This window comes from Gammaproteobacteria bacterium, assembly GCA_029882975.1.
Classification (GTDB): Bacteria; Pseudomonadota; Gammaproteobacteria; order SZUA-152; family SZUA-152; genus JAJDNG01.
The window spans coordinates 1-51,485 of record JAOUJW010000039.1 but is presented as its reverse complement, the minus strand read 5'-3'; the positions used below and the strand labels follow the sequence as shown (position 1 = coordinate 51,485).

Here is a 51,485-nt window from a genome sequence, read left to right as displayed (position 1 = left end):
TTCCCCTTCGCTGTCGTACCAGTGTTCCAGGATTTTGCCGCTGCTGTAGGTGCGGCGGGTGTAGTATTGTTTTTTGGTTTTGTCGTAGTCGTATATATAGTTGATGCCGCTGGCGTCGGCGCGTTTGACCGAGGCGGCGCGTTTGGCGACGTCGTAGCCGATGGTGGTGATACGCCCATCGGGGTCGGTTTTAGTGCTCAGTAATGTAGTGCGGCTGACGTTGGGGGTGTAGCCGTAGGTAGCGGCCGGGACGGTGGGATCGGCGTGGGTGATGGTTTTTTGCTGGGAGGCGATGGTGTCGGTGTAGCTGTAGAGCCAGGCATTGCCCAGTACGTCGATGACCTGGGTGAGGTAGTCGCCGGTGTAGTTATAGGTGACCTGTCGGGACTGGACCGGGTCCAGGTGATCGCGGGCGCTGATGAGTTGATTGTCTGTGTTGTATTCGATCCACAGGACTTGGGCGCTGTTGTGGTCGGATACGCCGATGAGACGGTTGGTGATGACCGGGTCGTAGATAAAGTGTACATAAAGGTTGCGCCGGTCACCGTAACGGGTGGGCTTGCCGGTGTTGTCGTATTCCACCCAGTTGGCGTCGCGGTCCTGGTAACGGTAGCCGCCGGCGGTGACGCTGATGGTGTGGCGTTCGTCAAAAATGTAGGTGTTGCCGTCGGCGCTGCGGGTGTAGACATCGTCATTGAGAGTAATGCTTTTGACGCTGGCATCCAGGGTGCTGATTTCAAAGACCAGCGGATTCCAGGGGCGGCTGAAGTGCCAGCGACCACCGTACCAGGTGCGTTGCAGTTTGATGGCCCCGCCCAGGACTTTCACTTGCAGGTCGGTGGTGGTTTCGTGGTATTCGCCCCGGGGCAGTTCCACGTCCGCCACGGCCGGTTGGCAGAGCAGCCCCAGTAGCAGCAAGGCCTGGAAATTTAGAGTGATTGTTTTTATCAAATGTCGCATTGCGATGTCCTGGTTTTGGTCTAATCGTTATTTGCGTACTTGCGAAATAATGTTGTTGCGTACGCCGTCCCATTCTTCATAGACGAGGAATGCTTCGCCTTTTGCGTTCACGGCAATATCGGGGTTGCTGTTGGAGTTGCCGTTGCTATTGAGTGTTTGCATGGCACCCCACCCGCTTGCAGGGGTGAAGGTGTTGGCGCGAACGTAGGTCTTCCCGGATTTACTGGCGATATAACTTAACCAAGCATCTCCACTTGGTGACACGCCTAAAGTGGGGCTGTTGGGTGCGCTGGTGCCGCCTGCCAGTGGTATGGTGCCGGATGCAGCCCAGCCACCGGTAGCGCTAAAGCGGTTGGTGCCAATGGCGTTGACCGGTGCGCCCTGCTCCCAAACAACAACGGCGTCGCCGTTCAAATCGATACCTAATTTGGGATTTTGACTTTCCTCTGCTGAGGACTCCACTAATTGCGCGGTACCCCAACCGGAACCGTTGACGTAGCGGTTTGACCATAGGCTGTTTACGCTGCCATCGGATTGTTGCCAAATGGCGATGGCGTTACCGTTAGCATCCATCTTAATGGAGGGATTGGTGGCATCACCCAGGTCGGTGGTTTCTATCAGGACCGGTGTATCCCAAGCGTATTTCAAGTTGGAATAACGGCTGGCCCAGACGTTGGTTCGTAGTCCGTCGGATTGGGTCCAGATGACGATGGAATTGCCATTATTATCTATTGTGACGGATTGAGACACAGGTGGGGCAGCTGTTGCTACGGTAGCAGTATCAAGATATCCGGTTATGGGGCTTACCATCCAGGCGCTGTTAACAAACCGGAACGAAACCAGTACGTTGTCCGTTGTTATTGCCGCAAGAATAGCCTCGCCTTGGTTATTCATATCCAGGCTGATATCTCTAAAAAAGTTATGCCCTGCCACAGGATTGTATATTTGCTTTGGCGTCCATGCAGTTCCATTAAAATTCCAAGAATAGATGTACCCCGCTAGCATATTTATCGCCACCAATGTGTTACCCCATGGATCCATTTGCATCTGTCTTGGCCCTACTGCGCTGGTTAATGTACTGGCACCATTCCAGCCTATAGTCTTGTCATATGGGTTGGCCCAAAAATAGTCTGAACCGCCGTTGAGTTGCTGCCAAACCGTCATAGCACTGCCGTTGTCACTGACAGCGACCCGGGGTTCCGTTGCGGTATCTACATTTAGCTCTAAAGTGGATGTGGCCCACGCTTTGGTACCCGTGGTTGCGCTGGACTCTACGGAATCCGACGATTCTCCATACCCATTAACCGCAGTTACAACATAATAATATGTACTGCCACCAGTTAGACCTGTATGGTTAAAAGTGCTGCTAACACCTGTAATCTTGTTACCTGTGGCTTTGGTCACTCCTGGAGTGGTTGCCCAATACAGATTATAACTGCTTGCACCTCCGGAACCCGACCAGGCAACTTTAACGGCGGTGTCTGCCCCTGCGGTATGAACAACAGCTGGAGCAGTTGGCGCGTTGGGCGTATTGGGATCAGTACCACTACTATATTCATCATAGTTACTCACTCCGTCCAAATCCGGGTCCATTGCAGCTTCATACCCCAAGTTGCCAAAATTGTTAAGTTCCCATTGATCGTGTAGCCCGTCATTGTCGCTATCCGATTCCAAAACAGTCACTTTTGTAACATCAGTTGCCAACGCGCCTTGGACACTGGTTGTTATCAAAGCAAAAAGAAACTCCGTCCCCGCGGTTATCTGCGGTACGGTAAAATTGCCGGTAATTTGATCTGCGCTGGACAGACCGGCATCATCTACCAAGCTATAATAGTGACGCCAATGATAAGCGGATATAGGTCCGCTGGATAAAGACCCGTTTAAACTAAGCGTATCGTTTGCATAAGCCTGCTGATCTGTTCCTGCATCAGCCGTTGACGGTGCGTCAAACAAGTCGCTATTACTGACTTGGGGTGAGCCCCATTTATCCAAATACATTGCGACAGCTTTACCATTGGGCTGCAAAACCAAATCGTGAGGTCGCGGGCTGTTGTACGCCTTGGTGGGGTTTTTATTCAATAGAGTTTTCTGATTCCAGCCTTTACCCGCCACATAATGTAACCCCCATAGATTGCGTAACGCCTCTTGCCATGTAAGTGTGATGTTTCCAAAGGAATCCAACACAATATTTCTGGCCCATCCATAAATGGGTAAATAGTTGTTGCCGATGGTTGACACACTTCCCCACCCTGTTGCAGTTTCATAGATTGCAACTTTTATATCCTCGGCGGATTCAACGATAGAACCGGAACTGTCAACGTCTGCTTGCAACCAGGTAGCCGCCACTGTACCGTTGTTATTTATAGCCACCATCGGTCTGAACGCTGCTGTTCCCGTCGCGTTGTTGTCCAAGAGTTGCTCTGCATTCCATCCCGTACCAGGGCTATAGTGACTTGACCAGACTCGATAAGTGTGCTGCGTTGGAATAGTAATGTCCACCTCATTCCAAACAGCAACCGCAACACCGTTATTATCCATAGCTACGTTCGGCCACGTATAAACTGTAGTTGCATTTCCCGTAACTAATGCTTGTGACACACTCCACCCGCTTCCTTCTTGATAACGCTTGTTCCACACGCTATACAGGCCCGATTGCACATTACGCCAGACCAAAACCGCATCGCCATTATTACCAACTGCCAACGAAGCAAAATAACTGTTACCGATACCATCGTCCACGCTCTGTACTGCACCCCATCCGGATACGCTGTCGTATCGCCGTGCCCATTGACTTTGGTTTCCGCTATTGCTCACATTCCAAGTTACAAAAGCTGACCCGTTTGCAACCATTTCTAGTTCAATGTGTTGAACATAGTCCCCGGCGACTTCATTGTTTAACTCTTCGGCAACCCCCCATTGCGTTGCCGATGTATAGCGTTTGCTATAAATATTGACCATTCCGCTCCCAATTTGGGTCCACACTACAATCGCGTTGTTTTGATTATCAATACCAACATCTACATACCCTGAAGCGGTGTCGACAGGGGTTAGATCCAGCGCGGTACCCCATCCACTGCCTGGCGTATATTGACTAACATATACTGTGGGAGATCCACTGGTATCGTCTTGTACCCAAGCAGCAATACCGAACCCATTATCATTAAAATCCAGTCTTGCGTTGAAACTGGAATTTAAGTCATTTCCTGAATTAAGTGTTGTGGGTTGTTTCCACGCCAACCAGCTTGGCGTTGAACTCACTTCACTGGAGACGACCGACTCGTCGCTGCCTGCTGCCGTGATCCGGTAGTAATACGTGGCTCCGTTTATCAATCCTGTTTGCACATGGGGACTACTCACATTGCTAACTTTTGTGGCATTCGTTTTATTAACATCTGGCGACGTACTCCAATACAAGTTATATGAAGTCGCCCCGGCAACCGGACTCCATTGCAACCCGACCTGGTTTTCATTAGGCGTGCTTTGTAGATCCGTTGGCGCATTTGGAGTGGCCAATGTGGGATTGGTTTGTTGTTGGTATTCCTGCAAATCGGTGAAGCCGTCCAAATCACCATCGGCGGAGCCGTTTTGATTCAGGTTACCGAAATATTGCATTTCCCAAGCATCGTCTATACCGTCGCCGTCGTCGTCCGGGTTGGTGTTGAGCAGGGTGACGTTCATTGTGGCTGTGGATATTGCCGCGTCATCGTCGGTGATGCTTATTTGGAACGTCAGCACAGTGTCCTGGTACACGGCAACCGGTGCAAAGCTTGCGGTGGCAGTCGCGGCACCCGTCAGCGTGACGGCAGGGCCTGCCGTTTGGGTCCAGCTATAGGCGGTGATGGAGCCGTCCTGATCCATTGAGGTGGTAGCGTCAAGGCTGACACTGAGGTCGGTTTCGCTGACGCTTTGGTCGGTTCCTGCATGGGCTACCGGTGCGATGTTGGGTATACCGGCGTTGCCAATCTTGTAGTGGTTACCCCAGACATTGGACACGGTACCGTTGTACTGGTGCCAGGACAGGACGGCGTCGCCGTTGCTGTTCATGGCCAGTTGCGCGCCCAGAGCGTCGCCGGTGTTTTCCGTGTCGATGATTTCTACGGCGTTCCAACTGCCACCGCTCAGGCGAGCCGACCAGAGGTTTTCACCGGCAACATCCGTTTGTTGCCATACGGCCAGTGCACCGCCATTGTTGTCCAAGGCTACTTGCGGTTGAGATGACGTGGTGCTGCCGCTGTCCACTTGTTGCGCTGTGCCCCAAACACCGGTTTGATATTGGTTGGACCAAAGCGTGTTGGTACCGTTGACGTGTTGCCATACAGCGATGGCGTCGCCATTGGCGTTCATGCTGATATGCGGTGCGTAGGCCGGGCCGGTGTCATTGGTTTCGATTAGTGCTGCCGTTCCCCAGGTACCGTTGTAATGGCGGGCCCAGATGTTGGTTCGCAGGGTGTCGTTTTCAAACCACACAACCGTGGCGTTGCCGTTGCCGTCCGTGGCCACTCGGGCTTGTACGATGGGCTGAGTGGCGTCACCGGTGACGGAAGCGCGGATTTGTTGCGCAGTGCTCCATCCGGCGATTGGATCAAATTGATTGACCCAGATTTCATAGTTGCTGGCGTCGTTGCTTTGCACCCACACAGCGGTGGCGCTGCCGTCGGTGTTGGCGGCTATGCCGGTACTTAGTGCGTACATGGTGGCGTTGTTTTCCACTTTGACCGCAGTGGACCACAGGCCGGTGCTGCTGTCAAAACGGCTGGACCAGACTTCGTTGGGGTCTGTGCTCGTCGCATCGCTGTGGCTCCACAGGGCGATAAAGTTACCGTTGGTATCACTGACGATATGAGGCTCGAAGGCGTCGTAGTCGTTGATTTCCAGTGGGGTGACTGCTTGCCAGATACCGGACAGGTATCGGGCTGCCACCAGGTTGTAGCGAAGACCGTCGTGGTGTCGCCACACGGCCATGGCGTTGCCGTTGGCGTCCATGGCCACTTTGGGGTTGACCGCGTCGCCGCTGTTGTCTGTTTCAATCAAGGCCGCGGCAGCAGACCAGCCACCGGATGTGCTGTAGTGTCGTGCGGAGATGTTGTAAAGCGCTCCGTCCCAGTGTTGCCATACGACCACACCACTGCCTTGGGCGTTGAAGGCGGTATGATTGTTTAGGGCGTCGTTACTGTTGTCGGATTCCAGCAGTGCGGGACCGTCCCATTTGCGCAGGCCGGTGGTAACGCTGAGCTCCACCGATAGGGCGGATTCCCCACCCGCTCCTACTGCACTGATGGCGTAGTAGTAAGTTTGATCGTTGAGTAGAGCGGTGTGCACATAAGGGCTGGCAACACCTGCTATGAGATTGCTGTTTTTAGTCACCCCAGGAGTGTTGGACCAATATAAGTTGTAACTCGCGGTCGGGTCGGTGAACCAGCTTAACGTGATTTCTGCATTGCCAGGAGCACCGGAAAATCCGGAAGGCGAAGTGGGCGGTATCAGGGTTGGGTTGAATCCGGACAGGTATTCTTCCAGGTCGGAAATGCCGTCGCCGTCGAAATCACCCGTACCGTCGCGGCTTAAATCACCGAAGTGCTCCCGCTCCCAATCGTCATCCATACCGTCGCCGTCCGTGTCCCAGGCCGGGTTTACGGTAATGGCAACCGCTGTTCGTGTGTTACGCAGGCCATCGGATGCAACAAACATCACATTGTATATACCCGCTTGCCCTACTGCCGGTGTCCAGTTGAGATCCCCCGTACCATTGGCATGATCGGTAAAACTGGCGCCACCGGGTAATGACTCAACACTGAGTGCCGGTGTGGTGCCATCGGGGTCGGTAGCACTGGCGGGAATGGTGGTGGGATTGGTTTCAAAGGTCACCACATTGGTAGCCACTGTCAGCACCGGCGGTTGCGGCAGTGCCGCAAAAGCAATGGAATAGGTGTTGGACGAACTGGTGGCGTCAAATAAGTTTATAAAATAACTCCAGGTCAGCGTACCGGAATCAAAGGTCTTGGAAAGCCACACATTGTCCTTAGGGATGTTTTTACCGTCATTGCGTAATGCAAAGGCAATGGGTCTTGTGCCGCCATACGGATCCACCAACTGCACGTACATGAAACCGCTGGTTAAGGGCGTGGACAGGGTTTGGTAGTCGTAAGTGCCGTCTGTGCCGTTGGGAGTCAGAGTGACGGACGCGGACTGGTTTACTACCGCCGTGTCCAATCCTGTGGATTCGTACACGGTCAATACCGGCACATCGCTTACGGCCGGATTGAATATGTCCAAAGCCAGGTAATCCCGCACTAAATCTCTGCCCGGCAAATCTACCAAAACATCGCGCACCAATTGCCGGGTATGTATCGCGGATTCGGGTATGAGCGACGTGAGTGCTCCACCCAGCTCGTCCGCATGGGCTATGTTCGCGGTAAAATCCGTAAACTTGCCTGACAATGTTGTGATCATATTCCACCGCCCGTTGGATGCGCGGTTGGATTCTATACTGCCGAAATCCAATAATAGTGAGTTGGCAACTGCTCGTTCGTCCACTTGGCTGTTGAGAATCTGAAACTTGATAGCCAGGCCTAGATCGTTATCAACAATGGCAGGTTGTGCCGAATCGATTTTTACATTGTTGGCCGCCGCTGCACCGGTATTCTTAACACGTACACCCAGACTGAAAGGCTCGGACGCTTCCACCTCTGTGGTAAACGGATCATCCGCATAAACATCCCTGGGGAGAAAATAATCCAAGGCCAATACGGGTAAAGGTTTGACGTAAATGGAGTCGGGGGTTACGTTGGTCACTTTGGTTTCACCCGCAAGATCATAACTTAACGTAGCACCTACAAAGTACAGTACTCCGCTGGGTAAGGTACCACCCGCGTCCACGGTGGGTATGATGGTCCAGCGAATTTCCGCCGTACTTGCCGGTGCTACCCACCCTGTGCCGTCTATGGCATCAATATTTAGGAAATCCGGCGCAGCCAGGAAAAATTTCACATCGGCTCCGGGCGCATCCACTGCGTTGGGATCACTGGAAGCCAGTACTGCCTGTCCGGTTTCGTCGGTGAAAAGCACATCGATATTTACATTTGTCAGTGATGCGTTTTCCAAGCCGTTGTTGATACGCATGACCGCTTCAAAAGCCTGGCGCTCCAGAGTTAATTCCTGTTTGATTTCTATTTTCACCACCGCACATACGGCTTCGGCCATGGCTTGTGCCGGTAGCACCAACAAACCCAACAGTGCCAAAACGACGGGCAGGTGGGATGATCGCTTCGATTGATTGCATCGGATGAACATTATTCACCACCTCCCGTTAAACCTTTAAGAACTTTCTTAGCCTCGCACAGTGGGCAGAATTTAGAGCGCGGCGCACATTGGGCACCGGATATGGTATCGGCGCTCGAAGTATACGTGCCCACCGTACCGCCGCTGGGCCCGGAGAAGTTAAGGCCGCCCGTGCCACCACTGGTCGTTCCGCCCGATGTGCCGCTGCTAACCGTACATTCTCCGTAACTGTGAATGGCGCAATAATTTGAGCTTCCATCAGTCACCGTGCCGTTGGCACATTCGTAGTTATAGTTTGAGGTGATACAGGCGTTATAGACAGCGCACCCTCCTCCCGATGCGGTGGCATCATAAGCCGGGTCTAAAGCTTTAAGCGAGGTAACCCTATAGGCCACGGTAATAGACGACTTGGCCTCCAAGCTATCGGGAAGCCCTTGCATGAGTTCAAAGCGGAAATAGTCATCACTTGGCGGCAAATTAATCTGAAGATTGTTTGCTCTAATTGAACCGTAGTTACTTAAGGTGAATTCTCCGTTAAACACGTCTCCGGTGGGCATTTCCGGTAGGGAAATACTGCTGGGTTCGGCAACCACCACCGCAGCGGGCACGTCAGTTTGATAGGTGGCGTTCAGCGTAATCTCGTAGCTGTCCTGCAAGGTGATTTCCGTCACGGACCATTCCACTGTCACCAGGTTATAATCCAAAAATACAGCCTGGCTGGCAGTTACTCCCGCCTTGATAGAAAGTCGACCTATCACTTCCTGATGATTTGCGGCAGTTACTCTGAATTTGTACTTACCGGCAACTACGTTCAACAAGTCCAATTCACCCAGAGTGTTGGTATAACCATCGTAGGTTTGGGCACTCACCAACTCATTTTGCATAAAGATACGGGCTGCGTTGACGCCATTGGAATTATCAGCGTTGGTAAAAATATCCGTCACTTTAAACAGCACACCACCTTCACCTGCTTGGGTAACATGAAATACCACCGGCACATCCTGGGAAGGATAGTTACTGGCGCTGATGCGCAGTTTGAATGAGTAGGTTCCTTCTGCGGTGCCGTTGGTTTGTGCCGATAGACCCACAGCCAGGCTCGCACCGACAGCCAGTGAACCGGGTTGCGCTGAAGTGTTGATGCTTACCCAATTGGGCGCGGGGCTACCATTGTCATTGAGCAATACTAAATTAATGTTTTCAAGAGCCGCCAAACCCTGGTTTCTCAAGGTAATGGTTTCGTTCACTATCGCGGTTTGTGCCAAACCGGACTCAAGCAGGCTGGGCTCTATAAATAGTGCCGGACTGGCTTCTGAAAAGTTGTAATTAACGGAGATGTTCTGCATCAACTCCGTGCCGGTTTCCACACCCAGGCCGTCACGTAGAACGCGGACCACTTTCATCGCCAGGCTACCACCTCCGATTGCAGACCCTCTAAGGGTGAAATTCAGGTTTGCGGCTTGGTTGGCACTGACTTGAATCTCGGCACCCGGCGTCACTGTTACCCCGGTAGGGAACACACCACCGGTTTGATCCGCCGCTTCGTAAACCAAGCGTAACTCCTGCACAGTGCTGTCGCCGGGACCGGCCTTGGCTCGTACGGCCAATGCCTGATCGTAGTTAATGGGGAGATTCACATTAAAGTTGATGGGTGAGAAACCGACACGATTAATCACAAACTGTCCTTGTTCCGGTCGGTCCACCACATCAGGATGAATTACGGACACTTTATAAATCCCGGATTCACCGGCCAGTGGTTTGAAGGTATAGCTGAAGCTTCCTGTACCGTTGGTTACCAGATCGTAGGCTCTTTCGAAACCACCGTTGGCGATAACCAGTTTCATCGGTACGGCATTAACAGCCAAAGTGCTGATTCTATCTATGGCCTGACCGGTAATTACCACGTCCTGATCGCCGTAGGAGTTTTCCGGGGTAACAGCATCGACCGTTCCGTAGTAATCGGTATTGACAATCGGGGTGCTGCGTTGGCGTTGAGTACCGTTGATACTGATTTGATCGGTCTTGCCTAAGTGGTAGTGATACTTGTCTATTTCCAGTTGTACTGTTGCGTTGTCGGGGGCATTGGCGGGCACCGGTAAATCAAACCAGTCGGACGTAAATGTGGCGGTCGGACCGATACGCGCCACCACCTTTCCGCTGGCCAGTTGTACAATGCTGCTGCCCAGGTTTTGTAATGCCGCAGCGCTGGAGAGCACGTTGCCATCCCCATCCAGCAGTTTGAAACGAACCTCGTTGGAGGGGTTGCTGCCCAGTGCCATGAGGATTTCGGTCTCCACTTCACTGCTATTCTCCAGGGTGAATCGAACTTTACCGTTGCCGCCGCGCAGCATATCCTGCGTGGCCAGGCTGACCACCAGTGCATTGTCCCCCACCAAAATCTGTTCGTTACGTTGAATGGTGACGGATTCACCGTTGGCGGATGTAATTTCCACGCTGCTACTCAAATCGCTGATGTCCGGTAGATCGCTGTGGCCGCCCACAGTGACTACCACATTGCTAGTGGCACTGGCAGCCAGTGAGAACGTGGGTGAGCTATGGCTGTAGCTGACTGATTTATCCGGACTGGATACTGTTACGGTGACACGTACATTATCCAGGTTGTAGGTGGACAAATTACTGACCTGATACGTCAGCAGGTTGTGAACACCGCGCAACACCTGCCTATTGGTATCGCGTTGCAAATCCAGTTTGGGCAGAACCACGGTGCGTCCCACACTTTGAGCGCTGGTGTTGTCCACGGCAACCACGGTGTAGACACGTGTATCGTTAACATAGCCCGTGTCTTCATAAGACGTTGCTGTCAGCAACGCACCGTTAATTGGCGTGCCGCTTGCGCCTATATAAAAGTTGTAGCCGGAGATGGTGGCGCTGTTGTGACTCCAACTAATCTGCGGTAGTTGGGTATCGGTTTGTACCACTTGCAATGTGGCAACGGGTAACAGTTCGACATTTTGATACAGGACCGCAGATGGAACGGATTCATTACCGGCACTGTCGACGGCTGTCACGGCGTAGTAGCGTTCATTGGTATTGGGAGCGGTGTCCACCACGCTTAATTCTGTAATACCGGTGAGGAGCGGCACCGCCGGTAGCGTTGTTGTGCTACTGCGATAGACGTTGTAGATCAGACCGGTTTCACCCACGGGAGCCGTCCAACTAATACTCACCCCGGAACCCACCAGGCTCAGGGGTTGCAGCACCGGCGCACCCGGCACCACCGAATCGGTGCTTACCATTACTGAGGCACTTTGCGCGCTGATCCCTTCCTCGCCATTGGCAGCGCGAACACTGGCTACCGTATAGATGTACTGCCCATCCAACAAAGTATTATCCGTATAAGCCAGTGTGGTGCTGCGTTGGTAAGCAAATAGTCCGGTGTCCCCCGGTGCCTGACGATAGATTTGATACTCGGATGCTCCTTCGACCGCATTCCAACTCAAACTCACCTGGCCACCGGGTTGTGCCGTAGCGCTCAAGCCCGCGGGAATATCCAGTGGCGGTAGCGTTCCTTGGTACACTTGGAATGCGTTAGCACCCAGTATGGTCGACCCCGTATTGGTCAGGTCATCCGTGCCGGAGTAAACGAAACTCAGGCTTTCCGGGTCCACCTGACCGGCATCAAACGGTAGCGTAAAACTGCCCCACCAACTCAGCGGGCCGGTTTGAGTCATGGATGTGGTGATATCGGTAGCGACTCGACCGGCTCCGGACAACAAGTAAGACACCTGTATTGCGCCTGCATTCGCCACGGGCTCATCCAGAGTCATGGTGAAGTTAATCACGCTCGGCGTGGCCGATTCGGTCTTGATGGGCTCAGCCGGAGAGACTTCCAATACCGTCACCACGGGCCCGTCTGTATCAATTTTCAGATTAGCCCCCGCATCCACTTGCGTACCGCGGTTGCCAATGCTGTCCCTCGCGGAGAACAAGGCAAAAGCATCGCCGCTGATGGTGGCGTCGGTGATGGTAAAGCTGCCTGCGTATTGGGTATCGGTCACCCGCGTCAGGTTGACGGTGAGTGGCGCGCCACCGGTAGCGATACTGAGGAACGGCGTGGTTAATAGTGGCTCGGAAACCGTCAGGTTCACCAGTACTTCACCCGGCGCCATGCGGTTATTAACTGCATCGTAATTGCCCTGCGGATTGTATTCGATGTTCACAGCCCGCGGTGGCGTACTGTCGGAAGCCGCATTCAGTTGCGTGGACAGGCTGCTGTTGGTGCCCAGCGCATTCACGGCCACCACACTGTAGTAATAAACCCCATCGACAGGCGGCAGATCGGTATAGCTTGTTGCCGTAATCTGCACATTGTTGGCTTTGGTTGCCTGTACCGGATCAGTGAATGGCACGGTAGCGCGATAAACATTATATCCTGCCACTTTATTATCCAGTGACTGATTCCAGCTCAGCTTGATTTCGCCACCTTCACGGGATGCCACTTGGAATCCGCCGGGTGCGTCCGGAATGCTGGCGTCCACGGTGACCAACACTGCCGTACTGGCGCTGCTGTTACCTCCGCGTCCGTCCAGGTAGCTGGACGTGGCTGTGATACTGTTGCTGCCTTCACTCAAGTCCACCGATGCATTGAAACGACCCAAGGCATCAACAGTCACCGGTGTGCCGAAAGCGATGCTGTTGTTGTACAGTTGCACTTGAGTCGACTTGGGCGCATCGCCTTCTACATTTATTTGCAGATTGTTGATGGTGGTGCTACTAAGCGGCGCACTAATGACAGGCGCTGCGGGTGCGGCCAGTGCGACATTCAGCGACAAAGGTGCGGCTAGCTGGCTGCTATTGTTTGAAGTATCCACTGCGATCACATCCAAAGTGTGTACACCGTCAGCAATGCCTATTAAGTCCATAGCGGCGCTGTAACCGTCACTTCCATCAACATCGGTATGGATAACAGCGCCGTCCCAGACAAAATCCACTTTACTGATACCGCTGGCGTCGCTGACACTGGCACTGATCGTACCAGACACGGCCAGTGTTGCGTTATTCACTAATGCGCTACCGTTGTATTGTACTGCGGCTATGTCGGGGCCCACGCTATCGGCAGTAGGCGTGGCGCTCACGGTGGTCACTGATTTTTGTTCCCCGCCGGATAGATTAATGGCAGTTACGGCGAAATAGTAATTACTGCCATTGCTCAAACCGGCAACCGTTGCTGAAGTTTCCGTAGCAGCCACTGTTACCGCCGGTTGTCCTGTTACTGTTGTAAAATCCGAATTGGACACGTACACAGCATATTCCTTCACCAAATTGGTGGGCGCACTTTGGGTCCAACTCAATCCGATACGATTGTTTTGAGCATCCGTCGCACCTAATACCGGATTATCCAACAAGGTGACTCCCGTCATGGTGACTCCGGGGCTTTCATTGTTATTGGTATCCAGTGCAGTTACTCGAATGGTATATGCCGTGGCTGACGTTAATGCGGACTTGGTATAGCTGTTTTGAGCTGCGGCAATGTTTATGGCGGGATCGGCATTAATGTAAAGCTTATAGCCATTAAGATCCCCAGCGGTATTGACTGAATGATTCCAACTGATAGTCAAACTGTCCGTTGTTGAAGCGGTTGCCAGGTTCGTGACATCTTCAGGTGGTACAATGTCTTCGGCAATGGCCATCACTGCGTTGACCGTGGCAATCCGGTTGCTGACGTTGTCCACCGGGACCACCGCGAAGTAATAGGTAGACCCTTTGGTTAAACCGGCGACATCGTAAGTTTTTACTCCGGCTCCATTGCTGGCGACCGGTGTAAGCAAGCTCACATCGCTGAATGCCGCGCTTTCGCGGTAGATGGCATATTCCTGAATGTCTCCTCCGTTAACTATTTCGTTATACGCACTCCAATCCAGATGCGCTACGGTGCCGTTTTGAGTGGAACTCACTTGCAGTTCGGTGGCCAGGAGTGCCGAGGGAGCAACATTGTCAAATCGAACCGATGCCAATTTCTGCGCACTGGTATTGGCGGCTTGATCCTTCGCTGTAAAGATCAGATTGTTATCTCCGCTATTGAGTGTATAGTCAATGGACCATGTTGTTACTGCGGTATGCCCCACGACTTCAACACCGTTCAACCACAAAGCTGCATTTGCCTCTTTTGCACCACTAATAGTGAGTGGGTTTTGATTCGTCGCGGACGGATAAGTGTCTATGCTCGGTGCTGGTGGAGATGTTTTGTCGTAGACAAACCCAATAGTGATTGGAGTGGACGATAATCCTGAGCGGTCTTTCAACTGCCCATTAACTTGGTACGCCCCTTCGGCAAGGGTAACGCCCGGAACAAATGTCACTTTACCGTTGACATCATCCCAGAGCCAGGCCCCGTTCACGGTAATGCCGTCTTTGGTGACAGATATGTTGGATGTATTCAAATCAATTCCGCTGCCGGTTTCGGTAACGTTCACCTCAATGGATCCAACCGTTGACGCATAATCACCATCCGCCGGTACGGAAGATAGGATCACCGGAGCTGCCGTATCCAGTACCACAACGATACTAACGGTACTTATATCCACGCTTTCATTGTTTTTCGCAGTAACTGCAAATGATTGCTCCCCCTCCACAAGATCAATGGGAACACTCCAGTCATTGGTACCCAGCGATACTTTTTCCACACCGTTCACCCAAACAGAAGTATTTTGGGGTCTTGTACCTTGCAAGGTTATCGGGCTGCTAGAGACATAATTGATTTCCGGGGCATATAGTACATTGGTGAGTCTGAATAGATCGTTAGATTCGAGATAAATGAAATTGCTGACTGCATTTCCAGCCGCATCAACCAAAGCCGCACTTGGCATTACTTTTTCCGATCCGCTAATTGTAAAGCCGTCTGAGAGGGTGACCGTTAAAGTAGTGCTATCGATGTTCCAACTGGCAGCACTTGAATATCCGTATATCTTCCCGTCCGGAGACAAATCGGAATTCGGATTTATTGCGACGGCCGAATTCATGGATTCACTAAAAGTAAAGGTATAGGAATCCCCTATGCTAACCGTGCTGCTGCTGTCTGTGTCCGTGAAACTTAAAGCAACTATCTGAGGCTCTACCGTGTCTGTGGTGCTCAAGCTATGGTCTCCGGTTGCTGCGTTCCCCATTCTGTCCGTTATGTTCGATAGCGTCACTGCTTCTGTCCCGGACACGCTAAATCCGGAAACCAGCGTTACAATGGCTTTTGTCTCATCCGGGCTCCAACGTATGCTGTTTGGCGAACCATAACTTGCGCCGCTTGGCGACAAACTGAAATCTGCATCAGCACCCCCATCCGGCAATTGAGTTTTATCCATCACCTTGGAGAATTGAAAATGGTATTCGTCGCCTATTGTTAAGGTACCGCTACCATCCACGTCATTAAAACCTATTGACTGAAGTGTGGGCGGAGCGAAATCCGTAATATGCTCCAAAATCATGACTTGTGAGACTACCGCTCTAGGTTGGGTCCCGGGGTTATCATTTACAAAACGAAGTTGCATACCGCCGCTTTGATACAGATCCGGCGCAGGTAAAAACTGATATTGCGTTGGCGTAATAGGCAGGCGCATGCTGTTGTGTAAAGTGTTTCCGGAACCGTCCGTAAGACTTTGGTAGTAGTCCTGTGCGTCACCATTAAAATAGGACACTCTTATGGCGTATCTTTTTGCCGGGTTTAGTCCGGATATATCCATTACTACTGCGTTGGTATGCCACGCCATTGTACGGTTCGGTGAAAGATTTAGGCTGTCCCATTCATTGGAAACAGTTCCCTGTACAAGCACCGCTACCGGCAATGTACCAGCGCTTGTGCTTTCCGGCGCTTGCAGATTGGTATAAAGGTATTCCGCAGCCGCAATGGGACGATATGGGGAAAACACCACATTATCGCTGACTTCATTACCTGTACCCGATATGTTATTGGTTACATGGTAAGGACCAGTACCATCAGTATCACCCCACCAGTGCTCCGTAGCATCTATGGTATTTATCCCACTATTATTAATCCCGAATCCGGTATTGGCCAGTAACTGATTTTTATACAGCTGAGGAACTGCATCGTATGAAATATTAATACCATCCACAATATTTTCAGTTATCTGATTTGACTCAATATAGGGAGCGACACCGGTATTGAGTACTTTAATACCGACGCTTTCATTACCCCATATCTTGTTTTCCCGAATTACCGGTGTACCGCTACTAACCGTTATTCCAGCACCCCTGCTGTTGGAAACTTCGGATTGCTCCAACGTAATATTGGACAGAATGGTTATGGCTTGAGAACCAGTTCCTCCCGCATAATTTATGTTGACATTAGTTAGTTTGGTTAAAAAATCTATAGTTGAAGCGGAAAAAGTCAGTCCTGCCCAATACCCACTAAACGGTGCGGTTGCATTGCTATCACCATTGGTATCCCCTCCGATACTGTCGTCTCTGTCCGAGGTGAAAACTATTTTTTCTTCACTCTTACCAACCGCATCCAAAGCACCATCAACCCTAAGATTTACACCTTGTGCAAACTTCAAAATCACCCCGGATTCCACAGATAGGGTACTTAACGCAGGAACCATAACATTACCGGATATTAAGTATGTTCCTATCGCATCGTTCGTACCTCTCCCCCAAACGGGCCAATGTTGATTTTTAGAATAGCCATAAGTCAGTTCAATAAATTTTTTGGTGTTTGGCGTTAAGGTATTGGTTTCGTCCGGAAAGTCATCAACTGGCACCCTAAGAGCCACATCATTATTGGTAATAGTATTATTCTTTGGTGAATAGGGTGACGTACCACTGACTCGATTTATTCCATATCCACCATTACTTTGAATAGTATTTCCATTGATTCCTAACGAACTCTGTAACTGCTCGATACCATTACCTTGATTGTCCGTCACCGCGCTTCTTGTTAAGTTCAAATAATTGATACTTCCCAAAAAACATAAACCCCAATCCCAATCTTCAAACGCATAAGCCGACGAATATATTCCATTTTTTGAGTTATTGATAATTGACGCTCTATCTATGCTAGTTTCTCCAGAATGTAGAAACAGACCATGTGAACCACTATATTCGATTTTACCGCCATCTATAACGAGATTTGATAAATCAGCGATAACATTGGCTGAATATGTTTCACTATTGCATAACCACTCGTCTTTCATTACCATTCGGCTCGTATCTACGCCACCTCCAAAACGTACGATTGTATGTCTCAAAAGATGATTACCCGAACCTAACTTTAAGTAACCCCAATCACCAGGGCTGGCTACACTTCCAGTCCCGTCACCGTTGGTGTCTCCTCCATAAGAGTCATCTGCATATGCGGTTAATACCACTGGATTACTTTGCTCACCCATGGACTGAAGGTTTCCAAGCACATTCAGGGTGGCTCCTGCCGCAAACTTTATAATCGTACCGGCTTCCAGGGTCAACGTAGCACCGGTGTTTACTGTCGTTGGCAAGGCAATGTAATACACACCCGAATGCCAAGTCGTATTTTCGCTAATCGTGGTAGGTACCGCGATGGAAGCTGTTTCGCTTGGTATAACTGCACCGCTGGAAACACCTGCGCTTACGTTTGCCGGTGAAGCGGAATCCTTGACACGGACTCGAAATGTATAGTTTTGCCCATTTGTTAAATTTTGTACCAGTTGGTTCGTGCTGATTTTATTTAGCGGAATCGAACCCCCGTCGTTGTAATCAGGTTGATTTTGACCCCAGGTAACTCCCCCATCAATGGAGACATCTAAAAGTTGTTGAACTAAATCCAAGGAAGAATCCACACTTGCTGTCCAACTGAGGTAGGCCGATTGATTCCCGGCCTCTGCTGTCAATGCCGTAACGTCCTCTGGCGGTACGGTATCGCTGATAGTGTTATCTAAGGCGACTACCGGGCCATAGGCTACAGAATCCGCTGACCGGTTACCCGCCTGGTCCAAAACGATAATCTTGTAATAATAAGATTCGCTGTTGATCGTTGTCGTGTCTGAATAGCTACTTATTCCATTTGCGACAGTACCTACAACCCCAAAAGAACCAGTTTCGGTACGCCGTTGCACTTCATAAGAGACCACGTCGTTTGAACCTTCCCCGTCATCAGGAGACAAAGTCCAGAACAGTTCTATAACACCACCCGAATCCTGCGGTTTGTCGTATGCGTACAATGCGGTAGCTTGACTTGGAAGCATCGTATCAATGGAAACATTAATTCCGCTCGATGAATTTTCTCGATTCCCCTCATTATCAATCGCGCTGGCATACAAAGTGTAGTCACCATCGCTTGTAACAGTCCAGTCAAATGTCCACGTACCGTCACTCTGCAAGGCTGCTTTGTACCACTGCGTTGATATACCATCATTGATTCCTAGTTGTACACCGACAATCCCACTACCACCCAGATCATCGGTCGAATTTCCGCTGATTGTGACGACGCTACCCCCGGGATTTAAGGATGTTCCATTCGTCGGAATGGCAATTGTACTGACGGGCGCAACAGTATCGCCCGCAGATAAAGATTCTATCAGCCACACCTGCGACACAGCAGCGCTTTTGTCCGCATCCGAATTTATCGTAAGGCCCATGGTCCCGGAGGCGTATGCTTGAACCACAAGGGGAAAACGGTGTACTTGTGGATTGGTATTGTCAACGTATACGCTGTCATGAATCAGCACTCCAGATCCGCTTGTAGAGTATTGATAGGTCGGCTCTGCGGGATTCAAGTAAGTAAGAAATATGTCGTAGCGTTTATTAACATCCAAAGACGGATAGCTTAATTGCACCGATTCAAGATCCAACAAACCGCTGGTTGCAGGACTTGCACCCGAAAACGGGCTTCCCCGAACCACTACTGGCGCGGCAATCCCTAAAGAAGCATTTTCGCCGGCATTAAAGTAACTAATGGATGAACCCGTACCCAATGGCGCTCCGGCATCAACATTGTTACTTACCTTGTCACCCTGGCCCGATAAAGCACCTCCCGCCCCACTAACATCTCCCCACCAATTTGCGGTAGCAACGGTTCCCACGACGGGGCTGGTTGTATTAATAACGCCATACAAGGAATTTCCAAGAATCTCAGAATTGCTGATACTAAAGCTTGCGACGCCACTTACACTGATACCGTTCTGGAGATTGGCATAGATTCTTCCCCCAGTTACACTAGAGGTACCGGAGTCTTCAAAATGCAATCCATCCCAAGCATTCGCGAACACTTCATTGTTTTGCAATGTAACGTTGGCACCGAAACTGTTTAGACCATGCCCGCTGGAAAAAGACACCGCACTATTCCGCAAAATCAAAGGGCCGTAATAGGAATACAGGTTGCTTTCGTTTAGCCCCCCACCGTATCTAATAATTGCATTTTCGATGACATTAGCGGTTGAAGTATCACTGAAAGATAATGAACCCCAATCTCCGGAATTCGGTATACTTGAATTCCCATCGTTATTAAAATCTCCCCCGTAACGATCATCTTTTACGGATGTAAAGACCACCGGCTCACTCGCTGTTCCTAAAGCGCTTAACGTACCGTCTATGTTCAGCCCGGAATTGGGATCGAATTTCATGATCACGCCATTACCAATAGACAAAGTGCTACCACTGGCCATGGTTAATTCACCTTTCACGTGATAGGTGTTTAGTGTCGCATCCACCGATGAAATTACATCCAGGTTTAGATTTGTGGCTCGGTCATTCCCTCGAATCCACAAGCCGTTATTCGTATTCGGTATGAGTGTGTTTCCATCCACAGCGTTGGGAACTGCACTTGCAGGCAGGTAGGTAGGATAAAGATTACCCGTTATTATGTTATTCTTGATAACCGGAGCCGCATACCAACTATCATAGAACAAACCCCAGGCAGTATTGTCCGAAATTGTATTGTTTTCGATGAGAGCTGTTGACCCCCACAGTACGATGCCGTACTCGTTTCTTAGGACCGAGTTACCACTAAGGGTTATATTTTGTACGCCCAGGCTATCGTCTATAACCAATGCATCCCTGTTATCCGCCAATGTATTATTATTCACTACCGGGGATGCATCAAGAATGTATAAAGCGTATCCGTTATAATTGAAAATGTTATTAACAATTGAACTGTCGGACTTGTTTACATACAAACCTTCGCCACTATATTGGAAAATATTATTTTCAAACCGAGATAGGGTAGACCCGGCTAAGTGCAAATTGATACCACTCCAATCACCTAATTGACCTACACTAGAGCCATCGGCATTGGTATCTCCTCCTACCGAATCATCGCGATATGATGTAAACACAATCGGATCGGTATCCGCGATACCGACCGCATTCAGAACACCATATACATCTAATCTAGCACTAACACTAAATTTGACAACCGCTCCGGCTTCTATGGTTAATGTCACTCCCGCAGGCACGGTCACTGTGCTCGTAACCCAGTGCGCTTCCACACCGGTTTTTGACCAAGTCGTATCGATACTGATTTCCCCAGAGTGCGTTTCTACCACGGCGTAGGCGAGTGATGACCAGGTCAGGCTGAGCATTAAGGAAACTACACTTAACTTAACTACAGTGCACATCAATAGCAAAGAGTACTTTATTGTGTCGAATATGTGTTTTATTTTCACATGGACCACCAATTCCTAAGATATTTTTTCATTTGAATTCGTTTCTTCCGATTCGTATCCCGATTGAGGAACCACTATTTTTCCTCGAAATGGTATTGACCTTAAGCCTGCCAATTCGTACAACCCAAATTCTTCGCTTATTAAACTTAAGTGTTTTCGAGGATCCAATATCCGAAGTGCGAAATAGTTCGATGGCTCCGAGATAGGCTCATAGGTTTCCTCGTCCAATACATGCCATCGTTCCTCATCGAAGTATTCCACCCAAACATTGATTTTTGTAATATTCTCATTCCTGCCTTTCAAAACCGTACCCAAAACCGTTCTCGCTGGTATTTTTGCGGCACTCAACAGCGCTGAAAGTGCTAGATTTCTTTTTATTAAGTCGTGATCTATATCAGGTTTATTGCCTATTTTTCTACGTATAGGCGCTTTTGGAATTTTATTGCCGGACTCGTCGTTCAATCTACCCATGATATCCTGCAAGTTTTCCTTGTCTATATTTTTGAACCAAGACAATAACCGATGAAAGTTTTGAGCTTTCCCAGGCATTACTTCCCCGTGGGGCTTACTGGATTTCTGCGTAGATAAAACGCTCTCTACTTGAGGACCAAGAATCATTTCGTATCTTTTGAGAGACTGATAGTCTGGGGGGTCATAGTTAGGTGTGTTTGAAAATGAGACTTCAGCCCTAACATGCACTTTCAGCGATTCATCGTTTTGAAAATTCTTTAGTTTAAGAAAAAGCGTTCGGTTTCCGTAGCCATCGAATAAAATACGCTTTTCCACTATAGCAGGATGCTTAACATCCACACGAAGATCTTCAACTTTTTGGAAAGCACTCCTACCTACCAGCAAATGCAATCTAGCCTCTCCATTTTTCAACACTCTGGAAGTTTGGTTTGTTACCCCCAGAGAATACTCAATAGTTTTACTAATAGGATAGTGACCTTGTTCTCCCTTGTACTTCCGAGCATCGAAATGAGTGACTAATTCTTTTTCTACTATCGAAAACACTGCAATGAGACTAAATATTGCAAGCAAAACAATAAATATGATTTTTCGACTTATCTGCTTTGGAAGTTGCGAATTGGTTGCTGACAACACTTTCCTTATCCCCTATACACCTATATCATTATTTTGGCACAGCAAAACCTATAAACAGCGCTCGGCGTTTATTCAATACGAACAATGGGACTAACTGGGAATTGCTACGTGATCAATAGACTGGACATGCAATGGTTCCTCCCCAACCAATAACTACGCTATTATTTGTTTTTACATTTTCTTGTTGCGAATTAAGTCTACGAGGAGAGCAAGTACGGATTTCCGACTCATAGTGATGCACTTAATTTTAGAGAATATAGCAGATAATCCAAATGTGTCTACATTGTTAAATAAATTTATTTTAGAAAGATTGCAACTCGATTAAAACTTGCGTGGGGTTTATTCAAAAAGGTTAAAGTTTAAACTCAGACAAACGCTTCAATTCATTCTCACCGATAAGCCTTCACCTACGAACGCAAAGCGTTGCGAATTACTCAACGGCGATGAACGGTTTTTAGTGCTGGTATGGCCGACTATTCGCATCGCGATATAGTGAGATTGGTTAGTCATGTATTTTTTATTTTGCGGATCTATGATGCGCCAGGCGTTTTCAAGATAGGCTTCCGACCAATTGTGATAGTCCGTGGGCTTGAGGATTCGGTCTTCGCTATAAACGTATCCGCCGATGCCTCGCGATGGGATTTGGTTGGCTCGAAGCAACGCCGTGTTTAAATACATGTATTCGGTACAATCGCCCTGGCGCGACTTCATTGCGTATAAGGCCCCTCTTTCGTCTTTGATGTAGCCCGCGTACTTGATGTTGTTAGCCACCCAATTGAAGGTTTTTTCCGCTGTGTGCTGTTGCTTTGCTTGTTTTATTTGTAGCGCCAATTGCTTTATGTTGGGCGAACTAATTTCCATGAAGGATTCTTCTGCCAAGAATCGTTCTAAATGGTTTTCATCTGTCTTGTTTGCTTGAGTCGAAAATAACACATCCGCTTTTATGTTGATGATTTCAGTGGCAAACGGGGGTAATTTATCAAAGGAAAAATGCAATATCTGGTTTCCCAATTCGTCTTGTTGTAGTTCATAAGGGTGTGATGCTTCTATCACTCCGCTTTTTTGCCATGAGGTTTGCTTCACCGGTGCGTACGCCCAGAATTCAGCATTTTGGATGATTTGAGTGCTGGTATTTTGCAAGGTAAAACTATAGCGAATGTTTCTCTTTATAGTGTATGGGTTTTTTTCCGTATGCTTGTTGTACAAAAAACTTGCGGACACAGCTAGCAAAGCCACGATAGCTATTGACACGGTGATTGTTTTGTTACCCAACATACTTAATCCCTGCTATTGGCATTGAGAGCGTTTATTACTGACCAGTTTTCGTTCGCCAGCATATCGACCCAAATAGCGAACATAATTGCTCATGCTGTTTTGCATGTAGAAAATATTGTATTTTTTCATTAACGGTAGTGAAGCTGCTTTTTCGAATTCGTGCTTGTTGGTGAACACCAGGTTGTTGACTTGCGATCCTTTTCCAAGTGCCTGTTGTATGTTTTTAACGAAAGATTTTTGCTTTTGCTCACGTTTAACAAACAACGCGTTTTTCAAAAGCTTACCACCCTGTGCCGCTGTCACGGACGCGAAAGCACCGGCTTGTTTTTGTGTAGACACCAGTTTCCAATTAGGGTCGTTCCGTATAGCGTATAACTCTTTTTCGCTAACAGTATTTAACTCTAATTGCGCCACTCTATCGCCTTCCATGTCACCAAAGGATTTGCGCCAGGCCGGGAGTCCCCCTTTTAGCACATGGATATCGTTAAATTGAAGTTTGCGCAAAGACTGACAGAGATTGACCAATGACTCTTCATTTTTTCCATCGTTAACCAATACCAATTTCTTGTCGCGTAAATAATTTTTCGTCTTGATGGTATAGCTTGAGAAATTCACTGAACCCGAGATCCAATATTTTTTGTAATCCAATTTTGATCTGGTATCAATGATTAGATATGCACTTTTCTTTGATTGAGCCCTGTAAGAGTCCACAGACATCAAACAATCATCCGCCGCTTGGACCAGTGGTACACATTCGATTAATAGCAAAATGGCCAATATTCTAGTCATTCGCGCTTCCTGTTTTATCCATTACACCTGATCATAACCTGATCGTCCGTTACTACCAGGTTATGAGTATATATAAAGAATCAACAATTGCCACAGGTTATTTTTAAACAGACTATTCTTATTTTTTGTAATAATTATTAGTCACCATTGAACCACTCCCGTTACCACCCAAATTATGAGCAGCATAAATGGTTCAACTGGTTGGAAAGAAGGGCAAAGCTACCGCGGATTTGATTTTAATTTTTCGAATGGATTTATGCTGCCGACACCACAGTACCCACTTCGAGGTTTTCAAACCAATCGAGAAACCGTTTTACGTCGTCGCCTTTAAATATTCGCCCGTGCTGTGGCGCCATGTATTCTATGTCCAATTGACGAACTCGTTTTATCCAGTCGTTTTTAGCTCTGTTTGAGGGCATCCATCGCTGATGAAACAATTTCATTTTGTTTACGTGTTCGTCAAAATCCTCAACAAATACCGGGGCACCCGTCGGCTCCAGTGCTGCGCCTACGTCGCCACTCATTAGTATTTTTGCGACGGAGTCATAAACATGAAAGTTACCGGAGGCATGAAGATAATGTGCAGGTATAAATTCGAGAGTGAGCGAGCCCAGCTGCAGAGAACCGCCTTCATCAGGAATCGCTCGGTAGTTGATATTGTTCATACCGAAATGTGTTAGAAACCCCTGCCATAACCAGGGAGCGTGTAACACTGCGTGTGGTAATGCCTGATCCCACAACCCCAATGAAGATATAATATCCGGGTCTTGATGAGATGCAAACAAATCGGTGATTTTCTCTACATCCACATGATGTAGAATGGCACCCAGCATGGGAGCAAATACTTCTATACCACCGGGGTCCATAAGCAAGGCACGTTCACCCGCTATCACCATATATTGGTTGGTATCTATTATAGCTTCCGGTTTCGACGGATCTCGCCCGAACATGATCCATTGATGTCCTTGGTCGTATAATTTTGTGGATAGCATCCCTATTCCCTTTTGTGTTGGCCTAACGGTTACTCACCATACTTAAGCACTGATAACTGTGTAGAACTTTTTCCTTTATGTACACGGAAGCGGTTTCCAAATTATTGGCCACGACCTCCAGTTTGGAACGGTATTCACCGGAATCGGCAGTGACAATGCGCGAAACCGATGCGATCGCTCGCGCTGCCAGCATGTTTTCGTCCATGGCTTCCAGCCGGAACACCAAATCTCTCATGGCCTTTTTATACTCCGCCATAGAACGTAACATATTATTTTCCACGCGCTTCATTGCCGCATCCAAGGTAGCTATGTATCTGGCATCCTGACTTTGGCTTTTTACCGTTAAAAAACGTTGGTAGGCATCATATTGACGTTGATTTTCAACAGCGATTCTCGACAACATTAAGGCTGCGTCACTGATCTCATTGACCCCTTCCATAGCTATTTGAGAAATTTCATCGATAAACGTGGTGATGGGTTGAAATCCTCGCCCCTTGTCCCCTGCCTGAGCAGATATCACCATGGCGTTTTTTGCCGCAAGAGATACACCCCATGCCACTTGTTTTACGCTATGCAATACGGCAGCGATACTGGCTAGCGCAACCAGATCATTGTCAAATTTGTCGGAGTTTGTATTCATATACTGTGTGCTTTTTAACGGCAAAGGACGGGAAATATTGATACGCTACGGGATATGATAGTTGGAGAGCAATTTACGAAGGGCCACAAACTCAATAAATAGAAAGGCTTATACAGGAGTGACAGGTAACATAAGCGGCTGCGCAATTGTAAAAATTGTTGTTACGATTAAATCCGGTAGAAATACAAAAGTGCCACCCCCCCGGTTTCCGTTAAAACTCCCACTTACATGGACAACTGCTCTATTCGATTTGCTACTACGTATTTTTACTAGGAATGGTACCCATTGAACCGGCAACGCTTAAGTTCAACTACGGAGTCTTTCAAAGAACTCAAACTCGCACCGTTCTGGGGCACAATTTCGGTTTTTCCCCAATCGCAACTCATAATCACGACAGGACACGTAGACACTCAGAAATATTACGTAAGAGATTGATTAAAAGCACTATTTTAAGTAGTGAATTTCACAACATTGTGACAAAAAACCTACCGAGGCTTCTATATTTTGTGCAATTGCTGTCGTAAAGTACAGGTATGATCAGTCTTAAATCAACTCATCCACTTCAGGATAAAATTGTTGTTGCCACTGCTGTTAGCGGAATTGTTATCACTTTACTGTTTTGCTGGGGCTTATATTTGTCCAATCGTGATTTGGCAACGGGCGAATTTAACTGGGAGGCTTCCCGGTTACTGGTACTCTTATCAAACAACATAAACAAAAGCATTAATTCCTTACACTATCTGTCCACTTTTTATGACAGTAGTGAAGAAGTCACATATGAGGAGTTTCAAGAGTACACCAAAAGCTTTTCAACTTTGCACCCGGAAGTAAAAGCATGGGAATGGGTACCATTGGTACGGGGAGCCACCCGTGACAAGCACGAACAAAAAATTTCCAAAAATATTATTGGCTACAAAATTACCGAAATGGACTCTAACCGAAACCTGATTTTGGCAAATAAGCGACCCTTTTATTATCCTGTGACCTTTATACATCCTCAGGCAGGAAATACGAATGCCATGGGATTCGACCTGAATTCAAGTGATTCCCGAAGACAATTTATAGAAAAGACGATTGCCAGAAACGCTCTTACTATTTCCACTCGAGTCCGTTTAGTCCAGGAAGACAGTGAATCCTATTCGGTACTGGCAGCTATACCGGTTTTAAAAAGGAACACGTATTCGCCTTTGTTGAAAATAGATAGCCCGCAAATACTTGGGTTGGTTGTGTGCGTGATACGAATAGACGATATCATCGACAAAACCTTTTTAGGAAATTTTGCACGAGGTGTGTCGCTATCGGTGTCTCAAAAACACGATAGAGTCACTATGTACAAAAAAGGTGAAGCAAATAATTTTAACCAGCACTCTTTTAATGAGGACATTCGAGTCGCCAATCAGATATGGAACGTTACCATTTCCAGCGACTTGAGTCGTTACGGAGCAAGAAATTTCTATGAATTGACCGTACCGTTCATTTTTGGCATTTTCCTGTCGATTTGCTTATCAGGCTATCTATTTATGTTACGTTCCAGCAGGAAGCGTATCCTGAGCATAAATACGCGTCTCAGCCAGGAGATAAAAAAACGAAATCAATACGAACAAGAACTGATTAAAACCAATTTGCAATTGAAAAAACTGTCAAAATACGACCCGGTAATGAAAATTGCGAACCGCCATGCTTTTAACGATTATCTTCGTTCGGAATTGAAACGCGCAAAAAGAACCGGATTTCCCCTGTCTTTACTCATTGCTGATATAGATAATTTTAAAGCATACAACGATACGTATGGCCATGTTATAGGTGATCATTGTCTGGCCTTAGTCGCAGGAGTATTTAAGGAAAATGCCAATCGACCTGCCGATCTGCCGGCGCGATACGGAGGCGAGGAAATTGCCGTTATTTTACCGGAAACCTTCGAGGAAGGGGCAAAAATGGTGGCCGAAAACATTCGCAATGCGGTATCCACGTTATCCATTCCTCATGAAAAATCCGATGTTGCCACTGTAGTCACAATCAGCATAGGAGTTATCACGGTTACCAAAGTAGAAAGCTATATGTCAGATGAGTGGATAATACAATCAGCAGACAAAGCACTCTATGAAGCCAAACACAGCGGTAAAAACAAGGTGAGTGTAGCCACGCTTGACGATAATCCTGACGGTTTAACGCACAACAACGTTACTGCTATTGGATTTCAATCCAAGTAAGACATCGGCCAATCGGAACAATCCTGTATTTATCTATATTTAACAACGAGTTGTGATGTTTTTTATTCCTAAACCACACCAGCGGTTGTGCTATTTAGAATAGTTTGTCAAATATCATTGTTATTGACTTTGTTTTCCACCAACCCTTTTATTTACTTGAAAACTATACGTAAACTGCAAGAATTATAATATGACCGTGGATTAAACTTGCGAGAAACACAGGCAAATACAACAAACAAAAAAGTACATCAGCAATTTGACTTGGTCTAATTGCGGCCATGCATTACTTGATTTCCAAGCTTTGTTGCAGGGAGAAACGAGTTGTACATTGCCAGGCCAATTATAGCGTCCCCCCAAGTGCGTCTTGTCGTACTTGCATCCATTTCTCTTGCTCTTGGACTCGTCGTTTACCTGGTGGCCCGTGAGGCCGGTTCCACCCGATTCCTGCCAACGGCACTGCATATCGGCTTGACCGACATTACTCCCGTACAAGGGTTCTTCGGTAATCTGCCCAGTTTTTTCCACGTGTATGCGTTTATTTTGTACTCCGCTGCAGTGGTGGAGCCAAATCGTAAAAACATACTTCTTATTTGCATCACGTGGTTATGTATTGAAACTATTTTAGAAATACTCCAAAGCCCATCTGTACTCAGAAACGGAATGATGCGAGATGTCTTAGGGACCGGTTATTACGACCCTTTGGACATCTTGTCTCTCACGCTGGGAACCATAGCTGCTTATATCTCCGTTCAGCTAATAACAAAGAGAAGCCAGTCAACATATAAGTAAGTAGTTAAACTAAAACTGACCTCGAATATTTCCTGGATTTTACTCTCCCTGATCGTTTACCATCACGTTACACTGTAATACAGAACCTAAGGAAATAGAACCTAAGGTGATTATTTTCCCGGTACTATATATTTAAGGAAAGTTGTGATGCTGAGCAGGTATTTTTATACATTATTATTTATTCCTATATTTTTATTATCGGCTTGCGGTGGCGATGAGAGCAGCGAGCCCGGCAAACAGTTTTCGGTATCGACTCAAGCCTTGGTTTTTGATGCTGCCACCCCCGCCGTTAGCGTTAGCAGCCAAGCATCAAACGGCAACCTTGTGGAAACTCCTATCGACGCCAACCGCTGATGGGAAGATTACCCATTACGTCCACAGCGGTCGCCTTTAGCCTGGATGGCAACAGCCTTTATGCACTGGACAGCAGTACCTTGAGAAAATACGATCTGAGCAATCCGGATATTAACAGCGTCCTCCCTGAAATTGGAACGGGTGTGGCTATTTCCACTCCCGGCAGTTATCCAAAGATGCTATTGAGCGCAGATGGTGGCACTGTTTTTCTGGCAGGTACCAGTCGAGTGGTCATACAACCGGCATTTTGATAATGCCGGCAATTCCGCTGAAACCGCATATCACCTTTTTGCTTTTGGTGCTAGGAGCCATTGGCTTGTCTCAAGTACCGGTGCTTCACTGGCCCTTTTCCTGGTTGGAAACCTATTTCCATGAAATCTCACATGGGATTGCGGCTATACTCAGTGGCGGCAGCATTCGTAATATCGAGTTGAATTTCGACGGCAGTGGAGTCTGTTATACAATTGGCGGTCGCGGCGCACTGATTGCTTTTTCCGGTTACCTGGGAGCGGCTTTATGGGGGGCTTTAATATATCTGGGTGCACGTATGACAGGTGCAGTCAGCCATTGGATGGCTTTACTCATGGCAGTGCTCATCGGAATCAGCGGTTTACTGTGGGCCCGCGATGCGACCAGCTGGATTATTTTGATTGTTATTTGCTCAATCTTGTCTGTCGCCTTCTATTTCACCCTGGGTCGTATCTTTCCTGTGTTGATTGAATTTTCCGGTATCTATGTCATGGTCAGTGCCATTAGAGCACCCACATTTTTATTGGGAAGTACGACAAAAAACGATGCCGCTCAATTGGCACAGCTCACACATGTACCCACCATCGTTTGGATTAGCGCTTGGTGTGTTATATCCCTTGCTGTGTTGTTTTTGGTTTGGAGAAACCAAGCCCGGCTTAGGTGACAATGGGCCAAAAATAGCCAATAATGTAACACCGAGACAACATTTCGCCCTGTAAGTTCAAGTTCTTAGCGTGTGAATGTTAACAATTGAATTATTTTTGACCACCCCCACTTATGGTTTAATGTGTCTGTATTTACAGACGGTGCTTTGCACAGCTTAAACCATTAACAGACCAATAAAGGTAACAAGAACATGAAAGAAAATATGGAGCTGCTGCGGGAAAAATCCCAAAAACTGGAGTCCTTACGCAAACAGCGTCAAAGTCTCACCAATGATCTTTACCAGGGTTTGGAACAGTCTGAGAAACTTTACCAGGGCATGAACGTGGAAGGCCTCAAAACGGCTGATAGCACCTTGTCCAAACTGGATCAAGGCTTGGAGCAATACGGCAGCTTTAATGGCACCATTGCCGATTTGTCCACTGGGCTTACGGACAGTTTGGGTGCATACGTTCAATTCGCCGCGGAGAGCAAGAACTACCGAGGCTGGGAAAAACTGGTGCGCTTGTTCTCTACCGATAGCGCCAACCGAATGCGCGTAACCCGTTTAAAGGAGCAAGGTCCGCGGGAAAACCTGAAAATGATTCTTGACTACGGTGAGCAACTGTATGATGAAATCATCAATGTGCGCGAAGATGCTTTGAGCAGTTACGCCCGCTTGCAAACCAATGTAGACATTATTGTTACGAAAATTTCCGAGTACGAACCACAGGAAGCGGCCTTAAAGGAAAAACTGGATGCCTTGACCGAAGCCTATGCGGAAATGGAAAACAAGTACAACCAAGCTGAGGCTTCCGAACAAGCCAAACTGGTGGAGGAAAAGGAAAACCTGTACAAACAATTAACCAATGTGCGTAACGAGCATGACCAAGTGCTGACCATTTACAATCAGGCGCAACAGGCTTACCAAGGCAATATTCAGTCTCGCGATGCCTTCGAAAAAATGGTACGTGATCTGGGTATTCAAGCCACTATGATCAAGGAAAAGATCGATAACGTAACCGATATCTACATGGCCGCACCGGAGGCGGTGAAAATCATGATGACCACCAAGGGGATGGAATCTCTGGATAAAGCCGTCAATGTGGCTACGGATCAGTCCATTGACATCATTACGCAATCGGCTCAGTCCGTCAGTGATGCCACCATGGCCCGAGCGGAAATTCAGCTGATTGATGAGCAAGTTATGCGTGGCTATATGAATCGTATGGAAGATACCATGAAAACTTTCAACGAACGCTACGACAAAGTAAGACAGCAGGCCAAAATGTCTCAGCAGGAACGCTATGGAGACAGCGAGTGAGCTTAGCCCCCTTGTGGTTTTGCACCGACAGGAATCGTCCGGCACTATGAAACGTATTCACGACAGTGACCAAATTTCAGTGGCCGGACGCTCCACCATGTCCAGTATTAAGGGGAAAAACTTTAAAACCCTTGAGATGGATGATGGTTTGTTGCACTTAAATGAATTGAAATCCATGTTGGCGCATATGTGGATGCTGTTTCAACAAGACGTGATTCAGTCCTTTAACAATCGTGCGCAGCTGCAGGATTTTTTGAAAATTCTGTTGGACGTCACCGACATTCTGCGCACTCGTATGCAACGCGACAAATTTCTTGATCGGGAAAGTATCGATCTGTCCATAGACCCAACGGAATCGGGCTTCCCCCTTTTCGTTCGTGATTTGCACTTCCTGAACAAGGAACGTAAATCCGCCTTAAGCAATGGTAACGAAAACGTCAGCAATAAACGTCTGGTGGACGATGCCCTGTTCAGTATTTTTCGCGGTGTTTTCCCTGCAGATATTGTCGAAGCGAAAATGACCAAGAATATTGTCACGGGACTGCGTAATATTCCGGAATTAAGCAGCATTCGCTTTGGAGAGCCGGTACAATTGGGCCACGAAGAGGACAACCACTTTGTCGTCTGCGTACAAAGACTGGAAGAAAACTTTAATACCCCGCGTTTTTACGCAGTGCATTTTAAGTTTCCTTCTGCCTCACCCGACGGCTCAACCTTGTTCTCGGAGTTACGAGAAGCCTTTTTAAAATGCACTAACCTCTCCATTGACAGAGAGCTGGATTATATGGCGGAAACCATAGAGGACATTCTTGGAATTCAAGTGCATTTAATTCAACGTATTGACGTGGGACCGTTTTACAACCGCTTTACGGAAAACCCGGACGCCGTACAGGAATTGCTCTCCAAAGGAGCGGATACCGACTCCATAATGACATTTAAAATGTATTCCGTTCATCGCATTGGTGAATCCAGCAATAAGAAGAACTGGATCAAAGCCTGGTTATCCGGCGACAGACATTTAGGACATTTTTCCAAAACACTGGTTACCCCAACGTTCATGATATTGCCGCACCGTTTGATTCAAAAAGCGCACTATCACAATATTAAAATAGACAGGCATGTAAAAATGTTTGGTCTCAGCGATCGTGGAGGCTTGTTTGAAAGCACAGAATAACCCCATCGACATCGGCCCGGATGAAATCGCTGTCCATAAGGACAGTGTTGAAAGCCTTTTTGTGGATTATTTTTATCAAAACCAATCCCATGCGCTACCCGAGCTGATCACCGGTTTGGATCCGGAAGAAAAATACATCATGAATGACACAGAACGCGGCACTTATATTACGCTGCGCGAAAGTTTTCAGGTTTTCAAAAGCGTCTACAAATTGCTGGCGGATAAAACCGACCTGAAACAAAAAATTATTGCCTCACCCGACGCCACTAAAGACCCGGCTATTGATTTGTTGCGGGGATTTTGCGGCAACTATGCAACTTTTTCGGCATCTGTTTATGCGCACAAAAAACTGGATGAACTGTTAAGCCAATCCGGTATTGATGATGAATTCGAAAAATTGGATTTATGTCAGATAAAACTGCAAACCCAGATTCAGGAAGAAGTGCTGATCAAGCGTCTTTTGGCCCCCATTGTGGTTAATTTGATCAAGCATCAAAAAGAATATGGTGTATTTAAAAACCGCAATGAGTTTCCGGCCTATTGCCGGGATATATTCGCGCACTACGTCGGTCTTGCAAAACAGCAATCTGCTACTTATCGGGGTTTTCTCCAACATTTATCGGGCTATCGATTTCGCATCATGGACAGCTATGTTGCGCTTGAGAGTTACGAAGATGTCAGCCTGCCCAGTGCAGCCGTGGCTCAGGTTAGTACTGCCTCGTTTCAGCCCATTCAGGCTCAAGATATTGTAGGCAACCGCTTGGCAAAAACCAAGATTCTGCGCTACATAGACCGACTGGCGTTATATGACCCGGAACAGGAACACAACCCCATTCTCGAACTTGGCGGTTTATCCTGGACCAACTTGTTTGATGGCCCACCCGGTACGGGCAAATCCTCCCTGTTTCGCCTGGCCATGACTTGCCTGGTCCAACGCTGTGAACAAGTGGGTCGACAACATCAGATTATTACCGTGGATCAATCCATCAAAGACGAGTTTTATGGAAAAACCGGAAAGATATTGCTGGAGAAACTAAACCAGACTCACAATACACAAAGTTTGTCCTTAGTGATTTTCGACGACATCGATCTACTCACTTCCACCCGTAGCGACGCACAAGGGGCAGACAACGATATTAACAATATCATAATGCAGTACCTTGACGGTGTATTTACGGTGCGGCGCGGTAACGTCATCAACTTCGCGGCATCGAACAAACCCACCGGGCTGGATTCAGCTATGCGTAACCGCTTTAGCGATCGCCTTCTCGTTGACGGTCCGGTGACCGCAGAGGACTTCGCCGATATGTTACATATCGTCGGCAAGAAAATGCTAAAGCAGAAATTGATTACTATGGATAATGCCTACGAACCCTTTGCGACCCAAAATGCAACTCAAAGCAATAACACTGGTGACGATGTTGCAGGTTATATGGCGGAACAGCTCAGACGATACAAAAAAGCCAGTATTCACGATTTTGGAAAATTCATGTTTGAATTAAAACAACAGAATGAACTCATTACCGGCCGCTCCACCAAAGCTATCATGGATGCTATTCTGGAACGCAGCGCCCGTTTCGATATACCGGAAGACTGGTTCACCGACAAAAACGTATATTTCAACAAGTCCTACGATCATAAAGTCGCTATGTTGCGGGATTTGTACCAACCCATCACGCCGGACGTACTGTTTCAAGAGGCGCAGCGATATTTTGACTCCGAACAGCGCTATGCTCAAACCGAAGCGGTTGAAGAAATTGTACGGCGCAAAAATTCGCTGAAATGGGATACCCAGGCACAGCTGGAATATTACAGATCGGAAACCGAACAATTGGGTGCGCCGCCACAGCGGAGCGCCGTCTCTGAGCTGCACAAAGTAAAAACCGAACTGAGCCGGTATTTATCCGACAAGTAGCCTGGATACTCAATGTTTATTACACATCACTTTGAAGATATTGTTCCTTATAAACTCATTCAAGTAGACGGGGAACTGGTAGACTCTTATAACCATGCCCTGAAGAAACTCATTGGCAAAGAAACCGCTTTAAAACAGTTCTGCATTGACAAGCGGGGGTTTTCCCCGGAAATTAACGCGGAACTGGGACCAAACTATTTGCAAAACAGTGCCGCCCACCGCTACATCATTGTTGTCACCCCTAACCAGGCTAAAGCAGACTTGCTCTATGATGAATTCTCTTTTGACAACGCCGTTATTGATTTTGTATATAAAAACTATTTGTCTGTGATTTCCACGGTAACCAGGATCGACTGCCTTTACGGCGAGCTCAACGATGGCGTACCCCATTTTCAGGGTGTGGAAGACTGCGCACTCATTAGCCGGGTAACCGTAGAATTGGATACCCCTACCCCCTTTTTTGAGCAAGCCAAACAGTTGCAAAACATGGTCAGTGAACTGCATTCGGATCCGGAATTATTAATAGAGAATCAAGCCGAACACTTGATGAATATGCTGACACTGGTGGAGCAAGTTGGAGATATCCGCAGCTTTAATTTTTCTGATATCGATGTGACAGTCAACATCGAGTGTTTCCACACACAATTTTTCGGTGGCACATATTTGTTCCGGTCATTACCGGATGCGTCGTTTTACCCGGTACGTAACCCTTATGCAGTCAACAAATTCAATCGTGGCGAAGCACGCCGCCGCTCCACCCATGAAAATGATAGAAACCGCCCCAAATCGGTTATTATATTTAATAATGACAACACTCCCCGCCCCTTAAAGAACGTGGAATATATCCACATCGACGATACCAGTACGGCCCTCTTATTTTTATTGCACAACTCACTGGCGACGATTAACTACAATCTCATACCGCAGAGAATCCGTCAATTGGAAGACTACTTACTTTTAAGCAAGGGGCACAATGTTTCCAATCTGTCCGAACCGGAACGACACCGTCTGATCAGTCAGCATCAAACGGATATGCCACCCATATACGAGTTGTTAATTTACGCCAACAGGGAATATCAGACCGACAATCTAATCAATATTCCCGCTGAGGTACAAGCGCGCATATTGTCGCCGATGGAGCTGCCAACGGCATCGTTCCATGCCTTGGAAAAATTATTATGCCATTGGTGGCCGTACGATATCGCAGCCGGATTAAGATTTAACAAACAAGCGTTGGGCGAACAGTTTTCAGAATTGGATCAACTCAGCAAAGAAATCATCAAACAATACTGTGTTAACTTGCTGGAGCAAACCTCGTGAGCGGTATTACGTTGCGTTTGTTACTAGGCGTTGTGCTGAGTTTGGCCGATTACACCTTTGCCGTGAGAAAACGTCGACAGCGGCAGGGGGACTACAACCGAGAAGTCTTGTTGGCCATCGAGCGTATTTTGGATCATCAATCGGGGAAAACGACAATTTCAGAATTCGGTGACTCCCAAACCACGGATTCCAAAACCGCGGATTCCAAAACCACGGACGCCAAAACCATTGATTCCAAAACAATGACTGACTCCATCACGTTAGTACGCGAACATCTCATTAACAAAAAGATTATCCGTGCCGACGTGAATCCTTTCAAACGCTTGTCTATGGCTTTGAGGAATATTTCCGGCGTCGAGATCATTAACAATCTATCACTACCGCTGCTTTTCGTTTTGTGTGTTGTATTGGAACTGGCTTACGATTTTTTAATTGGTATACATATCGCTTCTCCGGAGGAATCCGGTCTGCTAAGCCTATTGATTGCAGATTTTTACCAGATTCCCTTGCTCTTTTTCGGCTTTATACTGGGGCGTTGGATAAGGGATCTTTGGATGTTCGCTGAGAATACCGGAGAAACACAAAAAATTGAAGAAACCATCTCCCTGTGTGTTCACAATACGGCTTTGTTACAAACGCTTCTGAATGCGGATGCAGACAACAGCGATGATCTATGGGATTACCAAATTAAGTTGTCTCGAAACGGAGCCAAAATTCTGCGACAGATCAATGCAGTCGCCAAGCAAATGAGCGATGCCGCCATTGAAACTGCAGAAGAATTGGCAAGCTACCAAAAAAACAGGTCAGAACAACAAGCCCAGGAACAAGAACAACGCAGTCAACGCTTCGACGATTTAACCAAAGGTCGGTAGAATGTCAGAATCTATTATTGCTATAGTCAATCGAATTCACGACAAATACCTCCATGACATTCCCTCAAAGGACGCTACTCGAGGTGATCGTTTTAAAGCGTCCATGCGAAAACTGCTACAGTTTCTGCTCATGCGTAAAAAACTGGTACTGCTGGCATTGCTGCTACTCACCATCTGTTTTTTTGTTTTGCTGTTCCTGATGGAGGATTATCTCACAAAACGTCAGGCTTATCCTATACGACACGTTTTATTTCAATGCAACGAGACCGTGCAGTTTTCACGTGGGAAAATCGGCAGACAAGATCGGTTTTGGGATAGAGACGCCCGCACCATTATTCAAAAAGGTAACAGTGACGGCACCAAACTGGGTGATATTTTGGGTATTCAAAAACTGGAAACCACCGATGAAGGCGGTCAGTACCAACTGGAAGATAAAGACAAAACCCGAATCGCCTATGCCGTTACCAAACTGGAGCCGGTACAAGCCGCATTAGTTTTACCGGCACCCTGGATTTTCGTGAGACCTATGCTGAAATTTTAGGTGAGAACGATCGTTTCATCAATTATCGTATTATCCCGGAGCGCGGCGCCCACAACCTTGAGGTAAACGTGATCGCCGATGCCGAAGGTAATAAGAAACTGGTGAATAAACTTATCACGTATCGATCCAAACCCTTGGGTGTGTTATGGGGCACCCGGTTTCGTTCTGCGACATCGCTGGATGAATTTTTAGACACTCCGAAAAACCAAAGCAAGGAACGGCATTTTTTTGAATTAGTGGACCAATACCACGGCCAGGCTAAACTCAGTGGTGAGCAACGCCTCAAACTGGTACAAGAATTGGCGCAAACCATAAACTCTATGGAAACCCAAAGTATTTACATCAGTCATGAAGACGGTATTGTGGATTATGTGGCGCAAGAGTCTTCAACTTTTTTATTTAATCGCCCGAGTGTTGTTCAGCAATTCACAACACCTTTATATAGCGACGATGGCACTAAACCCAGCCCCGGTAACAGCGGTAAACAAGGTGATTTCGCCATCAACAATACGAATCAGGAACTGGTTCACATTCGTGTCGAACGACTAATTGACCTGTTTCCGGGAAACTATTTTCTGCTTAATAATCTCATAATCGGCGATGCTCCCAATATTGTTCGTCCTTTCTCACACACCAACAACGGCGGCTATGAAATCGTAGATGGCCAAGGCGTTGTGGCTAAAATAGAAATTGAAGACTTTTTTCTGCACTATGGTGATGACTTGCTATACAAATACTATTTAGATAAAGATGGCAACGGCATCATCGACAGTGACAAGGAACTCATTGGCCAGGTTTTGTACCGCATACATAATGATGACCGTGTCAGCAAACCGGAAGAAAATGCCGATGGAAAAAGCGAAGCCATCACGCAACGATATAGCTACTCTTTTATGGCGGGTAACAATTGGGACAATCGCCAAGAAGACTTTTATCTTTGCAATACCATCGAGTCCTTTATCGTCAATGAGATCAACCGTGGTTTTGGTACCTTTTCTGATCTGGGATGGATCAACAGTCAGCGCTCCAATATACGCCTGTTGGAAAACCGAGACATCAGCAATCTGGCACGTGCTATGTCTGCTGAAAGTGCTCTAGTGGCTAAATACGATATTGTGGCACTATTGAAAGCCGCGAAACGGACCTACATTGAAAAATTCGTTCAAACTCCAAAACAGCCGGCCCCACCAAGTTCCGCCAAACCCTAAGTCCCTTTTGGTTTAACACGTTTCGGATGCATTCATCACCATTTCTGTAAAGGGGGTGTAAATTGCGTTGTGCTACCTTGACTCTGGCAATAAGGATATTGCTTCAATAACTAATTAAACTTAGGTAACCATTCGCAAGGAGGATGAATGATGTCTATCAATCAACGTTTTACTAATTTTCTTCCGAAAATTAGAGCTCTCAGCGTCGCCTGTGTCGTTACACTGTTGGCTATTACGTCTCAATCGGCTTTTTCCGCAGCCAGGCAAGGTCCGTCCGGGGGTACGGGTGGATCTACTTTCTCTGATCTGGCCGGAGCCAACGAAGTCCTTGAGCTGATTCAAGTACGTCACGGAACGGCAATTGATGCTGTGCGATTGTGTTTCAGAAACACCTCGACCGGTGCCTTTAGATTCGCCCCTCACAGAGGAGGTTCAGGGGGAACATTATATAATATTTCTCTCGCACCGGGTGAAAAAATCAATTACATTTCCGGATACTACGGTGACTGGGGAAGTATTCAGGTAGTGAGAAAACTGTACGTTGTCACCACTAGTCGTGTCCTTTCCTTTGGTAGTACACCGGCCGGCAGTCGCTACTTCCGTTATTCCAATCCCAATCTTGCCTCTATGAACCTAGACGGACTAACCGGTGCGTCCGGAGCCTTAGTTGATGCTTTAGGCGTATATTGGGAATAAACCCATCTTTTAACGCCAGGGCTGATACTTTGTATCAGCCCTTCTTTACTCTCTATTTTGAGAACCTTTAGTTGATACCAAGGAGAGGTGTCATGAATAAATTTGTCTCTATTGTCTCAGGAATATCCGTGGTTGCACTTGCTGTTGCCGTGTCGTTAACGGACAAACCGACGCGACCGGTCAGTGCAAGCGCAATACAAACCGATTCGGTCACATATAAACCAATACATGATGCGGGTATTACAAATTCAGCACAAACCGTACTACCCGAATCCGAATCTTTAACCTTACCCCTTAGCGGCTTTGAACGGGAAATTCAACATCGTAATTCTCTTCAAAGCAATCAAAAGCAAAGCGTGAGCAAACCCGATCAACAGGTAGAACCAACAAACCGTATGGAGGAACAATCAAACGATAATGCATCAGCCATAGTCAACAACACGATCGGACCAAGTGTGTTTAAAAACCCGGAACAAGATGCACTTCCTGCCGATATTCAGGCCTTTCTTGACCAGGAAGCGCAACAACAAGAATACAACCCGGATGCTTATCCCCTGGAATTTGCGGATTCTCAACAAACGCTAGCCGTTGATCCTGTAAAGCAGGCGCAATTACAGGAAAAACGACAAAAGATCTATCAGGAGTTCAAAGAAGAAGTCAAATACTATGATTTCAATGAGCGGTTTAATTTGTCCAGGTTTATGGAAGACGAAAGGCTGTATCAATTGGATGCACAACAGGGAAACGAGTTAATAGAGTATGTGTTTAAAAACTTGCAAGGTATTGCCTTACTCGAAAACCAACCGGCAGCCTCTGAATGACTCACTGACGTGGTGTGCTGGTATCCCCCTCACCTTCCACAAGTGTTGAACTTTAAACCCCGGGCTGAATCGGCTATACCAGCCCGGGTCAGTGATTACCGGTTTCACTTTTATTTTGTTTTCCCGGCTTAAGCGCTATAATGGCTCGAAGTTAGTTTACCGGTAAACATTATGGCCAACCGAGCCTATTTATATAGCAACTCTCAAAACTGCCCGCCGGACAACGCAGATTCCGAGCAACTACTGGGCTCCAATTATTTTATTCCGGCACTGTGGCTGGCTTGCATGCAGCCGGGAGACCTCAAGCACAGGCAGGCGTCACAAGATGAAGAAGAAATGTATTATTTTTCACTTGCTGCTGCCTCAGCCCTTTCACGTTGCCGAGACCGACTCAGCTCTCTGGAAATGTTTGTTGACAATATCGACGAGTACTTTCTGCCTTGGGAAGCTTTTTTGGAAGAATTGGCAGACAAATATATCCAAATCGATGTCAGTGAAATTATCTGGCAAGACGAGGAAGCGCTCACACAATTGCAGTCTTCCCTTGGTTTTCTCGATGAACCCAATGAACAGTCGGCTGAAGATTTTATGTGTATCACTTGTTTGAATGATGTTTATAGCGAGGAGAATAACAGCGTTATAGCCACCCCCGGCCCTACTGTGGAGGAATTAACCGGCGAAGCCGACAAGCGTCGCCTTCCTGACCGTGATGTCAATACATATATGTTGGGATACCCCATTGCTGATTGGGTTTCCTGGTCCTCTGATACACACAAAACTCAAAACGCCAACGACACCGTACCGTTAACCACGATGCAAAGATTCAGCTGGCATCCCTTAGTCCCCTTTATTTGTTTTACATTTGTTCTGAGCGAAGTGCTTGCGGAGGCCTCCGGTTTCAGCGTCACCGCTCTGGTGTTGACCGGTGTCTGGTTGGCTCTGGCTATCTATAATTTAGCCACCGGCGGCAAATTTACCGCTTGGCTGTATCACCATTCCAATTTTTAAACTGTTCCTCCGAATCTATTACGTTGCTCTGAGTAACACTTTGTTTCATAATTTTATAATCCCCTTGGAGAAATTGAATTAGAAATAGTATTTCTGTATCGACATAGCGTCGCCACTATATAACACATTACCGTTTCCAGGAGTATTTTATGGGTATTAACCATAGACGTGGAGTTTTGGTCTTACTTTCTCTGGTTGCAACTTTCGTTATTATGAGAATATTCTTGCATAATTTCCCCGGCACAAACCTGGACATTGGCCAATACAATATTCATCATTTATTTACCGGCCTGTTATTGCTTACCGTTAGCGGTTTACCTTTGATTGTGATTCAGGGAAACCACAGAATCCTGGATTTGGCCGCTCTTGTTTTCGGTGCCGGTCTTAGTATGGCACTGGACGAATGGGTTTATCTGATTGCCACCGATGGCAGCGACAGTGCTTACCTGCTGCCCGTGTCTATAATAGGTGCCACCATCGTCATTTTAGCAACCTTAGTGTATGGATTACTTATTTTGGTACTGGGCAAAAAACTGGTGCGTGGCAGTAACCCGCCTGAGGTATAAATCCACTATAGTTGCAGCAACCAGGAAAGTCAGGGATTACTGATAGAGGCGGATCCCTATACGAAACGCATAACGCTTTTCATTATAATACAACAAAGATTCTCCATAGCCGCCGAATAGCTGTGCATAATAGTGCAACGTCGCGGTTTTTCCGGATTTCTTAGCCCAATCCAGCAAAACATTACCCCTGGGTCCCACGTTAGCCATTGCGCTAATAATATGGTCGCCTCGGTAATCGTATTGGAGCTGACTGTAGCCCAGATAGTCTTCGATATCCTCATTGTTTTTTCCGTGTTGACCAACGTACCAAAGCTTTGCACTATAAGCATGCCTTCCCTGCCAGGTGAGCCAGCGGAAATAGCCTCGATTCCAACTGCGCGAATCGGTTCCGTCCCTGCCGTTAGATTCGTGCTCCAATCCAACATAGTAGCGGTGTTGAAAACCGGCGAGCTGTTGATTCAGGCTATCGCAATTGGCGTCATCACTACAGTAGAACAATTCCAAGTCGAAGTTATGATCTTCAAAAGGAGAAGATGGCTCCCAAACCCGCCACACTGTTTTAAAACTGTACCCCATGTAAAATTTTTCTTTAAACAGCTTTTTAGCTTGTCCATCGTCATATAAAGTGTGTTTCATACTGACCTGGATTTTGCCGTCACGATCTATAGTGCTGTTATCGTTTCTCGCTCCGAGAGCAATATAATTTTGCTTATAGGGTACGAAATAATCCACCTTTGAACCCGGCAGTAAAACAACAGTTTGTTTTTCCGAGTTGAGCCTGGTTTCAAGTTCATCGCCGCGATAGACACTCAATTCGCAACGACTCAGCTCGACACCGCAGACATTCCTAATGTGCTCCAATGAAGTCGCTGAGTCCGTCGACTCAGAGTAATGATTACCGCTTGCGGCTACTGTGGAACCGAACAGTAGAATCAGAATAAGAATTGTTCTAATCATTCATATACACCACAGCGTTCACAGTTCTGCAATTCCCAGTATTTATCGTAAACAACGATTTAATTGTCACCGTTCCTTAATACTCCTTTACTCAATATGTTAGGCGCACTTTTGGAGAAATTATATACTACCAAGGTACTAACCCTACCAGCCGTGGTACACGTTATGGTTTTGTCACCGAACTACTGTGGTGCGTTTTGAAAGAATAATCGATATTTTACATTTTTATAACATTTTGCCGGAAATTGTTCCCCGTATGTAATCTGTCTGTATCCATGGTTAAGCTATACTCATGTCCGATAGTATGTATTTACCCTTCAGTTCGGACTTGACGCCAAAGGCATACGAATGGATGAGGTAGTAAAGAATCGACTCCTTGAAAAATCGGGTGATAATCTACCCGGTGACGCCATTGACTCCAAATTCCATTCCTATAGTCTTTATCCTGAATTTCATCAAGAAGGATTGATCTTTTTACAAAGGGGTACCATCCAGGGAATCGACCCGACCGTTACCCAAATTCTAGGCCACACGCCCGAATCCATTACTAATCAACCCATCGCTGAATTAGTAAGACCCGCCGAACGGAAGCATCTCGAACAAGCTCTGATAGATGGCGCGGAACTCCAATTGGAAATGCGCCACAAGAACAATCGTTACCTACCCTTAAGAATTTCCGTTAAACCGGTAAGTGATGCCGCGTACTCCTTTGATTGCGTTATTCGATGTTCTCCACCAACAACCCCGTATAAAGTCCCCCAGACCGCAGTGGATTACGCGGCAAACCCAAGCACAACTTGGAACGACTATTTTCAACTATCGAACAGTTTGTGTTTTACAATTAATCATTCCGGTTTTTTTACGGAACTGAACCCGGCCTGGCAAAGCATTTTTGGTTTCGATGCTGATGAACTCACTTCAAAACCATTGCTGGATTTTATCCACCCGGAAGACAAAGAAAACTTCCAAAGTGAAATAGATTACCTTTTACATCACAACCTTACCACAACTCCGATTTTCACTCGTTTTCTTACCCGTTCGGGCTCCTACCGCTGGTTACAATGGAACATTACAGGGTTTCCCCAATCGAAGCTTTTGTGCGGCGTTGCCAACGACATTACCGTTGTAAAACAAACTGAGCTCTCGCTACAGCATAATCGTTTACAACTGGAACAACGCTTGGACCAACACCTCAAAGAACTTTCCGTGATGACTCAACGCTACAACATACTCAGTGAAAACGTTGCGGATTCCATTTTTATTCACGATGATACGGGTCACATTATAGATTGTAACCAACACACACTGAGCAGTCTGGGTTACAGCCACGAGGAATTGAGGAATCTCACCATCTTTGATATTGATCCGGATATTGAACGGGACAACGTCGTCTCCCATCTTTTCTCCAATGCATCGAATAGCGAAACACTGTTTGCAGCGAGGCATCAACGCAAAGACGGCTCCTTTGCCGAGGTGGAAATCAAGCGCAACGCCTATATACAGGAAGGAAAGAAATATTTTGTGGTGGTATGTCGCGATATCTCTGATCGTAAACAAAATGAACTGGCGCTAAGAGAAAGTGAAGCCCGATTTCGGCTCTTAGCAGACCAGGCACCCGCCATGATTTGGATGACAGACCGAAAATTCAACGCAATTTGGTTTAATAAACGTTGGCTGGAATACACCGGCCGTGGGCTGGAAAAACTAGCCGGCGGCGGTTGGCTGGAGAGCATACATTTAGAAGACAAGGACAGCGCCGAGCGGTATTTTAACTGGGCTTATGAGCACCAACAACGATTTGACCGGGAAGTTCGCCTGCTCAATGCCGATGGTAACTATGGCTGGATAGCGGTGACCGGCATTCCCCGCTGCGATGAAAGCGGCCGTTTTCTTGGGTATATTGTTTACAACTGGGATATCAGTGATAGAAAACGCGCTCAACGCGCTTTGATGGAAAGCGAGAATCGATTTAGAACCCTGTCTACCCATGCGCCCGTGGGAATTTTCCAAACCGACACCACCGGTGCCTGTACATTTGTTAATGAAAAATGGGAACAATTAACCGGCCTGCATCGGCAGGATGCACTGGGACTTGGCTGGACTAAGGCATTGCACCCCAATGACCGGGAGCGAGTCTTTGCCAAATGGGAACGGTTTCTCGAGCTTGGCGGTGAGTTTTCTCTGGAATATCGCTTTCTCCACAAAAATGACCATGTGGTCTGGGTACACGGTCGAGCCATCCCCATTATTGACAATACTAAAAATATGGTTGGAATCTTAGGGACCATTTCCGACATAACAGAATCGCAAACGGCACAAGCACAGATTCTGGCTGCCAAGGAAGAAGCGGAATTTGCCAATCATGCCAAATCCCATTTTCTTGCGCGAATGAGCCACGAGCTTCGCACACCATTAAATGCCATTCTCGGTTTTGGTCAGTTGTTGCAAATCAATACCGACAACTTTACAGAGGATCAAAAAGAAGGCGTTCAACACATTATGGAAGGTGGCCAACACTTGTTACATCTGATCAATGATGTACTGGACATTACCACGGTCGATGCAGGTGAAATGAAACTCGCCATTAAGCCCGTCAACATCAGAAACACGCTGGACAGCTGTTTGTTGATCTTGAAACCTTTAGCGGAAAAACACCGTGTTACCTTAGCGCCCCTGGGTTCAGACTGTGACTGTCATGTATACGCCGATCAACAGCGCTTGAAACAAGTATTTATCAATCTCATTTCCAATGCCATTAAATACAACCGCGAAGGCGGTACGGTATCCATCCAGTGCTTGGCATCACCTATGTCTTCCACAACGACATCCACAACGACTCCATCCCAGATTACCCCGCCGCCCGCTATTCGAATCTCGGTACAGGATACCGGCATTGGTATAAAAATGGCTGATCAAGAAAAAATATTTGAACCGTTCCAACGCATTACCCTGTCCGTAGAACATATCGACGGAACCGGGATCGGGTTGAACATCACAAAAAAAATGGTGGAACTCATGCAAGGCTCCATCGGCTGTGACAGCGAATATCAAAAGGGCAGCACATTCTGGTGCGAACTGCCTGCCGCCTCGATCGGTGCCAAGGCAACTTTTTCAGAAAACGAGTTGGCGCTGAATATATTATGTATTGAAGACAACCCTGCCAATAGCCGTCTGATGCAGGAAATCTTTGCCCAGACCACCGCCTGTCATTTGGTCTGCGCAGAGACCGCAGAAAAAGGCATCGAAATTGCCCAATTGCAGCAGCCCGATATCATATTAATGGATATCGATCTACCGGGTATGGCAGGAGTAGAGGCCGCAGAAATTCTGCGTAACTTTTCCAATACCAAACATATACCCATCGTCGGCGTAAGTGGTTTTCTGGAGCAATGCCTGGAAGAACAGCAATTGACGCGGTTTGACGCCTATTTAACCAAGCCTATCAATGTGGATGAATTGCTGCAAACTATTAAAAGTTTGGTTCGTTGAAATCCCCATAAATTCTACCTGCACCAAAGTGGTCATTTATTGATCATTTTTTACTGCCCGTCCAAGAAAATTTCACACGCAGTTAATTGACCGTTGCCGAAACTCAGTGCTATATTGCTTGCACATGTTTCAGGTGACCCAAAAGTGTTATTCACTCAGGGTTGAAACGGAAAGTCGGTAAGTTTGTATCCATCGTTCCATAACGTTTATTGTTTATGCCTGCCCCAGCGTAGGTTTTTGATGGATGAGACTACTTACGTAATTAATACGTAAGCTTTCGCAAACGCAAGCCGACGCTGCCCCCGCAACGGTAGGCGAGTTAAGATCTGCATTGGGCCACTGTGAAATTTTCATGGGAAGGCGCAGATTTGGTACACGGTATTTTGTACCACTCGTGAGCCCGGAGACCGACCTGAAATGTTTATGGCACTGCGGAGGGCGGACTGCCAGGACGGCACAGATTACACCTGCCATCTCCCCCGACCCGCAACGCAATAACTTTATGATAATTATTATTCTCTGGGAGGAGATCAGTACATGAATGTTTCCGACATTGCTATTTCAACAAAACCCTTGTCACCCCGATACGTATCTAGCGCCATCGCTCTGGTTTTGGGGTTGACGATATTGTTTGGTGTCGGATTCGCCCAAGGTAATAATGACTCCATTCATAACGCCGCCCATGACACCCGCCATACTATGGCGTTTCCGTGCCACTAAAGTTATCGATTAGGAACTGACATTAAAAAAGCCACCAACATGATACGATCCATCCTAATTGCTGCCTTGATGGCGGGCACGGTCGCCGGTATTTTGTTTACCGGAATCCAACGCATTCAAGTGACACCTTTAATAGCGGAGGCTGAGCTGCTGGAAAATCGCAGTGAAACCACGCATATGGAAGAAACCCCGATACTGGACAGTATTCCACATCGCCATTCACACATTCATGTACACGAAGACGAACAACCACCGTATTTGCGTCTACTGTTGACGTTAATCGCGAATATACTCGCGGGAATTGGATTTGCACTGGTGGTGGTCAGTGGTATCGCCCTGACCGGACACAAAGGATGGCATATAGGGCTATTGTGGGGTTTAGCCGGCTTTTTTGTGTTCTTCGTGGCACCTTCGTTAGGTTTAAAACCCAAAGTCCCCGGCACGGCTGCTGCCGATCTGTACATGCAACAAATATGGTGGATCAGTACTGTTGTCTCTTCTGCACTCGGCTTGTCGTTACTGGTTTTCACTCGCAAGACTCTGTTTAAAGGCATTGGCCTGCTATTACTGATTTGCCCTCATGTCGTTGGCGCCCCGACCCCCGAACACGTTACACCCAATGCCGTAGAACAACTCAGTGAGCACTTTATTGTGGCCGCAGCCATTGCCAACGGCCTTTTCTGGTTAATCCTTGGAAGCCTTAGCGGTCTTTTCATCGCCAAATATTCTTCGGATTCATGACTTCCAACACATGACTTCCAACAACGGTAGTAATTCCGACCAACCGTCCGACCTCCGCCATGTGCAACGAATGCAACGCAAAAAGGAAGTGGTGGACGCCGGCATCAGTCGCGCCACCGAAGAACGTGGAGTCCTGCTGGTTCATACCGGAAACGGCAAAGGTAAAAGCAGTGCTGCATTCGGCATGGTGGCGCGAGCCTTGGGTCACGGTTTAAAAGTGGCCATTATTCAATTTGGAAAAGCACGCACTGCCACCGGGGAACAATTGTTTTTCAGTCAACTGCCACAGGTGGACTACCATGTCATGGGCGCCGGTTTTACCTGGGAAACACAAGACAAAGTCCGCGATATGCAAGCGGCGGTACAAGCCTGGAAAACCGCCGGTACTTATCTTAGTAATGCAGCATACGACCTTGTAGTACTGGACGAACTGAATATCATTTTAAAGCATGATTACCTGCCTTTGGCAGACGTTATTAACACTTTGCAACGCCGACCACGAATGCAGCATGTGATTGTTACCGGTCGTGCGGCAAAGGATGAGTTGATACAACTTGCCGATACGGTAACCCACATGCAAGATACCAAACATGCATTCAAAGCCGGTATTAAGGCGCAAAAAGGCATTGAGCTGTGATTGAGAATGGGGTCGTGATTGATAAAGGATCCGTGATTGAGCAGGAAGATCAGTGCAGCATCCATCAATGTCCTGGTTTACTCATTAGCGCTCCGGCCTCCGGTAAAGGTAAAACCACGGTGACCGCCGCCTTAGCGGCTTTTTATCGCAGTCGGGGTAAACAAGTCCGTGTATTTAAAACCGGTCCGGATTTTCTGGACCCTACCATTTTGGAACAAGCCAGTGGTGCCCCCGTATATCAGCTGGATTTATGGATGGGAGGGGAAAGCCATTGCCGCCAACTGCTGCATGATGCTGCCGGGCAAGCGGATCTTATTTTGATTGAAGGCGTGATGGGCTTATTTGACGGCACGTCTTCCAGTGCGGATTTGGCTCAGCTGTTTAATATTCCGGTCCTCGCCGTTATTGACGCAACGGCCATGGCGCAGACTTTTGGCGCTATTGCTTATGCCTTGCCCCACTATAGACCCGGCTTGCCCTTTGCCGGCGTCATTGCCAATCGAGTTGCCAGCGTGAACCATGGCAGTATGCTGGCGGAAAGCCTGCCTCCCTCTGTGTCTTACTTAGGCGCACTTCCCCGCGACCCTAATATGGAATTACCCAGTCGTCATTTAGGTCTACTGCATGCCATGGAGATCGACGATTTACACACTCGTATTGAAACCGCAGCTCAGGCTTTAGCGCAAACCGGATACGATTATGAACCCAAGGCGGTAAATTTTGCAGCGGCCGCCAAAACAGAGTTACCAAAAGAATTGAACGGCTATCGCATCGCTGTGGCTAAAGACCGGGCGTTTTCTTTTGTATACCGAGCTAATTTGAACTTGTTGGAATCCATGGGTGCAAAATTACTGTACTTTTCCCCTTTGGAAGACCAAAGTCTGCCCCAGGCCGATGCCTTGTACCTACCCGGCGGCTACCCGGAATTGCATCTACAATCCTTGGCGGCCAACACGTCGATGCACGAATCCATTCAACACCACCATGCACACGGCAAGCCCATAGTCGCCGAGTGCGGTGGCATGTTGTATTTACTGCAAAGCCTGACGGATCAGGAAGGTCAAAGCGCGCCCATGGTGGGACTGCTACCCGGCCATGCCGTGATGCAGAACAAACTCAGTAATCTGGGTATGCACAGTGTGGAACTGCCTGAAGGCTTGTTACACGGGCATACTTTTCATCATTCCAGTGTGCAGACCCCTCTGCAGCCCATCACCCAAAGCAAGAGTTCACGCCAACACGGGCGCGGAGAAGCCGTATACAGAGACAAACGCCTGCACGCTTCTTATATGCATTTGTATTTCCCATCCAATCCGCAAGCCAGTGCCAGGTTGTTCGTATCATGAGTGAATCCAAACAAAAATCCGTTACGGTTATGCCGGGTAAAGTCTGGTTTGTAGGTGCCGGACCCGGTGACCCGGAATTACTCACCATTAAAGGCCAGAAACTTATCAGCGAAGCCGATGCCATACTTTACGCAGGTTCCCTGGTCTCCCAAGCCGCCACCCAATGGGCCAAGCCGCAATGCCTCATTGAGGACTCCAAAGGTATGGACTTGGAAAGCATCAACCAATGGCTGATACAACAGGCACAAAACGGCCGTTCTGTGGTGCGTTTACAAACCGGCGACCCCGGATTGTACGGGGCATTGATCGAAATGGTGCAACCCCTGGATGATGCAGGTATTGCCGTGGGTGTTGTACCCGGCGTTTCCTCTGCCATGGCCTCTGCTGCTGCCGGAGTGGAAAGCCTGACACTGCCGGAGGTAACCCAAACCGTCATACTGACCCGAGTAGAGGGCCGAACCCCCATGCCGCAAGGTGAATCACTGCAGGAATTGGCACAACACCATTGTACGCTGTGCCTGTTTTTGTCCATTACCTTACTCAATAAAGTCAAAAGCGAATTGCTTGCCGCCGGCTGGGACGATGACAGCCCGGTACTGGTGGTACACAAAGCCAGTTGGCCCGGCGAAGAAAAAATCGTTCGCGGCACCTTAGCCACAATAAAAGAAAAATGCCGGGAGGAGAAAATTGTTTCCCAGGCCATGATTATTGTCAGCCCCACCTTGGGTGCCCGCTATCATAGCGATTTAAAAAAATCCAAGTTATACGACAAAACCTTCACCCACCGCTTTCGCAAAGCGCAAGTGTAGTCGTAAATGCTGATGTCAATGCCAGTGTAATAAGGAATACCCATGAGTACTTTAATGAACACGACCGTTTTGCTTGTTGGCCACGGCTCGCGCCATGCCGAGGGCAACCGGGAGATCGAACTGTTCGCCACACAATGGCGCAGCAAAAATCCCCATTGGAAGATCCAGGTTTGTTTTATTGAATTTGCTGAGGTTCTGCTGGACACCGGGTTGGAACTCGCCGCCCGGTCTGCAGCCCGCGTTATTGTGGTTCCCCTGATTCTCAATGCCGCAGGGCACGTGAAAATGGAAATTCCCCAGTATATCGACCGGGCTCGAAAACAATTTCCGCAAGTGGAATTCATCTACGCCCGTCATTTAGGCGCAGCTGAGCCCATACTGGCGATACTCAAACGCAATTTGCGTAACATCATGATGACCATGGACATGCCCGACCCCAAATCCACAGGTGTGATCTTGCTGGGGCGGGGTTCCTCTGATCGGGTTGCCAATGGTGAAGTTGCCAAAATGGCCCGTTGGATCTTTGAGGTGAGCGATCACGAACGAGTGGATATCGCCTTTACCGGCATCACCTACCCGCGTCTGGAAACCGTGGTCAAACAGCAACAACGGCTGGGACTGACTCAAATTGCCATTCTACCTTACTATTTGTTTACCGGCACTTTAATCGAACGCATCCAACGCCAAGTGGCACGGTTACAACAACAATACCCTCAGATCCATATGAGCTGCGGAAGTTACTTTGGTTTCGAAGAGGAAATTTACCGCTTATTAAGTGATCGCGTCTTGGAGGCTCACGACCCGGTGTCACACCAGGAAAGCGGTATGATGGAATGCGACGGTTGTGCTTTTCGCGAACTGGCTCAGGAGCAGGGTCATGGGCATCATCACCATGATCATCACAACCATGACCATAGTCATGACCATAGCCACATTCGCGAACATCACGAACACGAACACGAACACCAAAAATAAGTGCGAGGTTAGGCATGAGCAATACCGTTACCGAACAAATGACCCAAGCCGGAATGGCTATTGAACACAGTTCCTTTGCCATTGTGGACCAGGAAGCCGGTGCACATCAGTATGAAGACGAACAATGGCAAATTGTGCGACGTATGATTCACGCCACGGCGGATTTTGAATTCAATGGCCTAACCCGGTTTCACCCCGACGCCATTAAAGCCGGTATGGACGCCATTGCCAACGGCGCCGCCATCGTCGCCGATGTGGAAATGATCTGCGTGGGTCTGTCCAAACCGCGTTTGGAACATTTCTCCTGTAAAACCTACCACTATATTTCCGACCACGATGTCATCGACACCGCCAAGCAGGAAAACACCACTCGTGCCGTGCAAGCCATGCGCAAAGCACGTTCCTTGGGCAAGTTAAATCGAGCCATAGTGGCAATCGGAAATGCGCCAACGGCTCTACTGGAAATCATCCGCATGCTCAAG

32 protein-coding genes and 1 riboswitch are annotated in these 51,485 nt (G+C 47.5%); of the genes, 23 read left to right on the top strand and 9 right to left on the bottom strand.

The window, feature by feature from the left end:
* From OEY58_20495 to OEY58_20460, 8 genes are all read right to left on the bottom strand, one after another.
* The coding region (locus tag OEY58_20495) for a hypothetical protein (protein MDH5327842.1) at window positions 1-960 on the bottom strand (960 nt) is incomplete at its 3' end.
* Between the two features lie 27 nt (window positions 961-987).
* Window positions 988-8,250: a hypothetical protein gene (locus tag OEY58_20490; GenBank protein MDH5327841.1), complete on the bottom strand. Its 7,263-nt coding sequence runs from the start codon at window positions 8,248-8,250 to the stop codon at window positions 988-990.
* Window positions 8,250-20,840: a right-handed parallel beta-helix repeat-containing protein gene (locus OEY58_20485; GenBank protein ID MDH5327840.1), complete on the bottom strand. Its 12,591-nt coding sequence runs from the start codon at window positions 20,838-20,840 to the stop codon at window positions 8,250-8,252. Before OEY58_20485 ends, OEY58_20490 begins: the two co-directional genes overlap by 1 nt.
* Window positions 20,841-20,855: 15 nt before the next feature.
* Window positions 20,856-21,944: a hypothetical protein gene (locus OEY58_20480; GenBank protein MDH5327839.1), complete on the bottom strand. Its 1,089-nt coding sequence runs from the start codon at window positions 21,942-21,944 to the stop codon at window positions 20,856-20,858.
* Window positions 21,945-22,322: 378 nt separating this feature from the next.
* Window positions 22,323-23,219, bottom strand: a complete 897-nt coding sequence (locus tag OEY58_20475) for a transglutaminase-like domain-containing protein (protein ID MDH5327838.1) — start codon at window positions 23,217-23,219, stop codon at window positions 22,323-22,325.
* A gap of 12 nt (window positions 23,220-23,231) precedes the next feature.
* Window positions 23,232-24,008: a rhodanese-like domain-containing protein gene (locus OEY58_20470; protein ID MDH5327837.1), complete on the bottom strand. Its 777-nt coding sequence runs from the start codon at window positions 24,006-24,008 to the stop codon at window positions 23,232-23,234.
* A 254-nt stretch (window positions 24,009-24,262) separates the two neighbouring features.
* Complete coding sequence (locus tag OEY58_20465; protein MDH5327836.1) at window positions 24,263-25,000, bottom strand: FprA family A-type flavoprotein; 738 nt, start codon at window positions 24,998-25,000, stop codon at window positions 24,263-24,265.
* A 22-nt stretch (window positions 25,001-25,022) separates the two neighbouring features.
* Entirely contained in the window at window positions 25,023-25,640 is a 618-nt protein-coding gene (locus OEY58_20460; protein ID MDH5327835.1) for a hypothetical protein, read from the bottom strand.
* A gap of 533 nt (window positions 25,641-26,173) precedes the next feature.
* On the opposite strand from OEY58_20460, the gene OEY58_20455 reads away from it, so the two are divergent.
* From OEY58_20455 to OEY58_20385, 15 genes are all read left to right on the top strand, one after another.
* Window positions 26,174-27,850, top strand: a complete 1,677-nt coding sequence (locus tag OEY58_20455) for a diguanylate cyclase (protein ID MDH5327834.1) — start codon at window positions 26,174-26,176, stop codon at window positions 27,848-27,850.
* Window positions 27,851-28,786: 936 nt separating this feature from the next.
* Window positions 28,787-28,993, top strand: a complete 207-nt coding sequence (locus OEY58_20450; protein ID MDH5327833.1) for a hypothetical protein — start codon at window positions 28,787-28,789, stop codon at window positions 28,991-28,993.
* Window positions 28,993-29,244 (top strand): hypothetical protein, encoded by a 252-nt coding sequence (locus OEY58_20445; protein MDH5327832.1) that lies wholly within the window; start codon window positions 28,993-28,995, stop codon window positions 29,242-29,244. Before OEY58_20450 ends, OEY58_20445 begins: the two co-directional genes overlap by 1 nt.
* Window positions 29,245-29,246: 2 nt before the next feature.
* Complete coding sequence (locus OEY58_20440) at window positions 29,247-29,906, top strand: M50 family metallopeptidase (protein MDH5327831.1); 660 nt, start codon at window positions 29,247-29,249, stop codon at window positions 29,904-29,906.
* 192 nt (window positions 29,907-30,098) lie between these two features.
* Window positions 30,099-31,208: a hypothetical protein gene (locus OEY58_20435; protein MDH5327830.1), complete on the top strand. Its 1,110-nt coding sequence runs from the start codon at window positions 30,099-30,101 to the stop codon at window positions 31,206-31,208.
* Window positions 31,192-32,382, top strand: coding sequence for a hypothetical protein (locus OEY58_20430; GenBank protein MDH5327829.1), 1,191 nt, complete (start codon window positions 31,192-31,194; stop codon window positions 32,380-32,382). Before OEY58_20435 ends, OEY58_20430 begins: the two co-directional genes overlap by 17 nt.
* A complete protein-coding gene (locus OEY58_20425) occupies window positions 32,366-34,297 on the top strand; it encodes an ATP-binding protein (GenBank protein ID MDH5327828.1) in 1,932 nt (643 codons plus the stop codon). Before OEY58_20430 ends, OEY58_20425 begins: the two co-directional genes overlap by 17 nt.
* A 12-nt stretch (window positions 34,298-34,309) precedes the next feature.
* The gene (locus OEY58_20420) at window positions 34,310-35,617 is read left to right on the top strand and encodes a hypothetical protein (GenBank protein ID MDH5327827.1); all 1,308 of its coding nucleotides are present in this window, start codon (window positions 34,310-34,312) and stop codon (window positions 35,615-35,617) included.
* Complete coding sequence (locus OEY58_20415; protein ID MDH5327826.1) at window positions 35,614-36,489, top strand: hypothetical protein; 876 nt, start codon at window positions 35,614-35,616, stop codon at window positions 36,487-36,489. Before OEY58_20420 ends, OEY58_20415 begins: the two co-directional genes overlap by 4 nt.
* A gap of 1 nt (window position 36,490) precedes the next feature.
* Window positions 36,491-37,030 carry a hypothetical protein gene (locus OEY58_20410; protein ID MDH5327825.1) on the top strand — a complete coding sequence of 180 codons (540 nt, stop codon included), beginning with the start codon at window positions 36,491-36,493 and terminating at the stop codon, window positions 37,028-37,030.
* Between the two features lie 68 nt (window positions 37,031-37,098).
* Entirely contained in the window at window positions 37,099-38,238 is a 1,140-nt protein-coding gene (locus OEY58_20405) for a hypothetical protein (protein MDH5327824.1), read from the top strand.
* A gap of 147 nt (window positions 38,239-38,385) precedes the next feature.
* Window positions 38,386-38,934 (top strand): jacalin-like lectin, encoded by a 549-nt coding sequence (locus tag OEY58_20400; protein MDH5327823.1) that lies wholly within the window; start codon window positions 38,386-38,388, stop codon window positions 38,932-38,934.
* A 92-nt stretch (window positions 38,935-39,026) separates the two neighbouring features.
* Window positions 39,027-39,755 (top strand): hypothetical protein, encoded by a 729-nt coding sequence (locus OEY58_20395; GenBank protein ID MDH5327822.1) that lies wholly within the window; start codon window positions 39,027-39,029, stop codon window positions 39,753-39,755.
* 171 nt (window positions 39,756-39,926) lie between these two features.
* A complete protein-coding gene (locus OEY58_20390; protein ID MDH5327821.1) occupies window positions 39,927-40,763 on the top strand; it encodes a hypothetical protein in 837 nt (278 codons plus the stop codon).
* Between the two features lie 149 nt (window positions 40,764-40,912).
* The gene (locus OEY58_20385; protein ID MDH5327820.1) at window positions 40,913-41,329 is read left to right on the top strand and encodes a hypothetical protein; all 417 of its coding nucleotides are present in this window, start codon (window positions 40,913-40,915) and stop codon (window positions 41,327-41,329) included.
* A gap of 36 nt (window positions 41,330-41,365) precedes the next feature.
* Here OEY58_20385 and OEY58_20380 read toward each other — a convergent pair whose 3' ends face one another.
* Window positions 41,366-42,286 carry a phospholipase A gene (locus OEY58_20380; GenBank protein ID MDH5327819.1) on the bottom strand — a complete coding sequence of 307 codons (921 nt, stop codon included), beginning with the start codon at window positions 42,284-42,286 and terminating at the stop codon, window positions 41,366-41,368.
* A gap of 348 nt (window positions 42,287-42,634) precedes the next feature.
* Here OEY58_20380 and OEY58_20375 point away from each other — a divergent pair, with 348 nt between their 5' ends.
* The 8 genes from OEY58_20375 to OEY58_20340 all read left to right on the top strand — a co-directional run.
* Window positions 42,635-45,775: a PAS domain S-box protein gene (locus OEY58_20375; protein ID MDH5327818.1), complete on the top strand. Its 3,141-nt coding sequence runs from the start codon at window positions 42,635-42,637 to the stop codon at window positions 45,773-45,775.
* A 114-nt stretch (window positions 45,776-45,889) separates the two neighbouring features.
* Window positions 45,890-46,206: riboswitch (cobalamin riboswitch) on the top strand.
* 106 nt (window positions 46,207-46,312) lie between these two features.
* A complete protein-coding gene (locus OEY58_20370; protein ID MDH5327817.1) occupies window positions 46,313-46,495 on the top strand; it encodes a CbtB-domain containing protein in 183 nt (60 codons plus the stop codon).
* Window positions 46,496-46,534: 39 nt separating this feature from the next.
* On the top strand, window positions 46,535-47,236 hold the full coding sequence (locus OEY58_20365) for a CbtA family protein (GenBank protein ID MDH5327816.1): 702 nt from the start codon (window positions 46,535-46,537) through the stop codon (window positions 47,234-47,236).
* Window positions 47,237-47,246: 10 nt separating this feature from the next.
* Window positions 47,247-47,873 (top strand): cob(I)yrinic acid a,c-diamide adenosyltransferase, encoded by a 627-nt coding sequence (cobO, locus tag OEY58_20360; GenBank protein ID MDH5327815.1) that lies wholly within the window; start codon window positions 47,247-47,249, stop codon window positions 47,871-47,873.
* Window positions 47,874-47,890: 17 nt separating this feature from the next.
* Complete coding sequence (locus OEY58_20355; protein ID MDH5327814.1) at window positions 47,891-49,219, top strand: cobyrinate a,c-diamide synthase; 1,329 nt, start codon at window positions 47,891-47,893, stop codon at window positions 49,217-49,219.
* The gene (cobM, locus tag OEY58_20350; protein ID MDH5327813.1) at window positions 49,216-50,028 is read left to right on the top strand and encodes a precorrin-4 C(11)-methyltransferase; all 813 of its coding nucleotides are present in this window, start codon (window positions 49,216-49,218) and stop codon (window positions 50,026-50,028) included. Before OEY58_20355 ends, cobM begins: the two co-directional genes overlap by 4 nt.
* Window positions 50,029-50,082: 54 nt before the next feature.
* Window positions 50,083-51,003, top strand: a complete 921-nt coding sequence (locus OEY58_20345; protein ID MDH5327812.1) for a sirohydrochlorin chelatase — start codon at window positions 50,083-50,085, stop codon at window positions 51,001-51,003.
* 14 nt (window positions 51,004-51,017) lie between these two features.
* Window positions 51,018-51,485, top strand: a 468-nt coding sequence (locus OEY58_20340; protein ID MDH5327811.1) for a precorrin-8X methylmutase, incomplete at its 3' end; no start/stop codon positions are given.

Bases quoted from the DNA above. Each gene is read 5' to 3' on its own strand.
- OEY58_20490 (MDH5327841.1), bottom strand. From the start codon at position 8,250: ATGTTCATCCGATGCAATCAATCGAAGCGATCATCCCACCTGCCCGTC.
- OEY58_20345 (MDH5327812.1), top strand. From the start codon at position 50,083: ATGAACACGACCGTTTTGCTTGTTGGCCACGGCTCGCGCCATGCCGAG.
- OEY58_20460 (MDH5327835.1), bottom strand. From the start codon at position 25,640: ATGAATACAAACTCCGACAAATTTGACAATGATCTGGTTGCGCTAGCC.
- OEY58_20475 (MDH5327838.1), bottom strand. From the start codon at position 23,219: ATGTTGGGTAACAAAACAATCACCGTGTCAATAGCTATCGTGGCTTTG.
- OEY58_20365 (MDH5327816.1), top strand. From the start codon at position 46,535: ATGATACGATCCATCCTAATTGCTGCCTTGATGGCGGGCACGGTCGCC.
- OEY58_20395 (MDH5327822.1), top strand. From the start codon at position 39,027: ATGAATAAATTTGTCTCTATTGTCTCAGGAATATCCGTGGTTGCACTT.
- OEY58_20380 (MDH5327819.1), bottom strand. From the start codon at position 42,286: ATGATTAGAACAATTCTTATTCTGATTCTACTGTTCGGTTCCACAGTA.
- OEY58_20375 (MDH5327818.1), top strand. From the start codon at position 42,635: ATGGATGAGGTAGTAAAGAATCGACTCCTTGAAAAATCGGGTGATAAT.
- cobO (MDH5327815.1), top strand. From the start codon at position 47,247: ATGACTTCCAACAACGGTAGTAATTCCGACCAACCGTCCGACCTCCGC.
- OEY58_20450 (MDH5327833.1), top strand. From the start codon at position 28,787: ATGCTGAGCAGGTATTTTTATACATTATTATTTATTCCTATATTTTTA.
- OEY58_20430 (MDH5327829.1), top strand. From the start codon at position 31,192: ATGGAGACAGCGAGTGAGCTTAGCCCCCTTGTGGTTTTGCACCGACAG.
- OEY58_20370 (MDH5327817.1), top strand. From the start codon at position 46,313: ATGAATGTTTCCGACATTGCTATTTCAACAAAACCCTTGTCACCCCGA.
- OEY58_20470 (MDH5327837.1), bottom strand. From the start codon at position 24,008: ATGACTAGAATATTGGCCATTTTGCTATTAATCGAATGTGTACCACTG.
- cobM (MDH5327813.1), top strand. From the start codon at position 49,216: ATGAGTGAATCCAAACAAAAATCCGTTACGGTTATGCCGGGTAAAGTC.
- OEY58_20390 (MDH5327821.1), top strand. From the start codon at position 39,927: ATGGCCAACCGAGCCTATTTATATAGCAACTCTCAAAACTGCCCGCCG.
- OEY58_20400 (MDH5327823.1), top strand. From the start codon at position 38,386: ATGATGTCTATCAATCAACGTTTTACTAATTTTCTTCCGAAAATTAGA.
- OEY58_20440 (MDH5327831.1), top strand. From the start codon at position 29,247: ATGCCGGCAATTCCGCTGAAACCGCATATCACCTTTTTGCTTTTGGTG.
- OEY58_20455 (MDH5327834.1), top strand. From the start codon at position 26,174: ATGATCAGTCTTAAATCAACTCATCCACTTCAGGATAAAATTGTTGTT.
- OEY58_20385 (MDH5327820.1), top strand. From the start codon at position 40,913: ATGGGTATTAACCATAGACGTGGAGTTTTGGTCTTACTTTCTCTGGTT.
- OEY58_20445 (MDH5327832.1), top strand. From the start codon at position 28,993: ATGGGAAGATTACCCATTACGTCCACAGCGGTCGCCTTTAGCCTGGAT.
- OEY58_20435 (MDH5327830.1), top strand. From the start codon at position 30,099: ATGAAAGAAAATATGGAGCTGCTGCGGGAAAAATCCCAAAAACTGGAG.
- OEY58_20410 (MDH5327825.1), top strand. From the start codon at position 36,491: ATGTCAGAATCTATTATTGCTATAGTCAATCGAATTCACGACAAATAC.
- OEY58_20465 (MDH5327836.1), bottom strand. From the start codon at position 25,000: ATGCTATCCACAAAATTATACGACCAAGGACATCAATGGATCATGTTC.
- OEY58_20420 (MDH5327827.1), top strand. From the start codon at position 34,310: ATGTTTATTACACATCACTTTGAAGATATTGTTCCTTATAAACTCATT.